Origin of the sequence: Massilibacteroides sp., assembly GCF_028705895.1 — a bacterium.
Taxonomy (GTDB): Bacteria; Bacteroidota; Bacteroidia; order Bacteroidales; family Tannerellaceae; genus Massilibacteroides.
On sequence record NZ_JAQWCQ010000012.1, the window covers coordinates 1 to 57,554 of the forward strand.

The 57,554-nt window shown below is 38.6% G+C and carries 55 protein-coding genes, 7 tRNA genes and 1 pseudogene (1 of these 63 running past the window's edge); 36 read left to right on the top strand and 27 right to left on the bottom strand.

Annotated elements, in window-relative coordinates; translation table 11 throughout:
- Window positions 1-666 precede the first annotated feature (666 nt).
- On the bottom strand, window positions 667-825 hold the full coding sequence (locus PHT93_RS04645; protein ID WP_300240077.1) for a hypothetical protein: 159 nt from the start codon (window positions 823-825) through the stop codon (window positions 667-669).
- 191 nt (window positions 826-1,016) lie between these two features.
- Here PHT93_RS04645 and PHT93_RS04650 point away from each other — a divergent pair, with 191 nt between their 5' ends.
- From PHT93_RS04650 to groL, 6 genes are all read left to right on the top strand, one after another.
- Window positions 1,017-1,490 (top strand): transcriptional repressor, encoded by a 474-nt coding sequence (locus PHT93_RS04650; RefSeq protein WP_300240079.1) that lies wholly within the window; start codon window positions 1,017-1,019, stop codon window positions 1,488-1,490.
- Window positions 1,487-2,758, top strand: coding sequence for an adenylosuccinate synthase (locus tag PHT93_RS04655; RefSeq protein ID WP_300240081.1), 1,272 nt, complete (start codon window positions 1,487-1,489; stop codon window positions 2,756-2,758). The genes PHT93_RS04650 and PHT93_RS04655 overlap by 4 nt, the downstream gene beginning before the upstream one ends.
- A gap of 111 nt (window positions 2,759-2,869) precedes the next feature.
- Complete coding sequence (locus tag PHT93_RS04660) at window positions 2,870-3,547, top strand: zinc metallopeptidase (RefSeq protein WP_300240083.1); 678 nt, start codon at window positions 2,870-2,872, stop codon at window positions 3,545-3,547.
- A 116-nt stretch (window positions 3,548-3,663) separates the two neighbouring features.
- Window positions 3,664-5,019 (top strand): histidine--tRNA ligase, encoded by a 1,356-nt coding sequence (hisS, locus tag PHT93_RS04665; RefSeq protein ID WP_300240085.1) that lies wholly within the window; start codon window positions 3,664-3,666, stop codon window positions 5,017-5,019.
- Window positions 5,020-5,202: 183 nt separating this feature from the next.
- A complete protein-coding gene (locus tag PHT93_RS04670) occupies window positions 5,203-5,472 on the top strand; it encodes a co-chaperone GroES (protein WP_300240087.1) in 270 nt (89 codons plus the stop codon).
- A gap of 31 nt (window positions 5,473-5,503) precedes the next feature.
- On the top strand, window positions 5,504-7,144 hold the full coding sequence (gene groL / locus PHT93_RS04675; protein ID WP_300240089.1) for a chaperonin GroEL: 1,641 nt from the start codon (window positions 5,504-5,506) through the stop codon (window positions 7,142-7,144).
- Between the two features lie 52 nt (window positions 7,145-7,196).
- Here the strand turns inward: groL and PHT93_RS04680 are convergent, their stop codons facing one another.
- Window positions 7,197-7,673 (bottom strand): radical SAM-associated putative lipoprotein, encoded by a 477-nt coding sequence (locus PHT93_RS04680; protein WP_300240092.1) that lies wholly within the window; start codon window positions 7,671-7,673, stop codon window positions 7,197-7,199.
- Window positions 7,674-7,823: 150 nt separating this feature from the next.
- Between PHT93_RS04680 and PHT93_RS04685 the strand changes: the two genes are divergently transcribed.
- Window positions 7,824-9,671, top strand: coding sequence for an ABC transporter ATP-binding protein (locus PHT93_RS04685; RefSeq protein ID WP_300240095.1), 1,848 nt, complete (start codon window positions 7,824-7,826; stop codon window positions 9,669-9,671).
- A gap of 25 nt (window positions 9,672-9,696) precedes the next feature.
- Here the strand turns inward: PHT93_RS04685 and PHT93_RS04690 are convergent, their stop codons facing one another.
- Together PHT93_RS04690 and PHT93_RS04695 are read right to left on the bottom strand one after the other, a co-directional pair.
- Window positions 9,697-11,532 (bottom strand): LTA synthase family protein, encoded by a 1,836-nt coding sequence (locus PHT93_RS04690; protein WP_300240097.1) that lies wholly within the window; start codon window positions 11,530-11,532, stop codon window positions 9,697-9,699.
- Window positions 11,533-11,581: 49 nt separating this feature from the next.
- On the bottom strand, window positions 11,582-13,198 hold the full coding sequence (locus PHT93_RS04695; RefSeq protein WP_300240099.1) for an ATP-binding cassette domain-containing protein: 1,617 nt from the start codon (window positions 13,196-13,198) through the stop codon (window positions 11,582-11,584).
- Window positions 13,199-13,336: 138 nt separating this feature from the next.
- Between PHT93_RS04695 and PHT93_RS04700 the strand changes: the two genes are divergently transcribed.
- Window positions 13,337-14,479, top strand: coding sequence for an iron-containing alcohol dehydrogenase (locus tag PHT93_RS04700; protein ID WP_300240102.1), 1,143 nt, complete (start codon window positions 13,337-13,339; stop codon window positions 14,477-14,479).
- Between the two features lie 65 nt (window positions 14,480-14,544).
- Here the strand turns inward: PHT93_RS04700 and PHT93_RS04705 are convergent, their stop codons facing one another.
- The 11 genes and pseudogenes from PHT93_RS04705 to PHT93_RS04755 all read right to left on the bottom strand — a co-directional run bounded on the left by PHT93_RS04705 (window position 14,545) and on the right by PHT93_RS04755 (window position 25,429).
- Window positions 14,545-15,027 (bottom strand): periplasmic heavy metal sensor, encoded by a 483-nt coding sequence (locus PHT93_RS04705; RefSeq protein ID WP_300240105.1) that lies wholly within the window; start codon window positions 15,025-15,027, stop codon window positions 14,545-14,547.
- Between the two features lie 395 nt (window positions 15,028-15,422).
- Window positions 15,423-17,216, bottom strand: a complete 1,794-nt coding sequence (locus PHT93_RS04710; RefSeq protein ID WP_300240107.1) for a carbohydrate-binding domain-containing protein — start codon at window positions 17,214-17,216, stop codon at window positions 15,423-15,425.
- Window positions 17,217-17,228: 12 nt separating this feature from the next.
- Window positions 17,229-17,933 (bottom strand): DUF2490 domain-containing protein, encoded by a 705-nt coding sequence (locus PHT93_RS04715; protein ID WP_300240110.1) that lies wholly within the window; start codon window positions 17,931-17,933, stop codon window positions 17,229-17,231.
- 7 nt (window positions 17,934-17,940) lie between these two features.
- Window positions 17,941-18,597: a DUF4956 domain-containing protein gene (locus PHT93_RS04720; protein WP_300240113.1), complete on the bottom strand. Its 657-nt coding sequence runs from the start codon at window positions 18,595-18,597 to the stop codon at window positions 17,941-17,943.
- Entirely contained in the window at window positions 18,590-19,351 is a 762-nt protein-coding gene (locus PHT93_RS04725; protein WP_300240115.1) for a polyphosphate polymerase domain-containing protein, read from the bottom strand. Before PHT93_RS04725 ends, PHT93_RS04720 begins: the two co-directional genes overlap by 8 nt.
- A gap of 171 nt (window positions 19,352-19,522) precedes the next feature.
- Window positions 19,523-20,194: pseudogene (locus tag PHT93_RS04730) on the bottom strand (MIP family channel protein).
- Between the two features lie 185 nt (window positions 20,195-20,379).
- Window positions 20,380-20,817, bottom strand: coding sequence for a biotin/lipoyl-containing protein (locus PHT93_RS04735; protein WP_300240117.1), 438 nt, complete (start codon window positions 20,815-20,817; stop codon window positions 20,380-20,382).
- Between the two features lie 3 nt (window positions 20,818-20,820).
- Entirely contained in the window at window positions 20,821-21,732 is a 912-nt protein-coding gene (locus tag PHT93_RS04740; RefSeq protein WP_300240119.1) for an OadG family transporter subunit, read from the bottom strand.
- Window positions 21,733-21,746: 14 nt separating this feature from the next.
- Complete coding sequence (locus tag PHT93_RS04745) at window positions 21,747-23,309, bottom strand: acyl-CoA carboxylase subunit beta (protein ID WP_300240121.1); 1,563 nt, start codon at window positions 23,307-23,309, stop codon at window positions 21,747-21,749.
- A 43-nt stretch (window positions 23,310-23,352) separates the two neighbouring features.
- Window positions 23,353-23,766 (bottom strand): methylmalonyl-CoA epimerase, encoded by a 414-nt coding sequence (gene mce / locus PHT93_RS04750; RefSeq protein WP_300240122.1) that lies wholly within the window; start codon window positions 23,764-23,766, stop codon window positions 23,353-23,355.
- Between the two features lie 157 nt (window positions 23,767-23,923).
- Window positions 23,924-25,429, bottom strand: a complete 1,506-nt coding sequence (locus PHT93_RS04755) for a helicase HerA-like domain-containing protein (protein WP_300240124.1) — start codon at window positions 25,427-25,429, stop codon at window positions 23,924-23,926.
- 130 nt (window positions 25,430-25,559) lie between these two features.
- Here PHT93_RS04755 and PHT93_RS04760 point away from each other — a divergent pair, with 130 nt between their 5' ends.
- Entirely contained in the window at window positions 25,560-26,081 is a 522-nt protein-coding gene (locus tag PHT93_RS04760) for a hypothetical protein (protein ID WP_300240126.1), read from the top strand.
- A 79-nt stretch (window positions 26,082-26,160) separates the two neighbouring features.
- Here PHT93_RS04760 and PHT93_RS04765 read toward each other — a convergent pair.
- The 9 genes from PHT93_RS04765 to prmC form a co-directional block, all read right to left on the bottom strand.
- Window positions 26,161-26,244, bottom strand: a tRNA-Leu gene (locus PHT93_RS04765).
- Between the two features lie 21 nt (window positions 26,245-26,265).
- Window positions 26,266-26,338 (bottom strand) — tRNA-Gly (locus tag PHT93_RS04770).
- 72 nt (window positions 26,339-26,410) lie between these two features.
- Window positions 26,411-26,878 (bottom strand): hypothetical protein, encoded by a 468-nt coding sequence (locus tag PHT93_RS04775; protein ID WP_300240128.1) that lies wholly within the window; start codon window positions 26,876-26,878, stop codon window positions 26,411-26,413.
- Window positions 26,868-28,214 carry an argininosuccinate lyase gene (gene argH / locus PHT93_RS04780; RefSeq protein ID WP_300240129.1) on the bottom strand — a complete coding sequence of 449 codons (1,347 nt, stop codon included), beginning with the start codon at window positions 28,212-28,214 and terminating at the stop codon, window positions 26,868-26,870. Before argH ends, PHT93_RS04775 begins: the two co-directional genes overlap by 11 nt.
- 11 nt (window positions 28,215-28,225) lie before the next feature.
- Window positions 28,226-28,636 carry an SRPBCC family protein gene (locus PHT93_RS04785; RefSeq protein WP_300240211.1) on the bottom strand — a complete coding sequence of 137 codons (411 nt, stop codon included), beginning with the start codon at window positions 28,634-28,636 and terminating at the stop codon, window positions 28,226-28,228.
- Between the two features lie 24 nt (window positions 28,637-28,660).
- Window positions 28,661-29,293, bottom strand: a complete 633-nt coding sequence (gene pyrE, locus PHT93_RS04790; protein WP_300240130.1) for an orotate phosphoribosyltransferase — start codon at window positions 29,291-29,293, stop codon at window positions 28,661-28,663.
- A gap of 83 nt (window positions 29,294-29,376) precedes the next feature.
- The gene (locus PHT93_RS04795) at window positions 29,377-30,063 is read right to left on the bottom strand and encodes a phosphoribosyltransferase family protein (protein WP_300240132.1); all 687 of its coding nucleotides are present in this window, start codon (window positions 30,061-30,063) and stop codon (window positions 29,377-29,379) included.
- On the bottom strand, window positions 30,044-30,535 hold the full coding sequence (locus tag PHT93_RS04800) for a regulatory protein RecX (RefSeq protein WP_300240133.1): 492 nt from the start codon (window positions 30,533-30,535) through the stop codon (window positions 30,044-30,046). The genes PHT93_RS04795 and PHT93_RS04800 overlap by 20 nt, the downstream gene beginning before the upstream one ends.
- Window positions 30,532-31,371 (bottom strand): peptide chain release factor N(5)-glutamine methyltransferase, encoded by an 840-nt coding sequence (gene prmC / locus PHT93_RS04805; protein ID WP_300240135.1) that lies wholly within the window; start codon window positions 31,369-31,371, stop codon window positions 30,532-30,534. Before prmC ends, PHT93_RS04800 begins: the two co-directional genes overlap by 4 nt.
- A 55-nt stretch (window positions 31,372-31,426) precedes the next feature.
- Between prmC and ribD the strand changes: the two genes are divergently transcribed.
- The 9 genes from ribD (at window position 31,427) to PHT93_RS04850 (ending at window position 41,174) form a co-directional block, all read left to right on the top strand.
- Entirely contained in the window at window positions 31,427-32,500 is a 1,074-nt protein-coding gene (gene ribD, locus PHT93_RS04810) for a bifunctional diaminohydroxyphosphoribosylaminopyrimidine deaminase/5-amino-6-(5-phosphoribosylamino)uracil reductase RibD (RefSeq protein ID WP_300240138.1), read from the top strand.
- Window positions 32,501-32,827: 327 nt separating this feature from the next.
- On the top strand, window positions 32,828-34,195 hold the full coding sequence (locus tag PHT93_RS04815; protein ID WP_300240140.1) for a DUF6242 domain-containing protein: 1,368 nt from the start codon (window positions 32,828-32,830) through the stop codon (window positions 34,193-34,195).
- 82 nt (window positions 34,196-34,277) lie between these two features.
- Window positions 34,278-34,982 carry a DUF6089 family protein gene (locus PHT93_RS04820; RefSeq protein ID WP_300240143.1) on the top strand — a complete coding sequence of 235 codons (705 nt, stop codon included), beginning with the start codon at window positions 34,278-34,280 and terminating at the stop codon, window positions 34,980-34,982.
- Between the two features lie 15 nt (window positions 34,983-34,997).
- Window positions 34,998-35,747 (top strand): isoprenyl transferase, encoded by a 750-nt coding sequence (locus PHT93_RS04825; RefSeq protein WP_300240145.1) that lies wholly within the window; start codon window positions 34,998-35,000, stop codon window positions 35,745-35,747.
- An 8-nt stretch (window positions 35,748-35,755) separates the two neighbouring features.
- Window positions 35,756-38,419 (top strand): POTRA domain-containing protein, encoded by a 2,664-nt coding sequence (locus PHT93_RS04830; RefSeq protein ID WP_300240147.1) that lies wholly within the window; start codon window positions 35,756-35,758, stop codon window positions 38,417-38,419.
- Between the two features lie 84 nt (window positions 38,420-38,503).
- Complete coding sequence (locus PHT93_RS04835; protein ID WP_300240150.1) at window positions 38,504-39,019, top strand: OmpH family outer membrane protein; 516 nt, start codon at window positions 38,504-38,506, stop codon at window positions 39,017-39,019.
- A gap of 65 nt (window positions 39,020-39,084) precedes the next feature.
- Window positions 39,085-39,582, top strand: coding sequence for an OmpH family outer membrane protein (locus PHT93_RS04840; protein ID WP_300240152.1), 498 nt, complete (start codon window positions 39,085-39,087; stop codon window positions 39,580-39,582).
- An 82-nt stretch (window positions 39,583-39,664) separates the two neighbouring features.
- Window positions 39,665-40,498 carry a glutamate racemase gene (gene murI, locus PHT93_RS04845; protein ID WP_300240155.1) on the top strand — a complete coding sequence of 278 codons (834 nt, stop codon included), beginning with the start codon at window positions 39,665-39,667 and terminating at the stop codon, window positions 40,496-40,498.
- A 4-nt stretch (window positions 40,499-40,502) separates the two neighbouring features.
- Window positions 40,503-41,174, top strand: coding sequence for a M15 family metallopeptidase (locus tag PHT93_RS04850; RefSeq protein WP_300240157.1), 672 nt, complete (start codon window positions 40,503-40,505; stop codon window positions 41,172-41,174).
- A gap of 8 nt (window positions 41,175-41,182) precedes the next feature.
- On the opposite strand, the gene PHT93_RS04855 is transcribed toward PHT93_RS04850, so the two are convergent.
- Together PHT93_RS04855 and PHT93_RS04860 are read right to left on the bottom strand one after the other, a co-directional pair.
- A complete protein-coding gene (locus tag PHT93_RS04855; protein WP_300240159.1) occupies window positions 41,183-41,551 on the bottom strand; it encodes a YccF domain-containing protein in 369 nt (122 codons plus the stop codon).
- Entirely contained in the window at window positions 41,535-42,830 is a 1,296-nt protein-coding gene (locus PHT93_RS04860; RefSeq protein ID WP_300240161.1) for a peptidoglycan DD-metalloendopeptidase family protein, read from the bottom strand. Before PHT93_RS04860 ends, PHT93_RS04855 begins: the two co-directional genes overlap by 17 nt.
- A gap of 178 nt (window positions 42,831-43,008) precedes the next feature.
- On the opposite strand from PHT93_RS04860, the gene PHT93_RS04865 reads away from it, so the two are divergent.
- Together PHT93_RS04865 and PHT93_RS04870 are read left to right on the top strand one after the other, a co-directional pair.
- Window positions 43,009-43,440: an META domain-containing protein gene (locus PHT93_RS04865; RefSeq protein WP_300240163.1), complete on the top strand. Its 432-nt coding sequence runs from the start codon at window positions 43,009-43,011 to the stop codon at window positions 43,438-43,440.
- Window position 43,441: 1 nt separating this feature from the next.
- Window positions 43,442-43,882, top strand: a complete 441-nt coding sequence (locus tag PHT93_RS04870) for an META domain-containing protein (protein ID WP_300240165.1) — start codon at window positions 43,442-43,444, stop codon at window positions 43,880-43,882.
- Window positions 43,883-43,900: 18 nt separating this feature from the next.
- Here PHT93_RS04870 and PHT93_RS04875 read toward each other — a convergent pair whose 3' ends face one another.
- Window positions 43,901-45,094, bottom strand: coding sequence for a DUF1343 domain-containing protein (locus PHT93_RS04875; RefSeq protein ID WP_300240167.1), 1,194 nt, complete (start codon window positions 45,092-45,094; stop codon window positions 43,901-43,903).
- Window positions 45,095-45,343: 249 nt separating this feature from the next.
- Between PHT93_RS04875 and rpsU the strand changes: the two genes are divergently transcribed.
- The 16 genes from rpsU to rpoC all read left to right on the top strand — a co-directional run.
- On the top strand, window positions 45,344-45,535 hold the full coding sequence (rpsU, locus tag PHT93_RS04880) for a 30S ribosomal protein S21 (RefSeq protein ID WP_300240169.1): 192 nt from the start codon (window positions 45,344-45,346) through the stop codon (window positions 45,533-45,535).
- A gap of 78 nt (window positions 45,536-45,613) precedes the next feature.
- Window positions 45,614-46,810 (top strand): ribosome-associated translation inhibitor RaiA, encoded by a 1,197-nt coding sequence (gene raiA, locus PHT93_RS04885; RefSeq protein WP_300240170.1) that lies wholly within the window; start codon window positions 45,614-45,616, stop codon window positions 46,808-46,810.
- 93 nt (window positions 46,811-46,903) lie between these two features.
- Window positions 46,904-46,977: transfer RNA gene (locus PHT93_RS04890), tRNA-Thr, on the top strand.
- Window positions 46,978-46,999: 22 nt separating this feature from the next.
- Window positions 47,000-47,082: transfer RNA gene (locus PHT93_RS04895), tRNA-Tyr, on the top strand.
- 12 nt (window positions 47,083-47,094) lie between these two features.
- Window positions 47,095-47,167 (top strand) — tRNA-Gly (locus PHT93_RS04900).
- Between the two features lie 6 nt (window positions 47,168-47,173).
- A tRNA-Thr gene (locus PHT93_RS04905) sits at window positions 47,174-47,245 on the top strand.
- Window positions 47,246-47,328: 83 nt separating this feature from the next.
- On the top strand, window positions 47,329-48,516 hold the full coding sequence (gene tuf / locus PHT93_RS04910; RefSeq protein ID WP_300240172.1) for an elongation factor Tu: 1,188 nt from the start codon (window positions 47,329-47,331) through the stop codon (window positions 48,514-48,516).
- Between the two features lie 49 nt (window positions 48,517-48,565).
- Window positions 48,566-48,638: transfer RNA gene (locus tag PHT93_RS04915), tRNA-Trp, on the top strand.
- A 17-nt stretch (window positions 48,639-48,655) separates the two neighbouring features.
- A complete protein-coding gene (secE, locus tag PHT93_RS04920) occupies window positions 48,656-48,850 on the top strand; it encodes a preprotein translocase subunit SecE (RefSeq protein WP_300240174.1) in 195 nt (64 codons plus the stop codon).
- Between the two features lie 12 nt (window positions 48,851-48,862).
- Window positions 48,863-49,405, top strand: a complete 543-nt coding sequence (gene nusG, locus PHT93_RS04925) for a transcription termination/antitermination protein NusG (protein ID WP_300240177.1) — start codon at window positions 48,863-48,865, stop codon at window positions 49,403-49,405.
- A 65-nt stretch (window positions 49,406-49,470) separates the two neighbouring features.
- A complete protein-coding gene (rplK, locus tag PHT93_RS04930; RefSeq protein WP_300240179.1) occupies window positions 49,471-49,914 on the top strand; it encodes a 50S ribosomal protein L11 in 444 nt (147 codons plus the stop codon).
- A 15-nt stretch (window positions 49,915-49,929) separates the two neighbouring features.
- On the top strand, window positions 49,930-50,628 hold the full coding sequence (gene rplA, locus PHT93_RS04935; RefSeq protein ID WP_300240181.1) for a 50S ribosomal protein L1: 699 nt from the start codon (window positions 49,930-49,932) through the stop codon (window positions 50,626-50,628).
- A 15-nt stretch (window positions 50,629-50,643) separates the two neighbouring features.
- Window positions 50,644-51,171: a 50S ribosomal protein L10 gene (gene rplJ / locus PHT93_RS04940; RefSeq protein WP_300240183.1), complete on the top strand. Its 528-nt coding sequence runs from the start codon at window positions 50,644-50,646 to the stop codon at window positions 51,169-51,171.
- Between the two features lie 39 nt (window positions 51,172-51,210).
- Window positions 51,211-51,585, top strand: coding sequence for a 50S ribosomal protein L7/L12 (gene rplL, locus PHT93_RS04945; protein WP_085536905.1), 375 nt, complete (start codon window positions 51,211-51,213; stop codon window positions 51,583-51,585).
- Between the two features lie 108 nt (window positions 51,586-51,693).
- On the top strand, window positions 51,694-55,506 hold the full coding sequence (rpoB, locus tag PHT93_RS04950) for a DNA-directed RNA polymerase subunit beta (protein ID WP_300240188.1): 3,813 nt from the start codon (window positions 51,694-51,696) through the stop codon (window positions 55,504-55,506).
- 66 nt (window positions 55,507-55,572) lie between these two features.
- A protein-coding gene (gene rpoC / locus PHT93_RS04955; RefSeq protein ID WP_300240190.1) for a DNA-directed RNA polymerase subunit beta' crosses the window boundary here: on the top strand, window positions 55,573-57,554 show its start. The gene runs 2,311 nt beyond the window's last position; the window shows 1,982 of its 4,293 coding nt (coding positions 1-1,982); its start codon is at window positions 55,573-55,575; the stop codon falls past the right edge of the window.

The window sequence follows — 57,554 nt, forward strand, 5'->3', positions numbered from 1 at the left end:
AATTGTCGTCGGCTTCAACAGCGTTGTTTTAACGCGCTTTATTAAATAAAATGATAATATATGTACCCGAAAAACAAACACCGAAAAACCACACTTAAAACGCACGATACGGCATGCCCGTTTTTTTTGAATTATCAAAATTGAACAAAAAAAGGCAATGGATAAAATCTCCCTATTCTTTTTGGAAAAAGATTCTATTCTTTTTTTGAATATAAAGGATATTTTTCAGAAAATAACCTTTGTATTTTCGGTAAAAAACGGGCTGTTTTAGTCTAAATACAATATTTATTGGTCTAAAACGATGCTGTAAATCAAAAAACAAGGATGGACATTTTTTTACGCGTAAGTAAAAGGCTGGAAAAAGTATCTATTTGTCAAAATAAAACACAAAAAATCAAAACTATTCGATTGGCTTTAATATATTGTAAATCAACAACATGAACGGGGTTGATTTTGTTGGAAGCCTCTGCTCAGCGTAGTCTCTAAACCAACGTCATCAACTCAAGCTATGCAGTTTGGTTTTAAGGCTGAAAGCCTGTTATATTATAACCCAACGCAACGTGTTGGGAAGGATGTAGAACGAGTCTCGCGCCCTGAAGGGGCAACATAACAGATGTTAGGGTAGGTTTATACTGTCCTTTCAGGCCGCAAAGGAAGGGTATCCTATTACCCAACACGTTGTGTTGGGCTGATATATACTCGGCTTTCAGCCGGAATTATTCGATGAATAGTAAGACTAAAGCGGAGCAAGAAGTTTGAGTCGATGACATTGGTCTCTAAAATGTCAGTTTGCAGTATAGACGTATCACGATGGATGATTACCATAACAACCGGATATTTTGCCTGATCCTTTTTTTATTCATTCTAATGCTTTCCAGCGACCATCCTGCAACTATTGATTTGAGATTTTTTTTGTAAGATTCTTTTCCTTTGCAAAGATTAAACAGGTTCTTAGTTTTTTGCTGTAAAAATAAATACGTTACCTTTGTGAAACCAGACTATTTTAAATGAGCCAGATGGAAAATATCTATACAGATTTGAAAATACTACTGACAGACTATCTTACTACGCAGAAGCTGCGTAAGACGGATGAACGGTATGCTATTTTAGAACAGATTTGTTTGTTTCCATCTCATTTTGATATCTGTATGCTGTATGATCGGCTAAAAGAAACGAACTTTCGTGTTAGTAAGGCAACCTTGTATAATACATTAGATATATTGATTGCTGCCGACCTGATAGTGAAACATCAATTTACTGCCAAATCGATACAGTATGAACTGAAAGCTATGGCTGAAACGCACTCGCACCTGATTTGTTCAATGTGCGGAGCTGTTCGTGAGATACGCGATTCTTCTTTGAAGAGGGATATAAAGAATATGAAGATAAGCCGGTTTACGCCGATGTTTCATACGCTTTATATTTATGGCATGTGCAGTAAATGCAAATATAAATTACAAAAGAACAATAAAGGCAATACAAAACAATGAAAGTAGATGTTTTATTAGGTTTGCAATGGGGTGACGAAGGCAAGGGTAAGGTTGTCGATGTACTGACGCCGAAGTATGATGTGGTAGCTCGCTTTCAGGGCGGTCCGAATGCAGGACATACGCTTGAGTTTAATGGTGAAAAATATATATTACGTTCTATTCCTTCAGGGATTTTTCAGGGCGGTAAGATAAATGTGATTGGAAACGGTGTCGTGTTGGATCCGCTATTGTTCCGTCAGGAAGCTGAAGCATTAGCAGCAAGCGGACACGATCTGACAAAACAATTGTTTATTTCTAAGAAAGCACATCTTATTTTACCTACGCATCGTGTTTTGGATGCAGCTTATGAAGCTTCCAAAGGTTCCGGAAAGATAGGAACAACCGGTAAAGGAATCGGCCCGACTTATACGGATAAAATCAGTCGAAATGGGTTACGTGTGGGTGATTTGTTGCATAATTTTGAAGAACGGTATGCGGCAGCAAAAGCAAAGCACGAGGCTATTCTTGCGTCTTTGAATTATAGTTATGACATCAAAGAGCTGGAAGCGGAATGGTTGTCTGCGCTTGATTATCTGAAACGGTTTAATCTGATCGATAGCGAACAGGTGATTAATGATTATCTGAAAGACGAAAAATCAGTTCTTGCGGAAGGTGCGCAGGGAACGATGTTGGATATCGACTTCGGATCTTATCCTTTTGTAACTTCTTCCAATACGATTTGTGCAGGTTGTTGTACCGGTTTAGGAGTATCTCCACGTAATATTGGTGAGGTGTTCGGCATTTTTAAAGCTTATTGTACGCGTGTGGGTAGTGGCCCGTTCCCTACTGAATTGTTCGATGAAACAGGAGATAGAATCTGTGAACTCGGACATGAGTTCGGTTCTGTTACAGGGCGTAAACGTCGTTGTGGATGGATTGATTTGGTGGCGTTGAAATATGCCGTTATGATTAATGGCGTAAGTCAATTGATTATGATGAAGAGTGATGTGCTTGACTCTTTTGAAACGATTAAGGCTTGTGTGGCTTATCGTATTGATAGTGAAGAAGTAACTACTTTCCCTTATGAAATAGGAGAAGGAATCGAACCTATTTATGTAGAACTGCCGGGTTGGAATACGGATATGACAAAAATGCAGAGCGAAGACGAATTCCCGGAAGAATTTAATGCATACCTGTCATTTTTAGAAGAAGAACTGGGTGTGCCGGTGAAGATTGTGTCAGTAGGACCGGACAGAGAGCAAACAATTGTCAGATATACGGAAGATTAATTTGCTGAAAACGACTAAAAACAGGCCGTATAAAACTACTAAAGTAATTTGGCAGACTTTTTGTCGTTTAGATTGTTATAGTATTAATAATTAGTCTTTAATGAAAGAAGTATGATGTATTGGATTATATTTATTGGTTTTGCCTTATTGAGCTGGATTGTTTCTTATCGTTTGAAGAACAAATTCGAGAGATATTCCAAAGTGCCCTTACCTAATGGTATGACAGGAAAGGATGTGGCTGAAAAGATGTTACATGATAATGGGATTTATGATGTAAAGGTAATTTCAACTCCAGGTCATTTAACAGACCATTATAACCCGGCTAATCAAACGGTCAATCTGAGTGAGTCTGTTTACTATAGTAACAGTGTCGCTGCTGCTGCTGTGGCTGCTCACGAATGTGGACATGCCGTTCAACATGCCACCGCATACGCTCCATTGAAAATGCGTTCGGCACTTGTTCCGGTTGTTAGTTTTTCATCTAATATTATGATGTGGGTGATTTTAGCCGGTATGTTGATGATTAATACTTTCCCTCAGTTGTTATTGTTTGGTATTATTTTGTTTGCCTCAACTACTGTATTCAGTTTTATCACTCTACCTGTTGAGATAGATGCAAGTAAGCGTGCGCTGGTTTGGCTAAGTAATGCCGGAATAACGAATGTGTCAACCCATGATAAAGCAGAAGATGCGTTGCGTTCTGCCGCCTATACCTATGTGGTAGCAGCATTGGGTTCGTTGGCAACTTTGCTTTACTATATTATGATCTATATGGGGCGCCGCAATTAAATAATGTAATCAATAAGAAGATACAAAGCCTTTCGGAACAAAAATGCTTCCGAAAGGCTTTTTTCATTTGATTTATTAACTTTGTGAGCTGAAATAAATAATAAGATAAAGAAGACATGCAGAAACCATCGATACCGAAAGGAACCCGGGATTTTTCACCCGAAGAAATGGCGAAACGAAATTATATATTCAATACAATTCGTGACGTATATCATTTATACGGTTTTCAACAAATAGAAACACCGGCTATGGAAAATTTATCCACCCTGATGGGAAAGTATGGTGAAGAAGGAGATAAGCTGTTATTTAAAATTCTGAATTCGGGAGATTGTTTTTCCGGCATAACAGATGAAGAATTAAGCGAACGTAATGCGGTTAAGTTTGCAGCGAAAGCCTGTGAAAAAGGCTTGCGTTATGACTTGACAGTTCCCTTTGCCCGTTTTGTCGTACAGCATCGAAATGAAATTACGTTTCCCTTCAGACGTTATCAGATACAGCCGGTATGGCGTGCCGACCGTCCTCAAAAGGGGCGCTATCGTGAGTTTTTTCAATGCGATGCGGATGTCGTGGGATCAGACTCTCTGATTAATGAGGTAGAGTTGATACAGATTATGGATGAAGTGTTCCGCCGCTTGAATATCCGTGTATCTATTAAAATGAACAACCGTAAGATTTTAACAGGAATTGCCGAAATTATCGGTGAAGCAGAAAAAATTGTAGATATAACGGTTGCCATTGATAAATTAGATAAAATCGGTTTGGAGAATGTCAATGCAGAACTACGGGAGAAAGACTTGTCGGACGAAGCAATCGATAAATTACAACCGATTATCCAATTGAGTGGCTCCAACAATGAAAAATTAGAACAATTAAGAACTGTTTTAGCTAATTCGGAAACCGGAATTAAAGGGGTAGAGGAATTAGCTTTTATCCTGAAACGTATAGAGCTTTCTCCTATAGATGCCGAATTAGAATTAGACCTGACTCTGGCTCGTGGTTTGAATTATTATACAGGAGCGATCTTCGAAGTGAAAGCATTGGACGTACAGATTGGTAGTATAACAGGAGGTGGCCGGTATGACAATCTGACGGGTGTATTCGGTTTGAACGGAGTGTCGGGAGTGGGTATTTCTTTTGGAGCTGATCGTATTTTTGATGTGTTGAATCAGTTGAATTTATATCCCGAAGATGCATTGCAGACTACTCAATTGCTGTTCGTAAACTTTGGCGAGAAAGAAGAAGAATATCTGTTACCTTTAGTTTCAAAAGCACGTGCAGCCGGCATACGTGTGGAGTTATATCCTGAAAGTGCAAAGATGAAAAAGCAGATGGGATATGCCGATGCAAAGAAGATTCCTTACGTAGCTATAGTCGGTGAGACCGAAATGGCTGAAGATAAGATTAACCTGAAAAATATGACTACCGGTGAACAACAATTACTGACAGTTGATGAATTAATAAAACAGTTTTGACTTCTATCTTTTAGCAAGGTGTCGTAGGCCGTGCGAAACCCGACAATCTGTCAGTTTGTCTGGATCGGCTACGGTCTAAAATGACAGTTCTTATACTCCCTTTCGGTTTGGCACAGTATTCGTATATTATAAGGCGTAAATGCAAATAAATAATCATATTAATAAATTTAAAATACCAAGAAAATGAACATTAAACCATTAGCAGACAGAGTGCTGGTTAAGCCCGCTGCAGCAGAAGAAAAGACAGTTGGAGGAATTATTATTCCCGATTCAGCAAAAGAAAAGCCTTTAAAAGGTGAGGTTGTTGCCGTAGGAAATGGTACAAAAGATGAAGAAATGGTGGTTAAAACCGGTGACAGCGTATTGTATGGTAAATATGCAGGAACTGAGATTGAGCTGGAAGGTGAACAATACCTGATCATGCGCCAGTCTGATATTTTAGCTATTATCTAATTGTTGAATTAATAAAAAAAGCATAAAAGTTATGTCAAAAGAGATTTTGTTTAATATGGATGCCCGCGACCAATTGAAAAAAGGCGTGGATGAATTGGCTAATGCCGTAAAAATTACTTTAGGCCCGAAAGGACGTAACGTGATCATCGAAAAGAAATTCGGTGCTCCTCATATTACCAAAGACGGTGTAACCGTAGCTAAAGAAGTGGAGTGTGCTAATCCATTCGAAAATATGGGTGCTCAATTGGTGAAAGAGGTAGCTTCCAAAACAAATGACAATGCCGGTGACGGTACGACTACAGCTACAGTATTGGCTCAATCAATTATCGGTGTAGGGTTGAAGAACGTTACAGCCGGAGCTAACCCTATGGATTTGAAACGTGGTATCGACAAAGCTGTTGCAAAAGTCGTTGATCATATTGCAAGTCAGGCTGAAGCGGTAGGTGACAGTCTTGAAAAAATCGAACACGTAGCTAAAATTTCTGCGAATGGCGACGAAACAATCGGTAAACTGATTGCAGAAGCTATGAAAAAAGTAAAAACTGAAGGTGTTATCACTGTTGAAGAAGCTAAAGGTACTGAAACTACAGTTGATGTAGTAGAAGGTATGCAATTTGACCGTGGTTACATTTCTCCATATTTTGTAACGGATACAGAAAAAATGGAAGCTCAGATGGAGAATCCATATATCTTGATCTATGATAAAAAGATTTCTGTATTAAAGGAACTTCTTCCTATTTTGGAACAAACCGTACAATCTGGTCGCCCAATGTTGATCATAGCTGAAGACATCGACAGTGAAGCATTAGCTACTTTGGTTGTAAACCGTTTGCGTGGTTCTTTGAAGATTTGTGCTGTTAAGGCTCCAGGATTCGGTGACCGTCGTAAAGCCATGTTGGAAGACATTGCTGTATTGACAGGTGGTACTGTTATCTCTGAAGAAACAGGCTTGAAATTAGAAGCTGCAACAATGGAAATGTTGGGTACGGCAGAAAAAGTAACCGTAAACAAAGATAATACAACTATTGTAAATGGTGCTGGTGACAAAGAATCTATCCAGGCACGTATCGGTCAGATCAAAGTTCAGATCGAAAATACGACATCTGACTATGACAAAGAAAAACTACAGGAACGTTTGGCTAAAATGGCCGGTGGTGTAGCTGTTCTTTACGTAGGTGCTCCTTCTGAAGTGGAAATGAAAGAAAAGAAAGACCGCGTGGATGACGCATTAAGCGCTACACGTGCTGCAATCGAAGAAGGTACAGTTCCTGGTGGAGGTGTTGCTTATATTCGTGCAATCGAAGCTCTTGAAGGCTTAAAAGGTGAGAACGAAGACGAAACAACAGGTATTGAAATCGTTAAACGTGCCATCGAAGAACCTCTTCGCCAGATTGTTGAGAATGCAGGTAAAGAAGGTGCTGTGGTTGTTCAGAAAGTAAAAGAAGGTAAAGGTGATTTCGGTTACAACGCTCGTACAGACGTTTACGAAAACTTGTGTAAGACTGGTGTTATCGACCCTGCAAAAGTTACCCGCGTAGCTTTGGAAAATGCTGCATCAATAGCAGGTATGTTCCTGACAACAGAATGCGTGATTGCAGAAAAGAAAGAAGAAGCTCCAGCTATGCCTCCGATGAACCCGGGTATGGGTGGCGGCATGGGTGGTATGATGTAATCAACCTCTCGTTATATATAAAAAAAGTCCTGCGAAACTCGCAGGACTTTTTTTATTGCTTTGTCAATTTAATCTGAATGTTTTTAATCGCATTTCCCTTATTCCATATTCCGTCTCCCCCGGATTCGGACAGATCCTTTAGAGAAAATGCTACATCTGTAGTATCATTTTTGAAGTGTCCCTGATTGGCTTCTCCATCAATATCCTTTATTATAAATCTGAATAACTGGTCTTTTGCCACTCCTCCGCGTTTCCACTCAAACTCACCCTTGTCATCTGTATAGAGAGAATCCGAGTGTTGATACAATTTATTGTCTATGTCGTAAGGAACTTCAACAAGTATGTTTTTTATTGCTTTTGAATCTGAAGTTGTAACTTTTCCTTTAACAGAATAAGTCGCAACAAGAGAGTTGTTTGAAGGTGTGTCAATGGCATCCATCTCGTCATCCATCGAACAAGATAGGCAAATACCCAATAATCCGATCAGCCCTCCGGCTTTCAATCTGTTAAAACAACTATTCTTTTTCATCAAACAATAATTTATCCATATAAATAAGATGCAAAAGAAAACAAAAAGTTGCATGTCATTCAGTAAAAATGTGAAAGTTACGCAGGAAACAATTTTAAAAGCAGGATATTCCGTAACTTGCGGCCTCAAAATAATAAGAAAGACTATCGTATGAAAGATTTCATAAAAGTGCTGAAGCGCTTTGTGCCTCCTTATAAAAAATATATGGTGTTGAATGTTATCTTCAACCTCCTGTCGGCTATATTGAACCTTTTCTCTTTTATGCTTATTATTCCTATTCTGGACATACTTTTCAAAACAAATGATAAAGTATATTCTTTTATGGAATGGAATTTCGATTTCAGTAACTGGGAATCAATGAAAGAGATATTCGCAATCGTCAAAAATAATTTTTTCTGGTTTGTAAGTAATTATATTGACGTGTATGGAGGATCAGCTACGTTGATTATGTTAGGCGTATTCTTAGTCACGATGACTTTTCTGAAAGTGTTGACTATGTATCTTGCTTTTTATACGATGATCCCTATCCGTACAGGAGTAGTTCGGGATATACGTAACCAGATAAATCAAAAGATTACCCAACTCTCACTCGGCTTTTTTTCCGAAGAACGAAAAGGCGATATTATTGCCCGGATTTCGGGTGATGTGAATGAGATAGAAACCTCCATTATGAGTTCGCTGGATATGTTGTTCAAGAACCCGATTATGATAATTATCTATCTCACCGGGATGATCCTGATTAGTTGGGAACTGACCGTTTTCGTATTGATTCTACTACCCTTAGCCGGATATCTGATGGGGCAGGTGGGGAAAAAACTGAAACGTAAATCTTTTGAAGGGCAGGAACAATGGGGGCGATTGATGAGCCAAATAGAAGAAACCCTAAGCGGACTACGTATTATTAAGGCCTTTAATGCAGAAAAAAAGATACAACAACGTTTTGAAGCGAGTAATGATAAATTTCGTCGGATTACCAACCGTATCTATCGCCGTCAACAGATGGCGCATCCGATGAGTGAATTTCTGGGTACAGCTACGATTGCGATTGTTTTATGGTATGGAGGTACTCTGATTCTGGGAAATAACAGTTCTATCGATGCCTCAACCTTTATTTATTATTTGGTGATATTTTACAGTATCATTAATCCCGCAAAAGATTTAAGTAAAGCAGCCTATGCCATACAAAAAGGCTTGGCTTCTATGCAGCGTGTGGATAAGATACTGATGGCCGAAAGTACAATCAATGATCCTGAAGTGCCCGAAAAAATTGCGTTGACAGAGAAGATATCCTATAATAACGTTTGGTTTAAATACCAGAATGATTGGGTACTCAGAGATATAAACTTAGATATACACAAAGGTCAAACTGTTGCATTAGTGGGACAATCAGGTTCCGGGAAAAGTACAATGGTTGATCTCTTGCCCCGTTTTTACGATGTAGATAAGGGAAGTATAACCATTGATGGTACGGATATCCGAAATGCCAAACTATATGATTTACGTTCACTTATGGGAAATGTTAATCAGGAAGCGATCTTGTTTAACGATACATTCTTTAATAATATAGCCTTTGGGGTGGAAAATGCAACCCTTGAACAGGTGGAAGAAGCTGCCCGTATAGCCAATGCGCACGAATTTATTATCACAACCGAAGAAGGGTATAATACAAATATCGGTGATAGGGGAGGGAAACTGTCCGGAGGACAGCGTCAGCGTATCAGTATTGCGCGTGCAATACTTAAAAATCCTCCGGTACTTATACTTGATGAGGCTACATCCGCATTGGATACTGAGTCCGAGCGTCTTGTTCAGGATGCTTTGGAAAAACTGATGAAAAACCGGACTACTATTGTGATTGCTCACCGCCTCTCTACAATTCGTAATGCCGACGTAATCTGTGTCATGCACGAAGGTAAGATCGTAGAAAGAGGTCGTCACGACGAACTAATCGAACGAAACGGTTATTATAAGAAGCTTTGCGATATGCAGAGTTTTTGATCCCCGAAATATAATTTCTATAGTTCTATCTGTTACCTAAATCCTGATACAGAGTTTGAAGGATCGCTTTTCCTTTCTCAAGTCTGACGTTGCTGCCTGTTTGCGGTTGTTCCATTAATGGAGTGTTGGTGGTATTGTCATAAACCGAAGCACCGGTACTGTCAATCACTCCGAATCCATTGTTGAAACTGTAGAATATAGATTCCGGATAGTCCGGACTGAAAATATCCCGACTAAAGGTAAGGGCAGGATTAACGATGTCTAATTGTTTTAATAAGGTAGCGGCTATGTCTGTTTGATTAACTAATTTGTTGATTACAACTGGTTCTTTAATGGCTCCTCCGATCCATATACAAGGGATATGATAACGCCCGGGTTCGTATTCTTTTAATGTTTCCGGATAGCGGAAACCATGATCAGAGACAAATACGATTAACAAGTCTTTCCATGCGGGAGTCTCCTTTATCTTATCCACAAAATTTCCTATACAGCTATCCGTAAATGCAACAGAATTGAGATAAGGATGATCTAAGCGTTGATATGGAACTTTAAAAGGTTCATGACTGCTTAAGGTTAGGAAAGTACAGAACCAGGGAGATTGTTTTTCTTTTACATTGAGAATGTCATCATATAAATGCTCAAACGTGACATCATCGTTTGCTCCCCATTTACTCAACCGACTACTAATCGGAAAATCCACATCGGAGGTCAGTCGGTTATATCCTGAATTGTAAAAGAAACTGCGCATATTGGTGAAATTGATATCACCACCGTACAAAACATCTGTACTATAGCCTTTCTCTCTCAAGCTTAAAGCAATAGAAGGAAGAGTCTGACTCTTTGACGGATATTTCATAATGGATGTTGTGGGTTGTGCCAGATAACCATTTAAGGCAGCAACTAAACCCCTGTCCGTACGGAATGAATTGGCATACATGTTACGGAATAGAACGCTTTCCTTGCTCAAACGGTTAAGGTTCGGGGTTATTCCTTTTTCACCCCCGGTAACTTCCACAACATTAGCTGAGAAACCCTCTAAGATAACTATCAGAATATTGGGCTGCTTTGTCTTTAATAGTGACACACTATCCGGTGTTGCTGTATGTTTGGGATAAAGAGGCGAGAACAAGGCTTCTCTTTTCTCTTCACTGAAAAATTGAAATTGAGATGAAAAGTCCTGTTGTTTGCTGAAAGAAGTCAATAAACTAAAACACGGATTAATCGCTGCATGATTCAGGAATTGATCTTTACTGAAATAAACCATCCCTACATTAGCTGTAGAAGTGGTAACGCCCCCGCGTATGGCTATAAACATAAGTCCACCTAACACAATGCTAACCGCTAATGTCTGCCATTTCTTTGTTGTAGATTCCTTTGGTAAAATCGGCAAAACGAACCGGTTAAACAACCAATAAATCAGAACAGCATAGATTATTGTGACGACAAACTGGACCAAAAAAGTAAGAATCGGAACGCTTGCCATTGCATTGGCCGGTGATTCAAGATAAAAGAATACAGTAGAATCAAGTCGGAATTTCCAATAGCCGTATAATGCTTCGTCCACAGTAAAGATCAAAGCGATTATTATTGCAATAATGGCAAAATAAACCTTTAACGTTGTTCTTATCCATTTACTCCCGATCCAGATTGAAGCGATTGTTAATAAAAGAGGAATTACGGTCAGATATCCGGCCATAGTCATATCCAGCTTAAGCCCGTTCAATACCACCTGAAGAAATTCCCAAAAGGAATGATTTCCCGCCAACTCATGATGATATAGGAGGAACAATGGTTTCTGAATCGCGAATACTAAAATCCAAGTAAAAAACACGCAGACCAAAAAAAGTACTCTTTTCTTCATAGGTGGAAAAACTAAAAAAAAAACAGATATAACTTGCCGAAAAACAGATTTACTTCTTATATAATTTCTCCTTCAGTTCTGCAACAATGGGATCAGTTATATAATCATCGTAATCCATCATTTTATCAATAATTCCGTTAGGCGTCAGCTCGATAATACGATTGGCGACAGTCTGAATAAATTCGTGGTCATGACTTGAAAACAAGACATTCCCTTTGAACGCTTTCAATGTGTTATTGAATGCCTGAATAGATTCCAGATCAAGATGGTTGGTCGGTGTATCTAATATTAATGTGTTGGCATCTTTCAGCATCATACGCGAAATCATACAACGCATCTTTTCACCTCCGGATAACACACTAACCTTCTTTAATAGCTCCTCACCGGAAAATAACATGCGTCCGAGAAATCCTTTCAGATAAACCTCATTCGTGTCTTGCGCAAACTGGCTTAGCCAATCGATCAGGTTGTAGTCCGAATCAAAGAAACGAGCATTATCCAAGGGTAAATAGGCCGTTGTTATCGTTTGCCCCCACTGATAAGTTCCCGCATCCGGTTTTTGTTCCCCGTTGATGATTTCAAACAAAGCTGTCATAGCACGCGGATCGCGACTGATGAAAACAATCTTGTCGTCTTTCTCCACGTTCAGGTTTAAGTCCTTAAATAAGACTTGTCCTTCAATGCTTGCCGTTAGTCCTTTTATTTCAAGAATCTGATTTCCCGGTTCCCTGGCCGGAGTGAATATAATACCCGGATAGCGGCGTGAAGAAGGTTTGATTTCTTCGATATTCAATTTTTCGATCATCTTCTTGCGACTTGTAGTCTGCTTGGATTTAGCGACATTGGCGCTGAAGCGACGAATAAATTCTTCCAGTTCCTTTTTCTTCTCTTCCGCCTTTTTATTTTGTTGTTGTTGCTGGCGAAGCGCTAATTGGCTCGACTCATACCAGAAACTATAGTTTCCCGCAAACAATTGTAGTTTGCCAAAGTCGATATCAACCGTATGCGTACAGACTGAATCCAAAAAGTGGCGGTCGTGACTAACAACCAATACGGTATGTTCAAAATTAGAAAGATAATGTTCCAGCCAACTTACCGTTTCTAAGTCGAGGTCATTGGTCGGTTCATCAAGTAACAGGTTGTCCGGTTGACCAAACAATGCTCTGGCCAATAATACACGAACCTTCTGTTTACCACTCAAGTCTCTCATCAGGCTGTAGTGAATCTCTTCACTAACCCCTAATCCACTAAGCAAGCTCGCAGCATCGCTTTCAGCGTTCCAGCCTTCCATTTCAGCAAATTTCTCTTCCAGTTCCGAAACCCGGATACCGTCTGCATCATTAAAATCCGGCTTTTCATATAGCGCATTCTTCTCACTCATCACTTCCCACAATGTGGTATGCCCCATTAATACCGTATCAAGTACTGTATATTCATCAAAAGCGAAGTGATCCTGACTTAATACCGACAGACGTTCGCCCGGTCCGAGAGCTACCGTTCCCCTTGTCGGGTCTAATTGTTTGCTTAATATGCGAAGAAACGTTGATTTCCCGGCTCCGTTGGCACCAATTATACCATAGCAATTACCCGGGGTGAATTTTAAATTGACATCCTGAAAAAGAACTCTTTTACCGAACTGAACGTCCAGATTGTTTACTGTTATCATTCTACTATTTCGTTATTTACCTATTGAAAGTGCAAAGGTACAAAAAAACTAAGCGATAACATGTCTCTATATCTTGATGTCGGTTTTCTTTAGTCGGAAAAATGCCGTAACTTTGAAAAATAACTTCAAGATGTTTCTATGGACAACTTTATTTTTCAGAACACGACACGTTTGATTTTCGGAAAAGGAATGATTGCTGAACTACCAAAGCAGATTCCGGCAGGTAAACGTGTACTTGTGACTTTTGGCGGTGGTAGTGTAAAAAAGAATGGGGTGTATGATCAGGTTATTACTAATTTGAAAGGATACGAAATAACAGAGTTCTGGGGTATAGAGCCAAACCCTGCAATAGAAACTTTACGTAAGGCGATAGCCCTTGGTAAGGAAAAGAATGTAGATTATGTACTGGCTGTAGGAGGTGGCTCCGTGATTGACGGATCAAAACTGATTACTGCAGGTTTGCTTTATGAGGGTGATGCCTGGGACTTAGTGAAAAAAGGCTATTCCGCAAACACGATTCCTTTGGGTACAATTTTGACTTTACCCGCTACAGGGTCAGAGATGAACAACGGCGCTGTTATCTCACGCTATGAGACACAGGAGAAGTATGCTTTCTTCAGTAACTTCCCTCAGTTTTCAATCCTTGCCCCGGAGACCACATTTACATTACCGGATTTCCAGATATCCTGTGGTCTGGCAGATAGCTTTGTACATGTCATGGAACAATATATGACGTTTCCCGCCCAATCCCGCGTGATGGATCGATGGGCAGAAGGGCTACTCTCTACATTAGTAGAAATTGCTCCAAAAATAAAGGAAGACAAAAAGAACTATGATCTTATGGCTGATTTTATGTTGACCGCCACGATGGCGTTAAATGATTTTATCTCCATGGGGGTTACGACAGACTGGGCTACGCATATGATTGGTCATGAATTGACCGCATTGCATGGTATTACTCACGGACAAACTTTAGCTATTGTTCTTCCGGGTACACTGCGTGTGCTGAAAGACCAGAAAAAAGAGAAGCTTGTTCAATATGGCGAACGTGTATGGGGGATTACGATTGGCAATATGAGTGAAAGAGCAGATCTGGCTATTCGGAAAACCGAAGATTTCTTCCATAATCTGGGGCTTGCTACACGTCTGAGTGACGTAAACGTAGGAGAAGATACAATTAAGGAAATCGAACGTCGCTTTAATGAACGAAAAGTAGCTTATGGTGAAAAAAACAACGTAAACGGTACTTTAGCGGCTGAAATACTTAGAGCTTGCTTATAAGAAACAGGATAAAAGCGAAAAGGAACTATTCTTTTTTTTTAGATAGCTCCTTTTCGCTGTTTTATTTATGAAAAATCCTGATTTCTGCGTTCCATCCTTTTGGGCGCGAAGTTATGACCTCTCTTATGTTTCTTCTCAGAAAATAAAAGTTTTTGTTCATCTGTTAACTGCGACAATACCTCAATGCGTGATTTTGCTTTAATCTTTGCCAACTGATTTTGAATTTTAGAAATCTCATCAATGTTTGAATTAATATCATTCAAATTCGGTTTGTCTTCATTAATCAATGTCTGCTGATGTGCCTTTAATTCTTTGAGCTTATATTTCAAAGGTTTTGTCTCCTTAATGCTTTTTATCCTTATTTCCTTGATCGCCTCTTTCTGTTTTTCTGTCAGGCTACTCTGGAAAGGATCCTGCATTCCTGTCTGTTCTTTACGCGGCCTATTGTCTTTCATCTGATCTCTATTGAAAGCCCTCTCCTGAGCAGAAACAGAAATAACCATTGTCATAGCTAAAACCAGAATAAATGCAACTTTCTTACTCTTCATAACATGTTTGTTTTTATATAAATAATCATAATAATTTATCTCAATAAATTTGTAAGCTTACGTTTTACTTAGACGATATAATTTCTAAAGGGTTTAATAGATACTTGTTGGCAGAATTAAATTTCTGCATTTCATGCCAGTCAAAAATCAATAGAATGAATAAAAAAATATAAAGGATATAATTGGAAAAATATCCTTTATTTTTCCGAAAATAACCTTTATATTTTTGGGGTTATTTTTACGTTGATTTTCAACGACGAAAATAAATCCCGGTTGGAAGGATAAATTAGTATATATTTACTCGACTCTATGGGGCTGACTAATTATCTGAATTTTAATTCTGCCAATGGGTATAGATAAATACTTTTACAGTTTTATAGGGTTTCTTTCGTCGTTTAAGGTCGCCATCCGCCACCACCTCCTCCTGAGGAAACATTTCCAACTGTAGTTACTTTAGAGCTTGTTGTAAATGTGTTAGAAGTACTACCTTTAGTGTAAGTGGAACCTGTATAATAACCATTAAACTCGCTTCCGCCAGAAACCGAGCCTCCCGAATAGATTGTATATGTTGTATTTGCAGATAGATTTGGACTGCTGAATAATAACGTCATCTGAGAAGAGTATGAGCGGGGTATTTTATAGGTTAAGATACTTTCTCCCTTTGTTGATTCGATATGAATTAATTGTCCATTGCTTCCCGAACCACCATATTCTACAGAATACTGCGTACTGACAGAACTTGTCGGAGTACTGGTAGCACCTCCTGTACCAATCACAATTCCTCCTGTTATCTTAAATGTGTTATTATCGCAATCAAATCCTTCTTCAGGAGAAGTTGAACCCGAAGAAATAACAACACCTCCTGCTATAGTCAGAGTCCCATTCGAGTCAATGCCGTCATTGGATGAACTGTAACAATAAATATTTCCACCATTGATTGTTATATTATCCGAAGCATTTATGCAATCATCATAAGCGACTACTTCTATCGTCCCATTACTTATGGTGATGGTAGATTTGCTCTCAATGCCTTCAGCTTCTGTTTTCGAGGTTTTTACTGTAATATTCCCTCCGTTAATAATGATATCTCCGTCTGCCTTTATTGCCTTTGCTGCCGTATCGTCATTCCCATATCTGAATTGATCACCGGTTGTGGTAACTTTTATAGAACCATTGCCAATGATTATTTTTCCGTCTGCATTAATTCCTTTACCTCCCGCACCACTACTGTTGATCGTTAAATTACCATTTGTTATTTCAAGGTTGTTATCAGTTTTGATCCCCGATGAGGATTTAATATCTTGCTCTTCTGAATCGTAATAAGCAGAGCCGGTCGTACTGATATTAATATCACCTCCCGAGATAATTGTATTACCTGTACTTTTTATTCCTTTTGCCCCTTCGCCTGAAGTAGATAAAGTTATGTTTCCTCCTTCAATCTGTATATCTCCTTCTTCACTATTAATACCATCATCTGTAGATACGATTGATAAGACTCCTTGTTTAATCAGACAATATTCTTTTGCATGTATTCCATCTTTATAAGCACTTTTTATACTGATATCCCCATCTGATAGATTAATGTAATCATCACTGCAGATTGCGTGTTTATAGTATCCCTTGAGGGTTAGTGCCCCTTTGCCGGAGAAAACCAGTCCTCCTTCAGAGAAGATTGTGCCTTTCTGATCTTCTTCACTCGCGGAATAAATATTGTTGTCAATCAAACGATTGGTGGACTCTCCAACTAATGATATCGTAGCTTGTTGTTTGCTCTGGTTGTTAATAACCGAGCCATCTGAACAGATGAGATTAACCCCATTTAATGCAATAGAAAACGGAGAGTTGCTGTATATTTTAAAAGAACCATCTGTAGAATAGCCATTAAGTACATACGTTATCTCTGTAGATATACTTGAATTAACCACAATCTTTGCTCCTGAAGTTGAAATGGAAACCCCCTTGTTAGAATAAGGATTCTCCACAGAAACACTTTCGCCTGAAAATATAACTGTAACAGCATCTGTAAAGGTGGTATCTTTAGACGTTGCCTTGAAATCATCGTTGAGGTCGTTCTCATTTGTTGACGTGTTTGGTGTAGAATCGTCTTCAGTAATATCTTTGTCCGTACTACAGGCAGGATAGGAAATTACGACTGCCAAACACAGGAATATATAATATAACTTTTTCATATTTTTTCTTATTTAAAAGGAATAAACGTAACCAAGTTCCATGATATATTTGTCTGTAGGTTCTTTTACATTCATCTCGTGATCATAAATCCCGGATAGATTTAATTTATTTTTTTTGTCTATCTTATAAGCTAAAGACAACGTATATCTTAATGCGTCGAACTCATTTCCATCCGGATTGTTCAGCTGATAAAATGTCTCAATAGATGCAGAGGGAGTGAATTTGCATTTCGGAATATCGTAAGAAACTTTCAAGCGATTTTTCCAGGTCCATTCCGGATCCATTTTGTAGGTGTCTATCTTTCCACTGCTTTTTATCCGGTCGCTGTCATCTTTATAGGTTCCTTGAACCCTCTCCCGTAAAGAGAATGTAAAGCGTTTCCATTTTTGCTTTCCCTGCATCGAACCAATTAACCGATGTCTTGGTTGAAAATCGGTATATTCAAGATCATTGAAGTATTGGAATTGATAAGCAACACCAAGTTTTATATTCTTGATGATTTTGTAATCACCGCCAATCTTAATAGCCCAGCGCCCAACTTCATTCATGTTCTCACGCCCTCTGAACTCTAACTCTCCGTTGATTTCCCATTTCTTTCCGATTGATTTTTCTACTCCAATAGTACTCCATATGCCAAAATCATCTGTAGTCTGTGATTTGATCATTTGCTGTATTAAGAAAAGACAGACAATTATTAATAATATTCTATTGTTCATTTTTTTATTAATTGTCATTCGTGAAATCATTTGATTTGATGATGTTATCAGCCGTGTTTATTTGACTGTTATTATAATAATAGACTCTTACATAAGCTATATCTTTCAGGAAATCTATTTGCCCTATTTCAATTCTTTCTATAGACAAACCTGTACGGTTACGTAAATCGTCTAACATTTCTTCTCGTTTTGCCGGAGTGATTAAATCTATCCGTTCATATATAATGAGTTTGCAAGCTGTATGATGTATTACCCGCGTTGTTTCCAATATATAGAATGAGATAATAAAAATCAAATTAGTGGATAGAAGTTCAATAATGCTAACCTTGTGATTACTTAATGCGTTAATTACAGAAATACCAATTATTGCAAAAAGATAAGTCATCTCTCTCACCGGAAGAGTATCTGTTCGATAACGAAGAATTCCAAAAATAGCAAAAAGTCCTAACGCAAATCCGACCTGTATTTTGACACTATCCAGTAGGAATATCATAAGAAAAATCGTGATGCTTACCATAAAAAAAGTAAATAAATAGTCTCGTCTTTGAGTCTTCTTATAATATAGAAAACAGATAATAATACCTGTTGTAATAAGATTAAATAAAAACCTGGTTGTTAATAACAAAAAGGCATCCGGATTGAAGAGATTCTCTATATTATTCATAATCGAAAGATGTTATTTTATGTAGATATTTTAGTTTGTACTTGAAATTGTTTGTTTTTATTAATGCCGAGTTTTCCGTGAGTGACACTCCTATACAATATTTGCTAAAACCTTTTGGTTTAATCCTTAACGAATTGAGGTTATTCATAATGGGGGAAAAGGACGAATGCTCTTTTTTTATCTCAATAATGACAACTTCCGGCAAGAAAATCTTTCTTTGTGTTTTATTGTTGATAAAACATAGATTCAGATCAATCGTAACTCGTTCTGTTTTCTCTTTATTAATAAGTGTTATGCGATTATATTTACTGCATAATTTTGCTTCCAGAAGCATCGGATCGTAAGGTATGAGTGAGTACAAAAAAGGTAAGCCGTCTTCATTGATCAGATCCGTTTGATGGTAGTTAATTCTTGTTTTTTGCGTTACCCCTTTATTTGATTTTTTCTTTACTTCAAGAAAACATAGTTTTGAATCAACGTATTCGCGTGTGCGAACTTTTATACGGTTTAATTTCCCGTTCTGATGGGCGCGATACATTTTATAATCCGGAGTGTCGAAATAAATCGTATTGTATTCGAAGATATTTTTATTCTTTATTTCCTGGATAAAATAATCCTGAGACAAAGAGGAGAACATTTGTAATAAATAGTCCCGAGGAAAAATGAATTTTTTGTCTGTACGCCTCATAAGGCGTATATTACTCATGTCTTTGAGTGATATACGCTCAAATGCACTGAAATCGATCTTTATCATAGCTGTTCCTTTATCCAAATCGCTACTAAGATATTGGGTAATGATATATCATAATATCAAATGTTTGCGAATCGGAGAAAATAGCTGCTGAAGCGACTTCTTAGGGAGATGAAAAGAAAAAGGCCGTCTCAAATATGTTGAGACAGCCTTTTGGAGTAATTTTTGTACTGATTATTTTGTTTCAGGTTCTGTATCTATTGCTTTCCATGTGAATGCTGCAACAATAGCGCCTACAAAAGGAGCAACAATGAAGAGCCACAGTTGAGAAAGGGCTTCGCCTCCCTGGAATATAGCCGGGTCGATACTACGAGCCGGATTTACGGATGTTCCCGTAATAGGAATACAAACAATGTGGATCAACACAAGTGTAAGACCTATTGCTAATCCTGCAAAATTATTAGGAGCACCTTTAGAGGTAGAACCAAAGACTACGAGCAGGAAGATAAAGGTAAAGACTGCTTCTGCAATAAAGGCCTGAGTTAGATCTGTATATCAGTTTGCCCCAGTCAATGTAGTTGTTGATTCTATATTTTGAGCTAATAAGAAAAGAATACCGGAGCCGATAATAGCACCAATAACCTGGGCGATCATATATCCTGCCGCATCTTTCCCTGAAATTTTATTCGCTACTAACATTCCCAATGTGATGGCCGGATTAATATGACAGCCTGAGATCTTTCCAATAGTATAGGCCATTGAGACAACAGAGAGTCCAAAGGCAAAAGCAACACCTAAAGTGCCAACAGCAGCAAACGGCTGACCTGTTCCTGCAAATACAGCACTTCCACATCCCATAAGTATGAGTACCATAGTACCCACTAATTCTGCAAAATACTTTTTCATTTTTTTGTTCTTTTTGTTAATACTAAGTGTTTTTACCACATAAAATTAAACATTTTTAACTTGTGTTTGGTTTTACTTAGCATGGTTATTTGAACAAAAATAAATAAAAAAGGTTATTCCAACGTGAAATAACCTTTTTTATTTCGGGTAATCATATAAAATGTACTGTCATATAAATTAATCAATCATTTGATTGTTAATAAAACGTCTCCTTCCAATACAGAGTCTCCTTTATGAAGATTAATTCTTTCAATTACTCCGTCTCTGTCTGATTCTATATTATTTTCCATCTTCATTGCCTCAAGAACCAATAATAATTGGCCTTGTTTCACCGCGTCACCTTCTCTGACTGCCATTTCAAGGATAACTCCCGGCAGAGGCGATTTTATTGGATATGCAGAACTGGTTGATGCGGCCGGCTTTGTTACGGGAACATTTGACTGCATTACAGGAGGTTGTTTGATGTCTGTTTTTGTACTCATCCGCGTGGGATTCGTTGTCAAACCATCAACTTCCACTTCGTATGGAACATCATTAATCGTAAGTTGAGCCTTTTTCCCCTCAACGCTTTTTATTTTAACAGCGTATTCTGATCCGTGTATTTTTACAATGTATTTTTTCATGATTTACTTTTTAATTAAAGTTTGTCTTAATCCGTAGATTTTAGAACTCCACGGAGAATAAGCCTTGGCTGCCCGATTAATTGTCAGCACGGTATCCTCAATGTCATGTAAATCTTCGGAATACTTATAAAGAGCAATAGCTATAGCGGCTAATTCTTCATTTGTAAGGCCGTCTCTCAGTTTTGTTTCTTCTTTTGTTACTTTCGTACCACTGGTTGCCTCTTTTACTTTCTGATCTTTTTTGCGAGCCACCCGAATATGAGCTTTTCCAAGATACATGAAAATTATATAGAGCAGGAATAAACAACATAACACAACCGTTACGGCAACTACGGTCAAAACAACCCCGGATGGGTCAGCTTGACGGAATAATTCCGAACGACTGACCGTTTCTAATGTATTGTTCGTTGCACCGGGAGTTAAAACCGGCAGATTCATCAGTTTTTCTGTTCGATCTTCACTCTCAAACCACCCATAAGAGACATCTTCAAGCATTTCTGAAGGATTGAACTCTAAACGATCTATCGGTTCTTCTCTGTTATCCGGATCATAGAACTCAATAAAATTCGTATCATCCAAGGTGAAGTTTGTATATCGTGGACCTCTCTGAGTATTGCCTTCTGCGAAAAAGATAATATAATCGCGCGGGCCAATTATCATTTCCGAGGTTTTTGGAATACGATATTCTTTCCCTTTTACTTTTAGAATTCCTCCTCCGATATTTACTTTCCCATATCCGGTATTGAATAATTCGATCCAGGAATGAGCTTGTCCCAGATTATCTTTATATCCATTCTTATTAATTACTTGTATTTCATTAATTCGGATGTCTTTCAGATTTTGCCCACTTACTGAAGCGACCGAAAAAAGGCATAGGATCAGTGCAACTATTTTTGATAACAATAATTGTTTCATATCTTCCTTTCGGTTTATAATGGAATATTACTATGTTTCTTTGCAGGGTTTACCAACTTTTTAGTTGCTAAAGATTGCAAAGCACGAATAATACGGAAACGCGTGTTGCGCGGTTCAATAACATCGTCAACATATCCGTATTTGGCAGCTTCATATGGATTAGCAAATGCTTCTTTATATTCGGCTTCTTTTTCAGCAATAAAGGCCGCTTTCTTTTCCGGATCTTCTATCTTGGCAATGTCTTTTGAGTATAATACCTCGATAGCTCCGGCAGCTCCCATAACTGCAATCTCTCCTGATGGCCAGGAGTAGTTAATGTCCCCTCTAAGGTGTTTAGAACTCATCACGCAATAAGCTCCTCCGTAGGATTTACGTAAGATAACAGTTACTTTAGGAACAGTTGCTTCGCCATATGCAAAGAGTAGTTTTGCTCCGTGTATGATAATTCCTCCATATTCCTGCGCTGTTCCTGGAAGGAAGCCGGGAACATCTACTAAGGTAACTAAAGGTATGTTGAAAGCATCGCAGAAGCGAACAAAACGAGCCGCTTTACGGGATGCGTTAATATCTAACACTCCCGCCAGATATTTAGGTTGGTTGGCTATTATACCCACGCTCTGACCATTGAAACGGGCAAAACAGGTAACTATATTCGGAGCGTATAGTTTCTGTGATTCTAAGAATTCTCCATTATCAACTATTGCTTTGATAACATCTGTTACGTCGTATGGTTTGTTCGGATTGTCCGGGATGATTTCGTTTAATGAATCTTCCAAACGGTCAATAGCGTCTGTACAAACACTTAAAGGCGCATCTTCAAGATTGTTTTGCGGAAGATAGCTTAGCAATTTGCGAATCGTTAGAATTCCTTCTTCCTCTGTTGTTGACACGAAATGGGAAACACCGGATTTGCTGGCATGTATTTTTGCACCACCTAATTGTTCCTGATTAACCGTTTCTCCGGTAACACTCTTTACTACTTTAGGACCTGTTACAAACATGTAACTTGTTCCTTCCGACATTATCGTGAAATCAGTCAAAGCGGGAGAATAAACAGCTCCACCTGCACAAGGGCCGAATATAGCGGAAATCTGAGGGATAACACCTGAAGCCAAAATGTTGCGTTGGAATATTTCGGCATATCCTGCCAAAGCATTTACACTTTCCTGAATACGTGCCCCGCCTGAGTCGTTAAGCCCAATTACAGGTGCACCCATTTTCATCGCTTGATCCATGACCTTACAAATCTTCATGGCCATTGATTCAGATAATGCTCCACCGAAAACTGTAAAATCCTGTGCGTATATATATACTAAACGGTTGTCAATTGTACCATAACCAGTGATGACTCCGTCTCCTAAAAACTGGGTTTTCTCAATTCCAAAGTTTGTACAACGATGCTGAACAAACATGTCGAACTCCTCGAAACTTCCTTCGTCAAGTAACATGGCGATACGTTCTCTCGCCGTGTATTTCCCCTTTTCATGTTGTGAATCAATTCTTTTTTCTCCCCCACCCAGACGGGCTTTTTCCCGGAGAGCGATAAGTTGTTTCACTTTCTCTTGTTGGTTATCCATTAGATTTTAGCTTATAATTAGAAATGTTCTTAGTCTTTGTTTTTTATTTTTTTGAACCGGGCATGCACAGCTCTGTTAGTACGCTGCATGTCGATTTCGGATGCAAGAATGCAATATCCATTCCTTCTGCCCCTGGTCTTGGCGCTTTATCTATCAGTTGAACTCCTTTTTCTGCCGCTTTGTCCAAAGCTGCTTGTACAGAAGGAACAGCAAAAGCAATATGGTGTATTCCTTCTCCTTTTTTCTCTATAAATTTAGCGATTGTGCTGTCCTCACTTGTGGGTTCCAAAAGTTCGATTTTCGTTTGCCCTACTTTAAAAAAAGCAGTTTTTACTTTCTGATCAGCAACTTCTTCAATGTTGTAACATTTTAACCCCAGTACTTCTTCATAATAAGGAAGGGATTGCTCAATACTTTTTACAGCAATCCCAAGATGTTCAATGTGAGTAATGTCCATTTCTTTTATATTTAGTTATTGTTATAAGTCAATGTCGCAAAGTATGATGACAAATGTACGTTCTTTTTGTACATTAAAAGAATTATTTCCGTAATTAAGAATGTCTTAAACGACATGCTTTATAGCATGTTTTGTCGTTTTTTCTCTTCTGTAGATCTTATTTACGTTTCTTGCTTCCTTTTACTAATGAGTTAAGAAAGGTTCTTGCAACAGGCAAAAGAACAGATGTGGCTAATGCACTCCAGAATCTTTTTTTTGCTTTTGCTGATTGAGCATCGGCTTTCTGTTTTGCTTTTTCCTCTTTAGCCTGTTCCTTAAGTGCTTTGGCATCTGCTTTTGCTTGTTCTGTAGCCTCTTTTTCCTGTTGAATACTGTTTAAACGCTCAGTCAGAATTTCGTATGCAGACTCCCGGTCTATCGTCTCTGCATAATGACGATAGAGTAGGGAGGAGGTAGTCATTGATTTTCTTTCTTCTGGAGTAATCGGGCCAATCTGAGACTGAGGTGGAAGAATAGAGGCACGTTCTACCGGCTGCGGCGCTCCTTTTGCGTCTAAAAAAGAAACCAAAGCCTCTCCTGTCCCTAATTCAGTAATTACTGTTTCTGTGTCAAACGCAGGATTAGCCCGGAATGTTTGCGCTGCAGTTTTTACTGCCTTTTGGTCTTTGGGTGTATATGCCCGTAAAGCATGTTGTATGCGGTTGCCTAACTGCCCGAGTATGGAGTCGGGCATGTCAGACGGATTCTGCGAAATGAAATAGACACCGACCCCTTTTGAGCGGATAAGACGAACCACTTGTTCTATTTTTTCAGTCAAAGCCTTAGGCGCATCATTGAATAGTAAATGCGCTTCATCAAAGAAGAATACCAATTTTGGTTTTTCCATATCACCAACTTCCGGTAAGGTTTCAAATAAACGACTCAGCATCCAAAGTAGAAAAGTGCTATATACACGTGGCGAGTTCATCAGTTTGTCGGCCGCAAGGATATTGATAACCCCTTTGGAACCATCAGTCTGAATAAAATCATCCAGATTTAGACCCGGTTCACCGAAGAAAGCACCTGCACCTTCATGTTCTAATTGCAGTAGGCCTCTTTGAATTGCGCCAATACTTGCAGCGGAGATATTACCGTAGTTTGTTGTAAACTTAGCATTGTTATTGCCTACATATTCTAAAATTTTCTGCAAATCTTTCAAGTCGGTTAAGGCGAGAGATTCATCTTTGGCTATTTTGAAAATAATTGTAAGAACAGCGCTTTGCGTGTCGTTAAGAGATAGGAGTCGGCTTATTAATATAGGTCCCATTTCTGTTATACTCGCACGCACGTTGACGCCTTGTTCTCCGAATACATCCCAGAATTGCACAGGAAATGATTGGAATTCAAACCCTTTCTCCTTCAGACCGTACGAATCTACACGTTTAATTACGCTATCCTTATTTCCTCCCGCTTTTCCTATACCCGAAAGGTCTCCTTTAATATCGGCAGCAAATACAGGCACCCCCATTTGGCTGAATGTTTCTGCCATAGTCTGTAACGTAACCGTCTTTCCTGTTCCGGTGGCACCTGTAATCAATCCATGACGATTTGCCATTTTAGGTAAAAGACATATTTCTTTTTCTCCTGTTGTTGCAATAAAAGCTCTTTTCTCCTGATCCCACATAATCCTTTTGTTTTCTTCTGGTTGGTGATGCAATTATAATAAAAAAATACAAAAAAGGAGCGAAACAGACCAACCAAATATCCGTTAGTCTTTCTATCTTTATCTTCTGAAAATAACAAATCGTTTTATTATGAAGAATAGTGTAATTCTTATTCTGTTGTTAATAGGAGGAGTCGCGACAGTGAATGCTCAGTCTTTCGATCGTTCTAAATTAGAGTTAGGGGGTAGTGTAGGTATGCAATTTGGCGATTATACAGTAGTAAATATCGCTCCGCAATTAGGCTATCGCGTGTCTGAATATTTCACGGCAGGAGTTGGTGCCTCATATACCTACTATAAAGATGAATACTATAATGGCACGAAGGCGTATGATTATAAATCCAGTTATTTTGGCATGAATGTCTTCGGACGTTTTTATCCGATACAGTACCTTGTGTTAAGTGTGCAGCCTGAAGCAAGCCGTATGTGGCGTTCTTATGATGCTGAAGGTGGTAAGCTAAAAGAAAATAAGTTTGTTGCATCAGTTTTAGTCGGCGGCGGACTTCGTCTGGGTCCTGTTACGGCAATGATTCAGTACGATGTTGTTCAGGATAAAAACTCCCCTTATTCAAACAAGATCTTTTATAGTATAGGCTATACGTTTGGTTTTTAATAAAATCTGCTGATCCCTCAAATCACCCCTTGTTGAAATAAAAAATCCCCGAAATCATTTGATTTCGGGGATTTTTATGTACTCGGAGCGGGACTTGAACCCGCACAGCTGCAATAGCCAAAGGATTTTAAGTCCTTCGTGTCTACCATTCCACCATCCGAGCATCCTTTTCTCTTAAAAGATGAGCGAAAGACGGGATTCGAACCCGCGACCCTAACCTTGGCAAGGTTATGCTCTACCAACTGAGCTACTTTCGCGTTTTATTCTTTGCTTTTGCGTGTGCAAAGGTAGAGAAGTTTTTTATTTCTCCAAACCTTTTTAGTGCAAAATTAATTGCCTACATAGATTTTATCTCCCGAAACCATCGTTGAGTAGATACGAAGTCTTTTCCCTTTTGGATTTTCTGAACTTGGACCGGAGATCGGGGCACCTGACTCTAAATCGTACGCGCTTCCGCATATTGGGCAAGTGCCCGTGCTTGAGTAGGGTTCTATGTTGATTACAACATCTTGTTTCAGCTCATAAGGACAGGCGATGTCGTATGCTTTGTATGTTCCTGAACTGTAACTGCTATGATATACTACCACACCACCAAAACCTACAGCTTCTTTTAGGCTGGTGTTGATGTCGTTTTTTGTATAAATCTTATGCGCTGTCATCGTGTTGAGTTCTTTATCTGTGTCTGATAAATGTAGGGTGAGATTTACAAGCGAATAAGGAATGTCTGAATATTCAGAATCTCCGCATGAGAAAAGGAATAAAGATAATATAAGAAATGATAAACGTTTAGTTTTCATTTGATACTAATTTATTTTCTGCAAAACTTATCTTCTCAAACGAAAAACCATCGATTATATTTTGCATCATCGCAGAAATTGAATCATTACACAGATTTCCTATACTGCCTTCGTGCGTATGATTGATTTTTTTGTCGGGAGAGAACTCCCCTGCTTCAATTTCAAGTCCTACCTGTTTATATGCGTCTCGGAAAGGGGCTCCGTCAAGTACCCGGCGGTTTACCTCTTCTACGCTAAACAGCAAGGCGTACTTATCATCCTTTAGAATGTCTTTGTTCACGTTGACTTCACGCATCATATGGGTTACCATGCGCAGACAATCTTTCAGCTCGTCAAATGCCGGAAGGAATATTTCTTTGATGATCTGTAAATCGCGGAAATAACCCGATGGGAGATTGTTGCTGATAAGCGTTATTTGCTGAGGCAGACCTTGTATCTTGTTGCATTTTGCACGGGTTAATTCGAATACGTCCGGATTCTTTTTATGCGGCATAATACTCGATCCGGTAGTGAACTGATCCGGTAATTTGATGAATCCGAAATTCTGACTGTTGAATAGACAAGCATCAAAGGCCAGTTTTGATAATGTTGCGGCAATACCCGCCATCGCAAAAGCAACAGTTCGTTCCATCTTTCCACGCCCCATTTGTGCATAGACTACATTATAGTTCATGGAGTCAAAACCCAGAAGGTCGGTAGTCATTTGTCTGTTTAGCGGGAATGAAGAACCGTAGCCTGCCGCCGAACCGAGTGGATTTTTGTTGCATACCTTGTAAGCTGCCTGCATCAGTTGCAGGTCGTCAACAAGGCTTTCTGCATAAGCTCCGAACCATAGCCCGAAAGAAGACGGCATAGCTACCTGCAGGTGTGTATATCCGGGAAGTAATACGTCCTTATAGCGTTCGCTTTGTTGAAGCAAAACGTCAAATAAATCTTTCGTTAATTCCGTTAACTTGCGTATTTCAGTCCGGGTGAATAATTTCAGATCAACCAATACCTGATCATTACGAGAGCGTCCGCTGTGTATTCTCTTACCGATGTTGCCTAAATTACGAATGAGCAATAATTCTACTTGCGAATGTACATCCTCAACCCCTTCTTCTATAACGAAATCTCCGTTATCAGCTATCTGATAAATGTGCCGTAGTTCGTCCAGTAATAACTCGAGTTCTTGTTTTGTTAATAGCCCGATATTCTCCAGCATGATAATATGAGCTATTGAGCCAAGCACATCGTATTTGGCGAGATAAATATCCATTTCACGATCTTTACCAACTGTGAATGTTTCTACTTCTTTGTCAACCTGTACGTTTTTCTCCCAAAGTTTTTGTGCCATATGTCTAAAAATTAATAAGGAAGGCTTGCCAGAATAGTCGATATCTTATCTATTGCTTCTTGTAATGGCTTAGATACCATCGGTTTGATGAATGCATTAAGTTCAGCACGTGCAGTAAGTTTCATTTTTGTTTCATCTTCTGCAGCCTGAACTAATTGTATCCATAGGAACAAAGGAACAGGCGAATTTGTAGTCGCAAACTTGATCAACTTATTCGGCTCACGCTCAATAATCTGAAATTTTATTTTACCAACAGGAGCAACCGAGAAGCTGCAACTGTCACTGTCAAACTCAAAATCATTGATCTTATCTTGCGGGATGCGATCCTTTATTTGCTCCAGATTGGACAAATCGGATAGCATCGCGAAGATACGATCATCATTGTGAGGAATAGTTTTCACCTCACTCACAAAATCTGTCATAGCCATATCGTTTCTTGATTTAACTTATGGCTTCCAGTTTGCAGGGTCTTTACGCCATTCCTGTAATGTCGCGATTTCCGATTCGTCAATGTAATCAGTACGGACTGCTTCTTCAATTACAGCGTCATAATTACTCAAGGTCGTAAGAGCTACTTTAGCCTCTTTGAATTGTTGAGTAGCAATGGGGAAACCATGCGTAAAGATAGCTACCATACCAACAACATCACATCCGAAATTGCGAACTGCTTGTACAGCTTTGAGGCTACTGCCCCCTGTAGATACCAGGTCTTCAATAATTACTACTTTGGATCCCGGCTTCAATTCTCCTTCGATCAGATTTTCCAACCCATGATCTTTCGGAGTTGCACGGATATACACGAATGGTAAACCTAATAAGTCGGCTACCAATGCCCCTTGGGCAATTGCTCCTGTTGCTACCCCTGCAATAGCGTCTGCGTTTTCGTACTTTTCACAGATAATACGCGCAAGTTCTAATTTAATAAAAGTACGAACCGCCGGATAAGAAAGCGTTTTTCTGTTATCACAGTAAATCGGAGACTTCCATCCCGAAGCCCAGGTAAACGGATTAGCCGGTTGTAATTTTACGGCTTTGATCTTTAACAATTTCTCTGCAACTAATCTTTCCAGTGTTTTCATACTATGAATAATATTTATATACAAACGCAAAAGTAGGCAAACTGTATGATATAACCTTGTCTCGGGGATGTAAAATTTTTATGTCATTGAGCAATAGAAAGAGTAAATACGCTGATTTCTATCTTTGAACAAAGGCGTAATTCTTCAATACAGGCATTTAATGTGGCTCCTGAAGTTATTACATCATCTATAAGCAATACATGTTTCCCTTCAAAGGCGTTCGGGTTAGTAAGGGAAAATGATGTTTCCATACCAGTCATTCGTTCGTATAAATTTTTACGTGTTTGCGTATTTGTCTTTTTTTCTCTCGCTAAAGAAACAGTGTCGATCGATCTGTTAATAACGGAATTAAATCCTTTTGCAATCCATTCGGATTGGTTATATCCACGTTTTTTTAATCGTGTTTTATGTAAGGGAACCGGAATGAGTACATCCGGTAACTCATATTCCGGAGAACGGGAGATTGCTAATGCGGCCATTCGTCCTAATGTGAACCCTAACCTTTTGTTGTTGTAATATTTAAGAGAAAAAATGAGCTTCTGAGTGGCGTTTCCTTTCTTGAAATGTAAAAAAGCATGTGCTGATTTGACCTCCGGTCTTCCCGCAAAGATTTTAGCGGCAGGGTTAGTCCCCTTCTCTGATCTTGTATAGGATAGTCGGTTGAGGCATGATAAACAAAGAAAGTCTTCTCCCGTAATCAATGGCGTTTTACAGACAATACAGCTGTTTGGGAAAAACAAGGATACAAAATCACTCCAAATACGTGTCATCCGCATCGGGGTTGAGTATTTCTTTTAAACAAGAGGATATTAGCGAACTTTCAAACCCTCGTCCTGCAGCAAAACGGAATAGCTTGACGAATACTTCCCGGGCATTCTTGCCTCTTACACTTTTCTTCTTTTGTGTTAGAAGTTCTTTAAGGTTTTTTCTGTATTCATTCTCATCTAATTCACCTAAGATTGTATCTGATAAAGCAGGAGTAATCCCTTTTCTGATTAACTCATATTTTATTTTAATACGTCCCCATTTGTTGAAATTCGACTTGTCTTTTATATATGCCCGTACATATCTTTCTTCGTCTATGAATTTTTCAGCAATAAGTTTATTGATTATCCTCTCACATGCATCTGCGGATAATCCGCTTGTTTCTGTTTTTTTTCGTATTTCCTGAATGCAATATTCTTTCATAGAACAAAGAGATGCCATTCGGTTTAATAGTTCTGATTCGGTTGTCTCTTTCATCGTAATGCTTTGATTATTCTGTCTTTTCCGGCTAAATCTTTCACTAATATACAATCCCTGTAACCTTTCTGAATAAGCAATTCAACAGTCTCATTTCCTAATGCCTCGTTGATTTCAAAATAGATCCGTCCGCTGTTGTTCAGATGTAGAAGCCCGAATTCTGCAATAGCGCGATAAAAAACAAGTGGGTCGTGATTGGAGACAAACAAAGCAAGATGGGGCTCATATTCCAAGACATTCGGCTTCATTTCCTCCTTTTCTTTCTCCATTACGTAGGGTGGATTACTTACAATGATATCGAGTTTGTGATCGGGATACATTTTCTCTGTTAAAACATCGAACGATAGGAAGCTTACCTTCGCTTTGTTTCTTGTTGCATTGCTTCTTGCTAAAGAAAGCGCTTCTTCCGAAATATCAATACCGGTAACTTTCGCGTGATCCAATGCGTTTGCTAATGAAATAGCTATACAGCCACTCCCGGTTCCGATATCTAATACGTTTAATTTTTCTGTTTTCTCTGTGCGAACAATAAGATCCACTAATTCTTCTGTTTCGGGGCGAGGAATCAGAACAGAAGGCGTGATGAAAAACTCATTTCCATAAAAAACGGTAGTCCCTAAAATATACTGTATCGGCTCTTTTCTTAATAAACGTTCAACAATCGATTTGATTTGCCCCTTCATTGCTTCTGATAAATCCCTATCTTTGTCAAGAATCAATTGATGAGGCTCAAGATGACAGACTTCTTTCATTATGAGATGAGTCAGACTTCTGATTTCCTCCGGTGGAAACTGATTCTCCAATGTTTTTCTCAGGTAAGCAATGGTATCGTTCATTTTCTTTTGTGCTTAAACAAGGAACAAAAGTAATTAAAATAGAAGATTTAAGAGGATGACAATAGATGAAAAATACATGAGACGCGCCATTCAATTGGCAATGAACGGGCGAGGTGCCGTGATGTCAAATCCAATGGTGGGTGCAGTCATTGTGCATAACGATCGCGTGATAGGAGAGGGATACCATCGGAAATATGGAGGTCCGCATGCAGAAGTAAATGCTATACGTTCTGTGGAGGATGAATCTTTACTGCCCGAATCCACCATGTATGTTACCTTAGAGCCCTGCTCCCATTACGGAAAAACCCCCCCTTGCGCAGAATTAATAGTCAGAAAGAGGATTCCCCGGGTTGTGATCGGCTGCTTAGATCCCTATCCGGAAGTTGCCGGCAGAGGTGTAAGGATTCTGCAAGATGCCGGAGTAGAGGTTGTTACCGGAATTCTGGCGAAAGAAACCTTTGGGTTGAATCGTTCTTTCATGACTGCTCATCTCCGCAAACGTCCCTATGTTATCCTGAAATGGGCGCAAAGCTCAGATGGTTTTATTGATAAAATAAGAAAAGACTCTTCAACGCCTGCTGTTGTCTTATCTCCCCCTGATTCTATGCGTTTAGTTCATAAACTGCGGGCAGAAGTAAATGCAATAATGGTAGGTACGCGTACAGCTATATTAGACAATCCTTCTTTGACAGTGCGTAATTGGATAGGTGATTCTCCTGTACGGGTTGTGATTGATAAAACCCTGAAAATACCACTCTCCTATAATCTGTTGAATGGGTTGGTTCCTACTCTTGTTTTTACGGAAAAAGAAGCGGAGAACAGGACAAATGTAGAATATGTGACAATTGATTTTAAAAGAGAAATCTTAGCTCAGGTATTAGCTCAGTTGTATAAGAGAAAATTGCTGTCTTTATTGGTGGAAGGAGGTACAACACTTCATAATCAATTCCTGAAAGAAGGACTATGGGATGAAATAAGGATGGAAACGGCTGCCATTTCCCTGCATAAAGGCGTTCCGGCACCCGATGTGAGAGCTGTTTTGCCATTAGATGGTGGTGAAATTCGAGGTAGGTATAAATATATATATAACCCGGATTCATATCTTGAAAGTTCTTCATTCTCAGTGTAGTTCTTTTACCATATCTGTGGAAAAACTTTTCCACAGATATGGTAAAGTTTTTCCACAGTTATAGAAAAACTTTCCGACAGATATGGAACAAAAGACATATACTAATACTAAAAAATATATATTGGATAGAGAAAATCTTTTTCAGATAAAAAAGAGTAACTCTTTTCTGGTCTTGGTTTGGGATTTGTTTAATAGAAAAATAAGTCTGAAAAAAAACAATCGCGACCTTGTTTGTCACTAAAATATTATAAATTATAGATGCTTTGAGGTATAAAGCCAAAAATGTTTCTACTTTTGTGGCTTGATATGCAACAAACTTAAGTTTTGATGGAAAATAGGATACTTTTATTTTTTACATGTTGTTTTACTTTATTGCTGTCTTCTTGTTTGGGCTCTGACGATGAGGTGGAATACGATATAGCAAAAAACTGCCAAATAAACTCATTCGTGCTGGCTCATGATTCAATACCAACGTTAAGTACGACAAAGTTTACTATAGACCAGCTGAATAATAAGATTTATAATCAGGACTCTTTGCCGTATGGAACAATTGTTGAAAAGGTTGTTCCTACAGTGACGTATATATCATCGGTTAGTATTGGTGCCGTACAAGTAATACAGGAAGCAACCGGTGATACAATTTACTGGAACGGAACAGATTCTTTAGACTATTCCAAACCGGTGAAATTTATTATTACTGCCTATGACGGAGTTACAAAGAAAGAATACGATACACGTTTGAATGTGCACCAGTTAATCCCTGATTCCATGGTTTGGTCTCAGTCTTCCGTCTCTTTACCGGGTACTGCAGTTGCTGAAAGAAAGGTAATCGCATTTACTTCCGAAGGAAGTGAATCATATTATATGTACACGAAAGAAACCAATGGCTATCACTTATATACCGCATCAACATCTGACTTATCAACCTGGAGTTCGCAAGAATTGAACGGTTTGCCTGAAGAGGGTATAAGTTGGAACCAATTGATTGAATATGAAACAAGCCTGTATGTACTGTCAACAGATCATAAGCTCTATGTATCAACGGATGGAGAAAACTGGAGCTTAGTTGATAACTCTCCTTCAATTATTGCTTTGTTGGGAGTTGTACATGAAGAGACAACTGCTAAGAGACCATCAGCTTTAGCCGCTATAGCTTCTGTTGATGGGGTAACCCGTTTTGCAAATATGGATAAAACCGGCGTTTGGTTTGAAGGAGATGATGTTCCTGCTCAATTCCCCATATCAGATTTTGCGTCTTTATCCTATAATCTGATGTACAGAGAGCGTTTATTGCTGATCGGAGGAAAGAATACGGAGGGTACAGTTCTGGCGGATACCTGGTCAACAATGGATGGCATAAGTTGGGTGTCAACAACCTCAGATATTTCTTTTACAGCAAGAGAAGGTGCGTCAGTCGCTTTGTATGATTCTACCTTTTTCATGATTGGCGGATTTGACTCTGAGGGAGCAGGTTTGAAAGATATTTACCGTTCAAAAGACAATGGGCTTACCTGGATGTTGTCAGATTCTCTGGTAGTTATGCCTGAAGAATACAAAGCACGTGGTAGCGCTTCTTTAATTGTAGATGATAAAACGAATTATATGTATCTTTTCGGAGGAAAAGATTCAAAAGGAAATAATGATTTAGGAGACCTCTGGCAAGGACGTATTAACCGATTGGGGTTTAAGAAATAAAACTTCCCTCTATGGAGGGTATAATTTTACAGCTGTTTTACCGTTAGAAAAAGAAGGTATAGAACTATAAGAAACGATTTATATGACTTCTACTTCTTTTCAACAGCTGATTCTGATAATCCTTTTACTTATCTTGCCTGTGGAACTTCGTGCTCAGGAATATAAGTATGAAATCGGAGGTATTGCCGGTACTTCCTTTTATATGGGGGATGCAAATAAAAGCGGTGTTTTTAAGAATTTAAATCCTGCATTCGGAGGTGTATTCCGCTATAATGCGAATTTCAGGGTTGCTTTTAAGGGAAATCTGGCGTGGGCTAAGGTTACCGGGAGTACGGAAGGATTAGATAATGTTTTTCCCGAAAATTCACAAGCAACATTTGATCGTAATGTGGTAGATCTCGGAGGTCAGATGGAATTCAACTTTTTCCCATATAGCGACAAGTATGCTTATATGAATACCAAGAAAATAACACCTTATGTGGTATTTGGACTTGGAATTACGGTCGCGACAGGAGGAAGTAACACTTTTGTTGGCCCTAATATTCCTTTAGGAGTAGGGGTTAAGTATAAAGTAAAAAATAGAGTGAATTTAGGTTGTGAATTTACGGTTCGTAAATTATTTGGTGATAATTTTGAAGGAGCCGCTATTTTGGATGATCCTTACAATCTGAATTCAGACTGGTTGAAAAATAATGATTGGCATTCGTTATTTCTTTTGTCAGTAACTTGGGACTTCGGTCCGCGGACAAGGCCTTGTAATAATATACAACGCTTTTCCGGCTTTTAAAGAAACAAAGACAAAATGTCATTAAAAGATAAAATAGATAGAAATAGTTTGCCGCAACATATTGCGGTTATTATGGATGGAAACGGAAGATGGGCAAAAGAACGGGGAAAAGACCGCAGTTATGGACATCAGGAAGGCGTTGTATCTGTTCGTAAAATTGTTGAGGCAGCAACAGCTATCGGTTTAAAGTACCTTACGGTCTATACTTTTTCAACAGAGAACTGGAATCGTCCGGAGGAAGAAGTTCGTGCACTTATGCAATTACTTGTTTCCGCAATTCATAAAGAAACCCCGGATCTTATGAAGAATAACGTGAGATTGATGGCTATTGGAAATTTGTTGCAATTGCCGGAAGGTACGCGCGCTACATTGCAAGATTGCATTAATCAGACTTCGGCCAACACAGGAACTACCCTTGTTTTGGCTCTTAGTTATTCCTCTCGTTGGGAACTCACCGATGCAATGAAGCAATTGGCAGAAAAAGTAAAAAGAAACGATTTGAATATCGAAGATATTACCGAACTTGTGGTTTCAAAACACCTAACTACTCGAGATATTCCCGATCCGGATCTTTTAATAAGAACAGGGGGAGAGAAAAGGCTCAGTAACTTCCTGCTTTGGCAGCTTTCGTATGCAGAACTATACTTTACGGATGTGTTTTGGCCAAGTTTCAGAGAAGAAGAGTTGTATGGAGCTATATTGTATTATCAACAACGTGAAAGGCGTTTTGGTAAAACAAGTGAGCAAATTAATTATAAACAATAGCTGTTAATATGTACAAAAGATTAGTGCTATTTTTGTTTTTCTTAGGTTTTGCTTATGGCTTAACCGCCCAGGAAAATGACACTACCCAGGTTGATGTGCCGGCAGAAGTGCCGGTTGTTTCGTACTCGTTATCTCCAAAACGATATAAAATCGCAGATATTGCTGTGACGGGTGTGAAAAGTAATTATGAGGATTATGTATTAATCGGTTTGTCTGGTTTGTCCGTTGGTGACGAGGTTGCTATACCCGGTGAAGAAATAACCGGAGCTATTAAACGCTTTTGGAGAAATGGTCTTTTCTCTGATGTTAAAATTTTAGCAACAAAAATTGAAGGTGATCAGGTATGGCTTGAAATCCAGTTAAAACAACGTCCCCGAATTTCAGAGATTAATTATCATGGCATAAAAAAAGGAGAGCGGGAAGACCTTGATTTAAAACTTGGGTTGAGAAAAGGACACCAAGTGACACCTAACCTGATGGATCGTGCAAAGATTGTGATGCAACGCTATTTTGATGCCAAAGGGTTTAAAAATGTTGATATTGAGATTTTGCAGAAAGACGATCTTTCTAAAGAAGGTGAAGTTATCCTGGATATCAATATAGATAAAAACGAAAAGACCAAGATCAATCGTATTTATTTCGTAGGTAATGATGCCTTGACAGATTACGACCTCAAAAAGGTGATGAAGAAAACGAATGAACGCTTCTCGCTTAAACGTGATTTCAGAACCAGTATTCGTGAGATGTTCAGTACAAAGAAATTTACGACTGAAGAATATGAAAATGATAAAAAGAATATCATTGACAAATACAATGAAAAAGGATATCGTGATGCTGTCTTAACTGCAGACAGTGTTATCAATCATGATGAGAAGCGTGTGGATGTATTCCTGACTATTGACGAAGGCCAGAAATATTATTTGAAAGATATTCGTTTTATAGGTAATACGCATTATCCTACAGACTATCTCGAGTCTGTTCTTAATATGAAACCCGGAGAGGTTTATAATCAGAAGAAACTAAATGAACGTTTATCTCTTGATGAAGATGCGGTTTCTAATGTCTATTTCAATAATGGTTATTTATTCTTTAATGCTGATCCGGTTGAAGTGGATGTACATAATGATTCTATCTCTTTGGAAATACGTATCTATGAAGGAGTGCAGGCAACAATCAACCGCATTATTATTAACGGAAATGACCGGTTGTATGAAGATATTGTTCGTCGGGAGTTGAGAACAAAACCGGGTATGTTGTTTAGTCGTGATGATTTGATGCGTTCTATTCGCGAAATTGCTCAGATGGGGCATTTTGACCCGGAAAATATGTCTCCCAAGCCAATCCCTGATCCTGAAAACGGAACAGTGGATATCGAATATAATCTGACATCGAAAGCAAACGACCAGATAGAATTCTCTGCAGGTTGGGGACAAACAGGAGTGATTGGTAAGTTGAGTTTGAAATTTACAAACTTCTCTATGAGTAATTTCCTGAATCCAAAAAGTTATAAGGGAATTTTACCTCAGGGAGAAGGGCAAACGTTGACTCTTAGCGGACAAACAAACGGACGTTATTATCAGGCGTACAGTATTTCTTTCCTTGATCCCTGGTTCGGAGGAAAACGGCCGAATACCTTATCAGTAAGTGCCTATTTCTCTAAGCAAACAGATATAAGCAGTAGTTATTTGAGTAATAATAGTTATTACAATCCGTATTATAGCAGTGGCTACGGAGGTTATGGTTATGGAAGTTATGGTTATGGAGGCTATGGCTCGAGTTATAACTATGAAGCAGCCTACAATCCGGATAAATATATTATGATGCTGGGTATTGCTGCAGGTTATGGTAAGCGTCTGAACTGGCCGGATGACTACTTCCAGTTTATGGCTACATTAAATTATCAGATGTATATGATGAAAGACTGGGATTATTTCCTTGTTCGTAACGGTACGAGTCATAATATAAATCTGGAATTATTATTGCAACGTAGTTCTATCGATAATCCGCTGTACACTCGTATGGGATCGCAATTCTCATTATCTGTGTCGGCTACTCCTCCGTATTCTTTATGGGATGGTAAAGATTATGCTTCTTTATCGGATGATTCGGAAGATAAGTACAGAATGATTGAATATCATAAATGGAAATTTAAAGCAAAAATATTCTCTCCTTTAGCCCCATTAACGGTTAAGCGTACACCTGTGTTGATGACACGTGTTGAATATGGATTCCTTGGTGCTTATGATCAGAATAAACGATCTCCTTTTGAAACGTTCTATATGGGTGGTGATGGTATGACTGGATATGGAAGTACTTATGCTACCGAAACAATAGGTCTTAGAGGATATGAAAATGGTAGTATAGCCGATTATTATAACCCGGGATATGCTTATTCTCGTTTAGCGATGGAGTTACGTTATCCATTCTTACTGGAGCCTTCATCTACTATTTATGGATTGGCGTTTGTGGAAGCCGGTAATGCCTGGAGTACACTAAAATCATTTAATCCTTTTGATCTGAAACGTTCAGCCGGAGTAGGGGTACGTATCTTCTTGCCGATGATCGGGTTGATGGGTATTGACTGGGCATATGGCTTTGATACTCCTAATTATAGTAGCAGTGGCGAACGAAGTGGAGGAAATTTCCACTTTATTATAGGTCAGGAGTTTTAATTAACGTAATTTAGAATGTTTGTAATAAACGCTCGGTTATATTTGTAGTCATAAGAGGGAGTAATTACTAAAAAGAGAAAGAATATGAAAAGAATTATAGCATTATTCAGTGTCATTTTTCTATGTACTTTTGCTGCTTCTGCTCAAAAGTTTGCATTAATTGACTGGGAATATATTCTGAAAAATATTCCGGCATATGAAATGACGAATGAACAACTTAGCCAGATTTCACAGAAATGGCAGAATGAGGTTGAAGCAATTCAACAGGAGGCTCAGAATATGTATAAAACGTATCAGAGCAACTTGGTGTTTTTATCTCCGGAAATGAAGACAAAACGCGAAGAAGAAATCGTTAAGAAAGAACAGGAAGCACAGGAACTCAAACGTAAGTATTTTGGTGCAGACGGGGAATTGTATAAAAAGAGAGAAAGTCTGATGAAGCCAATACAAGATGAGGTCTATAATGCAGTCAAAGAGATTTCCGAACAAAAAGGTTATCAGTTGGTTGTTGACCGGGCCTCTGCAATGAGTATTATTTTTGCGTCTCCTAAAATTGACATCAGTAATGAAGTCTTGATTCGCTTAGGATATTCAAAATAATTGCTTACATTTGTGCGCTTTTAGTTAAGTATGTAGCTGAATAATAACAAGTAATAGAATAAAAGATGAAGAAACTTATTATCTTATTGTTTTTGATTCTCCCATTGGGAGCCTTTGCTCAGGAAGTAAAGATCGCATTTGTAAATACTCAGGAAGTATTCATGGCTATGCCGGAAGTTTCTGCTATGGAAACTCAGATGGCTGATCTGAACGAGAAATATAAAGTTGAGTTGAAAAGTATGCAGGATGAATATACGAACAAATATTCTGCTTATGTAGCTCAACAAGATTCTTTGACAGAAAATATTAAGTTGAGAAGGATGCAGGAAATTGATGATATCCGTGAACGTATGGATAATTTTGTTCAGGTAGCCCAACAAGATGTGCAGAAAAAACAGCAAGAATTAATGATGCCTATTCAACAGAAGCTACAGGATGCGATAAACTCAGTTGGAACTGAAAAGGGATATACTTATATTGTGGATCCGGCAGCTTTACTTTTCAGAGGAACAAATGCTATTGACGCAACTCCTTTCGTAAAGACAAAATTAGGATTGAAATAAGAATAGAAATAGAGTATAAAAGAAAGGATGTTAGTCATAGTTATGACCGGCATCCTTTTTTTATTTATTTAATAGATCAAAGATGTTACGGATAAAGTCAGGGCCTATAGGAGTTTTCGACTCGGGATATGGAGGATTAACCATCCTGAATGAAATCAGAAAGGTTTTGCCGGAATATGATTATATCTATTTAGGGGATAATGCACGGACGCCATACGGTCCGCGTTCATTCGAAGTGGTTTATCGATTTACAAAACAAGCTGTTTTTCGTCTTTTTGAGGAAGGATGCCAATTAGTTATTCTTGCCTGCAATACGGCCTCCGCAAAAGCCCTACGTACAATTCAACAACAGGATCTTGTGGCCTGGGATGGTGATAGGCGTGTGTTAGGTGTTATCAGGCCTACAGTTGAGGTATTGGACAAATTAAGCACAACGAAGCACGTGGGAATCTTAGGCACGGCGGGGACAATATCTTCTTGCTCTTATGAACTTGAGATCGCGAAAATGTTTCCCCATATAACAGTCTCCGGAGAAGCGTGTCCTATGTGGGTACCCTTAGTGGAAAACAATGAATTTCATTCTCCCGGAGCAGACTATTTTGTTCGTAAGAATTTAGATGAGTTGTTTTTAAAAGATGGACAAATCGACACGATCGTTCTTGGTTGTACACATTATCCATTACTCATTCAAAAGATAAGACAGTACTTACCCGATGGAGTGACGTTATTCTCGCAAGGAGAACGAGTGGCCGAAAGTTTAAAAGACTATCTTTTTCGTCATCCGGAAATGAGAAACAGACTGACTAAAGGGCAGAATTCACGATTCCTTACTACTGAATCAGCTGAAAAGTTTTCTGAAACAGCTTCTATTTTTCTCTCTGAGGATATTTCTGTAGAGCAAATTTCAATAGATTAGCCGGATGAAAAAACAATCTGTCGCATTATGTATCTGTTACTTTCTTTTCGCTGTTGTGTCTGCTTCAGCGGGAGATCTTGATGCTTATTTGGAGCAGAAAGGCCTGGTCAACGTTGCTGCGATGGATACGACAATACGGGTAGATCTCAAATATGCTGCACCGGAGAACATAATGGGAGAGGCTGTTTACGAAGGCATAACCGGAGTTTGGCTACATCCGGATGCGGCTGAAAAGCTGCTAAAAGCTCAGGCGTTATTGAAGAAAGAATACCCGTCTTATTCATTGCTTGTCTTTGATGCGGCACGTCCGATGTCGGTACAACGTAAGATGTGGAATGTTGTAAGAGGGACGGACAAAACGAATTATGTGAGCAATCCTGCTAAGGGCGGTGGTCTGCATAATTACGGAATGGCTGTTGATGTAACTATTCTTGACGGCGATGGCAAAGAGTTATCTATGGGAACAGGGTTTGATTTTTTAGGGAAAGAGGCACATATTACATCCGAAGAGTCTTTGGTGCAACAGCAGAAAATCACACGGCAGGAATTGGAAAACAGGTTGCTGCTCCGTAGGATTATGAGGCAGTCCGGATTTCGTACGATTTTATATGAATGGTGGCATTTTAACGCTTGTACGCGTGAAGAGGCGAAGAGAGCGTATCCCCTTATCGACTGAAGTGTATTTTAGATAACTTTTTTCCCGAAAGGAGAAAGAGCAAGTCCCGCCATTTTAAAATGTTGTAATCCGAAAGGAATTCCAATTATCGTAACGCACAATAACAAGCCAAAACATAAGTGCGTGACGCATATCCAGATTCCTCCTATTAATATCCAGATCACATTCATTAAAACGGTGAGGCAACCTCCCGAATAAGGTTCGCTGATTATCTCCTGACCGAATGGCCAAAGAGCTAATATCGACAATTTAAGAGTTTGCAGCCCAAAGGGGATTCCGATGATTGTAATCATTAACAGGATGCTTGCAATCAGATATTCTATACTGGTAAGAATACCTCCGAAAAGTAACCATATGATATTACCTAATACTTTCATGTTCTTGTGTTGTTTCTGGTTTAACTTTATAACGAGTATGGCAACTGTCTAATGCTGCTAAGATAGTGTTTTTTACAATTGCAAAACTATCTTTTAATTCTGGTTTTATAGGAAGTGAAGGAGGCGCTTCCATATTTAACGGATTGATTGCTTGTCCGTTTTTGTGAACTCTGAAGTCTAAATGAGGCCCGGTTGACAATCCGGTTGAGCCTACATACCCGATAACTTCACCCTGTTGTACATGTTTCCCTACTTGCAGCCCTTTGGCAAACTTACTTAAATGCATATACGTAGTCGTATAGACAGAATTATGTTTTACTTTAATGAAGTTGCCACCTCCTCCTTGATAGCCTTTAGCAATTACAGTACCTGCTCCGATGCTTTTGACAGGAGTGCCTATCGGTGCTGCATAATCTACACCATGATGCGCACGGTAACGTTTCAGAATCGGATGGAATCGGGCATTACTAAACCGGGAAGTGATTCTGAAGAAATCGAGTGGAGCCTTTAGGAACGCTTTTCTAAGACTATTCCCATCCGGATCAAAATACTCAAAAACACTATCCTGTACAAAAGGGATGGCTGTAAAATCTTTTCCCTGATGCGTAAAGACCGCACCATAAATTTTGTCAATATTCAAAGCGGTAGTATCATCTATATACGCCACATCATAGATGACTTTAAATGCATCGCCATCTTTTACATCAAAAAAATCAATTTGCCAGGCATAAACATCTGCAATCTTCATTGCTAATTGCGGATCTCCACCCTGATTTTTGATGACATTCCAAAGAGAAGAATTTAAGGTTCCTTCTACGTATTCACGTTTATATGTAACCGGTTTGCAAAATTCAGAAACAACAATACTGTCTTGGGTTAAGTCAATTACCGCATAATCCGTTAACGACTTTGCAAAGGCCATATATCGTATTATTCCAAGACTATCCTGCGTTGTAAACGTGAAATAATGACGACCTGCCTGAATTTTAGTAGGGTCTAAAACCTCCGTCGTAGAACGACTGATACTATCCGCTTTTGCCGCACTAAAACCAAGTGATGCAAAAATAGAAGCCGGATTATCTCCGTTTTTAATAAAATATTCAGCATAATCCAATGTATCTATACATATACCATATTGATAAATATGTTGAATGGTATCGGGTGCCTCTGTAATTATATCTTTATCTTGTTCTTTCTTCTGTAAATTGCACGAACATAAAAATGCGAATAAAGTAAATAGAACAAGTATATGAGAAGTTTTAAATGGATTAGTTAGCATATTAGTAAGTCGTCTGAATTAGTTTATCGAACAAAGATAAAAAATAAATAAGATGGAAACGGCCTAATCTCTATCTTTATGGAGTAGTTAATAAATGCAAAAACGAGGAGGTTTTAAGAACAAACCGACTTGATTTTGCGTCTTATTCTAAAGTTACACGTTTAAAATAAAAAGAATTATGAAAAGAAGTTTTTGGAGTATATTAACTGTTTTTTTAAGTGTTGTTCTGTTCTCCTCTTGTGGAGCGTCTAAAAAAGATGTGTCGTCTTTAATTTCCGGTCGTTGGAATATCCTGGAAGTGGCTGGTGAAAAAATCACTGGAGACAAATTACCTTTCATTGAATTTGATACGGCGGAAAAAAGATTACACGGAAATGCAGGTTGTAATAATTTTAACGCAGGATATCAGGTCGATCCGGCCAAGATTTCTTCCTTTAAAATATCACAGGCTGTTTCAACGATGATGGCTTGTCCCGATATGGAGACAGAGGGTAAGGTTCTGAAAGCATTGGATAAAGTTGCATCGGTAAAAAAAGCTGCCAGTGCAACGGGGCTTCAATTGTTAGATAATAACGGAGCTGTCTTGTTCTTGCTTGAAAAAGCGTTGTAATATGAAACAGTATTTATTTGCCGGTCTGACCATTGTTTTTTTACTGACTTTTGTCGGCTGTAAAACACAGAAGAATATGATTACATTTTCCGGACTTGAGGGTGAATGGAATGTTGTAGAGGTAAATGGGAAAACAATTACCACAGAAGATTACAAACAGTTCTTTTCTTTCGATGTTGCAGAAAAACGCTTCTCGGGAAATGCCGGATGTAATCGGATGACAGGAGTTTTAGTGCATGATGCGAAACAACCGGATCGTATTTCGTTTTCAAAAACGATAACAACGCGTATGGCTTGCCCGGCTCTAAGTTCTGAACAAGAGTTGCTTGCCACTTTAGAAAAAGTTGTTCGTTTTGAATCTGTTCCAGCGAAGGATTCAAAAATGAAAATAGCATTTTATGACGTTGACGATACTCAACTCATCTTGATCCAACGAAAATAAAAGCTTTTTTATAAAGAATTAGCGATAGTCTTTATATAACAGATATTTCTTACGTAACTTTTTAAAAGCTTCCAGGTCTTTTTGCCAGGAAGCTTTTATTTCTTCCTCAGTAAGACCTTTTACAATCTGCGTACGCAGTTCCTTACTGCCGGCTAAAAGATCGAACCAATGAGGTCTTGTAAAGAAAAGAGCCTGTTCCTTTCCCGACTTCATATAGAAATCGAAGAAAAACTTCAGAGTAAGTCCTCCCTCAAAAGGAAGCTCCCTTAGATCTACACCATAACATCTTTTGTCCTTGTGTAAAGGATTTGTGTCAAATCCCGGCAAGGAAACCGGAGTAAATGTAAATTCTCCATATTTAGGATTAGGCGCTCCAAGTACCTGAAAAGGAAAGTATGTACCTCTGCCTACACTGATATTTGTTGCCTCAAAGAAACAAAGAGAGGCATATAGGCGGATAGATTGATCATTCGGGAGATTAGGAGACGGTTTAACCGGAAGCCAATAAGGATCACCATGTTGCCAGTTTTCCATTTTGATAATCTTCAACCGGCAAGAATCCGGTTCACTTTTTAACCAACCTTCGCTGTTAATCATCCAGGCTAATTCACCGACCGTTAACCCGTGTAAAACGGGTATTGGATGCATGCCGACAAACGATTCAAACCCCGGCTTGAGTATCGGTCCATCCACAAAGTCATTGGGATTAGGACGGTCTAATACAATAAACTCTTTATTGTTTTCTGCGCAAGCTTCCATAACATAATGCATCGTACTTATATAGGTGTAAAAACGAGCACCTATATCCTGTATGTCAAAAATAACCACATCAATATCTTCAAGTTGTTCCGCCGTCGGTTTCTTATTCTTACCATATAATGAAATAATAGGAAGTCCTGTTTTTTGATCTTTACTATCCTTTACAGTTTCTCCCGCATCATCAGTCCCTCTGAATCCATGCTCAGGAGCAAAAACTTTCTTGACATCTGCACCGTTAGCCAATAATACATCTAATAAGTGCATCTGCACGTTTTCCAAAATAGATGTTTGATTTACCACTAATGCAGTTCTCTTTCCTGAAATATTGTGCAATACCACCTCTGTCCGTTCCGCTCCGAGCACTAATTTACCCGTTTCGTTATTTTGTGCGCCGGCCGTAAAATGAATTACATATAAAAGAAAAAGACAATAAAAATAAATAAACCGTTTCATTTCTTGTTGGTGTCAAATAATAATAGGCAAAATTAGAAATTTAAACCACCGAATAGCGCGATTTAGATAAAAAGAAACTGTGTGAGTCTGTTTTAAGGAAAGAACGGTTAAGGCATTAGCGTGTGAATATCTTTACAGATTGAATTTTCTGAAACAATTAATTGATGGAAAGTTTTGGTAATAAGGAAACAATCCGTAATTTTGCTGCCCATTTTATGTCTATACTAAAAACAAAATAATAAATTAATTATGATTGTAGTTCCATTGAAAGAAGGAGAGAACATCGAAAGAGCTCTTAAAAAATTTAAAAGAAAGTTTGAAAAAACAGGAATTGTTAAAGAACTGAGAGGTCGTCAGGCTTTTACAAAACCTTCTGTAGAAAAAAGAAAAATGATGATGCGTGCTGCTTACGTACAAAAATTGCAGCAAATGGAAGATTAATTCTTCTCATTCAGGTATTGTTTTTTTCGTAATTAATTCATATATTCGTAGCAAAGCATAGGTTGATTTGATACGAGTATGTGGATCGATTTATTTTTAGACTATCTTAATTTCGAGCGAAATTATTCTGCACTTACAATTGAGGCATATAAGAAAGATCTTGCTCAGTTTGAGGATTATGTTAGAAATGAATTGAATGAAGAGTTTGATCCGGTGGTGATCGACTCGGATAAAGTCAGAGGTTGGATTGCTTATTTAATGAGTGTGAATTTATCCTCTACGACAGTTAATCGAAAACTAAGTTCTTTGAAGTCTTTTTTTAAGTTTCTTGTTAGACAACAAGTTGTCTTAACTAATCCTATCCGGTTGATGACCGGCCCCAAAAACAAAAAGCCCTTACCTTATTTTATAAGAGAAAATGAAGTGGCTCAGATTTTGGATGGTGATCAGTTTGGGGACGATTTTGAGGGCGTACGCGATAGGTTGATACTCGAGCTTTTATATGATACGGGAATTCGGAGGTCTGAATTAGTAGGAATAAAAGATGTCGATATTGATTTTGACAAATCGTTGCTGAGGGTTAACGGAAAGAGAAATAAACAACGGCTAATCCCGTTTGCGGATAATCTGAGAGATTTGATGTCTCAATATCTTCAATGTAGAGATAAAGAAGTCGGAGTAGGCTCGGGTTGGTTCTTTGTGCGAAAACACGGAGAGCCTATTTATCCCGGAATTGTTTATTCTGTCGTTAAGAAATCTCTTTCGACAGTACCGTCATTGGCGAAACGTAGTCCACACGTGTTAAGACATTCTTTTGCAACCAGTATGTTGAATAATGGTGCGGAGTTGAATGCTGTGAAAGAATTATTAGGTCATAGTAGTTTAGCTTCAACCAGTATATATACTCATACTAGCTTTGAGGAATTAAAGAAAGTATATCATGCCCATCCAAGGGCGCTAAAAAAGGAGGTTATTATGGATATTAGAATTCAGTCTATTCGTTTTGATGCTTCAGAAGCTTTAGAAGCGTTTGTACAGAAGAAGGTATCGAAGCTTGAACAGTACTACGATGGTATTCTGTCTGCCGAGATTATTCTTAAGGTTGTAAAACCGGAGGTAGCAATGAATAAAGAAGCTTCAATTAGTCTTAAGATCAGAAATGGAGAGCTTTTTGCGGAAAAGATAGCCGATACATTTGAGGAAGCTGTTGATGGCTGTGCGGAGGCATTGTCGAAGCAATTATTAAAACATAAAGAAAAATCAAAAACCAAATAAAAAAAAGAGTATAAATTTGGTATCTAAGAAATAATGCCTAAATTTGCAGCCGTTTCGCCCTGATGTCGAAACGGCTCTTTTTTAGCATAAAACGCCTCTTTAGCTCAGTTGGCCAGAGCACGTGATTTGTAATCTCGGGGTCGTTGGTTCGAATCCGACAAGAGGCTCAAAAGCGTTTTAGAAATCAGGGGGCAGTTACCAGAGTGGCCAAATGGGGCTGACTGTAACTCAGCTGGCTTACGCCTTCGGTGGTTCGAATCCATCACTGCCCACGAAACAAAATTGCGGAAGTAGCTCAGTTGATAGAGCATTAGCCTTCCAAGCTGAGGGTCGCGGGTTTGAGCCCCGTCTTCCGCTCTTTTTGCCTGTGTAGCTCAGCGGTAGAGCACTTCCTTGGTAAGGAAGAGGTCCCGAGTTCAAGTCTCGGCACCGGCTCTAAGATAAGATATAGTACATTTTTAGCAATGTGATGTTGAATAAAGAACATGATCATTAATCAAATAAGAACAATTTAAGTTATGGCAAAAGAACATTTTGACAGATCGAAACCCCACGTTAACATTGGTACGATTGGCCACGTTGACCACGGTAAAACGACTTTGACCGCTGCTATTACAACTGTATTGGCAAAAAAAGGTCTTTCTGAATTGCGTTCATTCGACTCAATCGATAACGCTCCAGAAGAAAAAGAAAGAGGTATTACTATTAACACTTCTCACGTAGAGTATCAGACAGCAAATCGTCACTATGCTCACGTTGACTGTCCGGGTCACGCTGACTATGTAAAGAACATGGTAACGGGTGCTGCTCAAATGGACGGTGCTATCATTGTAGTTGCTGCAACTGATGGTCCTATGCCTCAAACTCGCGAACACATCCTTTTGGCTCGTCAGGTAAACGTACCAAGATTGGTTGTTTTCATGAATAAATGTGATAGTGTGGATGATGAAGAAATGTTAGACCTTGTTGAAATGGAAATGAGAGAACTTCTTTCATTCTATAATTTCGATGGTGATAATACTCCTGTTATCCGTGGATCTGCTCTTGGTGGATTGAATGGTGAACCAGTTTGGGAAGATAAAATCATGGAGCTTATGGAAGCTTGTGATACTTGGATTCCACTGCCTCCTCGTGAAGTTGACAAGCCATTCCTTATGCCGGTTGAAGACGTGTTCTCAATCACAGGTCGTGGTACTGTAGCTACAGGTCGTATCGAAACTGGTAAGATTAAAGTTGGTGAAGAAGTACAGATTATAGGTCTTGGTGCTGAAGGAAAGAAATCTGTTGTTACAGGTGTTGAAATGTTCCGTAAGCTTCTTGATGATGGTCAAGCTGGTGACAACGTAGGTTTGTTACTTCGTGGTATTGACAAAGATGAAATCAAACGTGGTATGGTGATTTGTCACCCAGGACAGGTAAAACCTCATTCTCGCTTTAAAGCGGAGGTTTATATCTTGAAGAAAGAAGAAGGTGGTCGTCACACTCCATTCCATCAGAAATATCGTCCTCAGTTCTATATTCGTACATTGGACGTAACTGGTGAAATCACTCTTCCTGAAGGAACTGAAATGGTTATGCCAGGTGATAACGTAACAATTACTGTAGAACTTATCTATCCGGTAGCTTGTAATGTAGGTCTTCGTTTTGCAATCCGTGAAGGTGGACGTACTGTAGGTGCTGGTCAGATTACAGAATTACTTGACTAATTCGATAAACTAATATAATAGCCGGCTTCAAAAGAGGCTGGCTATTTATACGGAAGTAGCTCAGTTGGTAGAGCACTGGTCTCCAAAACCAGGTGTCGGGAGTTCGAGCCTCTCCTTCCGTGCAAAAATCTATAGATTAATGAAAAAGATAATTGCATATATTAAAGAATCTTATAACGAACTTGTTTATAAAGTTTCTTGGCCCACCAGAATTGAACTATCTAATAGTGCTGTTATTGTATTGTTTGCTTCCCTGATAATAGCTGCACTTATTTTTGTGATAGACTTAGGTTTTGAAGGGGTGATACGTTTCTTGTATGAAAATGTCCTTTAATCTGTATTAACAATGTCTGACATTCAGAAAAAATTTTATGTGCTTCGCGCTATAAGCGGGAAGGAAAATAAGGTAAGAGAATATCTGGAGGCTGAATTGAAAAATACAGACTTGGGAGAATACGTATCTCAGGTATTAATTCCTACCGAAAAAACTTTCACAGTAAGGAATGGTAAAAGGGTGATGAAAGAAAGAGCCTATTTGCCAGGATATGTACTTGTTGAAGCTGCATTGGTTGGAGAGGTCGCTCATCGATTGAGAAATATTCCTAATGTAATTGGATTTCTTGGAGGATCGGAAAATCCCGTTCCGCTACGTCCTGCTGAAGTTAGTCGTATTTTAGGTACGGTTGACGAGTTGCAAGAGCAACAAGATGTGTTGGATGTCCAGTATTATGTGGGTGAAAATGTTAAAGTCACCTTTGGTCCGTTTAACGGATTTAGCGGTGTAATCGAAGAGGTGAATACTGATAAGAAAAAACTCAAGGTAATGGTTAAGATTTTCGGTAGAAAAACTCCTCTTGAGTTGGGTTATATGCAAGTTGAGAAAGAGTAGTTTTCTTGTTACGGAGAGAGCTTTCTTTCAGTTTTTGATGTTATATATATCTAAATTTTAGAAAAATGGCTAAAGAAGTTGCTGGACAAATTAAATTGCAGATTAAAGGAGGAGCAGCAAATCCTTCTCCCCCTGTTGGACCTGCTTTAGGTTCTAAGGGTATTAATATTATGGAGTTCTGCAAGCAATTTAATGCCAGAACCCAGGAAAAGGCTGGTAAAGTATTACCTGTGGTGATTACTTACTATGCTGATAAGACGTTTGATTTTGTCGTAAAAACTCCTCCTGTTGCAATCCAATTATTGGAGGCTTCGAAACAGAAGAGTGGTTCTGCTGAGCCTAATCGTAAGAAAGTTGCGGAAATTACTTGGGAACAAGTTAAGGCGATTGCAGAAGACAAATTAGTCGATTTGAATTGTTTTACTCTGGATTCGGCAATGAAAATGGTTGCCGGTACTGCTAGAAGTATGGGTATTACGGTTAAAGGGGCGTTCCCGGAAAATAATTAATAAACTTCAATTGAGATGGGTAAACTGACAAAAAATCAAAAGTTAGCTTTAGGCAAGATTGAAGCTGGGAAAGTATATACATTGAAAGAAGCATCTGCATTGGTAAAAGAAATTACCACAACAAAATTTGATGCTTCAGTAGATGTTGATGTTCGTTTAGGCGTTGATCCCCGTAAGGCTAATCAGATGGTGAGAGGGGTTGTTTCTCTTCCTCACGGAACAGGAAAACAGGTTCGGGTTCTTGCATTATGTACTCCGGATAAAGAAGCAGAGGCTAATGAAGCTGGTGCTGATTATGTTGGATTGGATGAATATATTAATAAGATCAAAGGTGGTTGGACTGATATTGACGTTATCATAACAATGCCTTCTATCATGGGTAAAATAGGTGCTTTAGGTCGTGTGTTAGGTCCTCGCGGATTAATGCCTAATCCTAAGAGCGGTACTGTTACTAATGAGATTGGCAATGCTATTAAAGAGGTTAAACAGGGCAAGATTGATTTTAAAGTAGATAAAACAGGAATTGTTCATACGTCAATCGGAAAGGTGTCTTTTGATGCTGATAAGATTCGTGAGAATGCCAAAGAATTTATCTCTACTTTGAATAAGTTGAAACCGACAGCTGCTAAGGGAGTGTACATAAAGAGCATTTATCTTTCTAGTACAATGAGTGCGGGGATTAAAATTGACCCCAAATCAGTTGAAGAAAATTAATAAAATAATTGGACGATGAAAAAGGAAGATAAAGTTGCTGTAATAGAACAATTGACATCTATCGTACAAGAATACCCTAACTTCTATTTAACAGATATAGAAGCTTTAGATGCGGAAAAAACAAGCGCATTGAGAAGGGAGTGTTTTAAGCGCGAGGTGAAGTTGGTTGTGGTAAAGAACACTTTGCTTAAAAAAGCGTTGGAAAATTTAACAGAGATTGATTTTTCTCCACTGCATACTGCTTTGAAGGGAAATACGGCTGTGATGTTTTCACAAGTGGCAAATGGACCTGCAAGATTGATCAAAGATTTTACTAAAGACTCAAAGGGAGAAGGTAGGCCTCAATTGAAAGCTGCTTATGTACAGGAAAGTTTCTATATTGGTGCTGATAACCTAACTGCTTTGGTTGATATTAAGAGTAAAAATGAACTTATTGGTGATGTTATTGCTTTGTTGCAATCTCCAGCCAAGAATGTTGTTTCTGCACTTCAATCATCAGGTCAAACTATTCACGGAGTTTTAACTACTCTTGCTGAACGATAAACAAATAAAAGATAAATAAACAAATTAAATCATACAAAAATGGCAGATTTAAAAGCTTTTGCTGAACAATTAGTGAATTTAACTGTAAAAGAAGTTAGCGAATTAGCAACTATCCTTAAAGAAGAATATGGTATTGAACCAGCTGCTGCAGCTGTTGCTGTTGCTGGTCCTGCTGCTGCTGGTGCTGCTGCTGAAGAAGAAAAAACATCTTTTGATGTTGTTTTGAAAGCTCCAGGTGCTAACAAATTGGCTATCGTTAAATTAGTAAAAGAATTAACAGGTCTTGGTCTTAAAGAAGCTAAAGATTTAGTTGATGGTGCTCCTAGCAACATTAAAGAAGGTATTGCTAAAGCTGACGCAGAAGGATTGAAAAAGAGCTTAGAAGAAGCTGGCGCTGAAGTTGAGCTTAAATAAGCCTTATAGCCTGGTAACCAGGTGTACTTGGTTAAGAATCTTCGCAAATGGGGATTCTTAACCTTTTTGTGTCTATAATTTCATTAAGTTCAATAAATTCCTTAATAGATGTCTTCAACAGCTGAAAACCAAAGAGTTAATTTTGCTTCGATAAAGAATTCCCTTCCTTATCCAGACTTCCTCGAAGTACAATTGAAGTCATTCCAAGACTTTCTTCAACTTGACACACCTCCTGAAAAACGGAAGAAGGAGGGTTTGTACAAGGTATTTGCTGAGAATTTCCCTATAGCAGATACAAGAAACAATTTTGTGTTGGAATTTCTGGATTATTATATTGATCCGCCCCGCTATACCATTGATGAATGTATTGCTCGGGGGCTTACATATAGTGTTCCGTTAAAAGCGAAATTAAAACTATATTGTACTGATCCCGATCATGAAGACTTTGATACCGTTATACAAGACGTTTATCTCGGCCCAATTCCATATATGACCTCAAGGGGTACATTTGTGATTAATGGAGCTGAACGTGTTGTTGTATCTCAGTTACACCGTTCTCCAGGGGTGTTTTTTGGACAAAGTATTCATGCGAATGGTACTAAACTTTATTCAGCACGTATTATCCCGTTTAAAGGTTCTTGGATTGAATTTGCAACTGATATTAATAATGTCATGTATGCATATATTGATCGTAAAAAGAAATTACCGGTAACAACTCTGTTAAGAGCTATCGGATTTGAAAGTGATAGGGATATTCTTGAGATATTTAATCTTGCTGAAGAAGTAAAAGTTACAAAAACTAATCTCAAAAAACTCATTGGCCGCAAATTGGCCGCACGTGTTTTGAAAACATGGGTTGAGGACTTTGTTGATGAGGATACTGGTGAGGTTGTTTCAATTGAACGTAATGATGTAATAATTGATCGTGAGTCTGTGTTGGACAACGACAATATTGAAGCTATTCTTGAATCGGGAACTCAAAACGTATTGTTGCATCGCGAAGATCACAACCTGTCTGATTTTGCAATTATTTATAATACGTTGCAAAAGGATCCCAGTAATTCGGAGAAAGAAGCTGTTTTATATATTTACAGACAGTTAAGAAATGCTGAACCTGCGGATGAAGCAAGTGCCCGTGAGGTAATTACGAATCTATTCTTCTCTGAAAAACGTTATGATTTAGGGGAGGTAGGGCGTTATCGTATTAATAAGAAGTTGGGACTTACTACAAGTGATGATGTAAAAGTTCTGACAAAAGAAGATATTATTGAAATTATCAAGTATCTTATTGAATTAATTAATTCAAAAGCGATAGTTGATGATATTGACCATTTGAGTAACCGTCGTGTTAGAACGGTGGGAGAGCAGTTATATAACCAGTTTGGTATTGGTTTGGCTCGTATGTCCCGTACTGTGAGAGAACGTATGAATGTTCGGGATAACGAGGTCTTTACTCCGATAGATTTGATTAATGCAAAGACCATTTCGTCTGTAGTTAATTCTTTCTTCGGAACAAACGCTTTGTCTCAGTTCATGGATCAAACGAATCCTTTGGCGGAAATTACTCACAAACGTCGTTTATCAGCGTTAGGTCCAGGTGGTTTATCGCGTGAACGTGCAGGTTTTGAGGTTCGTGATGTTCACTATACGCATTATGGTCGTCTATGTCCAATTGAAACTCCTGAGGGTCCGAATATTGGTTTGATTTCTTCGCTATGTGTTTATGCGAAGATTAATGACCTTGGCTTCATTGCTACTCCTTATCGTAAAGTTGATAATGGTAGAGTCGATTTCTCTGATGAGGGTTTACATTATATGACTGCAGAAGAGGAGGAGGAGTTAACTATTGCGCAAGGTAATGCATTGTTGGATGATGACGGCCGGTTTGTGCGAGAACGTATTAAATCTCGTTTTGAAGCAGACTTTCCTGTCGTTAGTCCTGCTGAGGTGGATATGATGGACGTATCTCCAACACAGATAGCTTCTATTGCTGCATCGTTGATTCCATTCCTTGAACATGACGATGCTAACCGTGCATTAATGGGATCTAACATGATGCGTCAGGCTGTTCCGTTAATACAGACAGATGCTCCTATTGTTGGTACAGGTATTGAAGGTCAGGTTGCTAAGGATTCACGTACCCAGATAGTGGCAGAACGTGAAGGAGAAGTCGTCTTTGTAGATGCTACATGTATTAAAATAAAATATGACCGTACTGAAGAAGAAGAGTTTGTAAGCTTTGATGATGCGGTAAAGACATATAATATACCAAAATGGCGTAAGACAAACCAAAGTACTACGGTTGATTTGCGTCCGATTTGTCACCGTGGACAACGAGTTGTTTGTGGTCAGATCTTGACTGAAGGTTATTCTACTGAGAAAGGAGAATTAGCTTTAGGACGTAATGTGAAAGTTGCTTATATGCCATGGAAGGGATATAATTATGAGGATGCGATCGTTCTTAATGAACGCATGGTGAGAGAAGATTTCTTTACATCTGTTCATGTGGATGAATATATTCTTGAAGTTCGTGAAACCAAAAGAGGTATGGAGGAACTAACCTCAGACATACCTAATGTTAGCGAAGAAGCTACAAAAGATTTGGATGAACGTGGAATAGTAAGAGTCGGAGCTCGTATTGAACCTGGTGATATTCTTATTGGTAAGATTACTCCCAAGGGTGAGTCAGATCCATCTCCGGAAGAAAAACTCTTACGCGCAATTTTCGGAGATAAAGCCGGTGATGTAAAAGATGCTTCTTTGAAGGCAACACCGTCTTTACGTGGAGTTGTGATTGAGACAAGTTTATTTTCCAAAGCTGTAAAAAAACGTAAGTCAAGGCTAACTGATAAGGCTATTTTGCCAAAGTTGGATGAAGAGTTTGATGAAAAGATGGCTGAATTAAAGAGCCAACTTGTTGATAAATTACTTGTTTTGACGAACGGGAAAACTTCTTTAGGTGTGAAGGATTATCTCAATACGGATATCATTGCTAAAGGAGCAAAATTCTCACGTAAATCTTTAGAAGAATTAGATTATAATGCTGTTCAAGTAAGCAGTTGGACTTCTGATTCAGACAAGAATGAACTTATTAAACAAGTTGTTCTTAATTATCTTAAGAAGAATAAAGAGTTAGATGCAGAACTGAGACGCAAGAAATTTGATCTTACTATTGGAGACGAACTTCCTACAGGTATTGTTCAGATGGCAAAAGTTTATATTGCGAAGAAGAGAAAGATACAAGTCGGAGATAAAATGGCTGGTCGTCATGGTAATAAAGGTATTGTATCTAAAATTGTTCGTCAAGAAGATATGCCGTTCTTAGAAGATGGAACGCCTGTGGATATTTGCTTAAATCCGTTAGGTGTACCTTCTCGTATGAACTTAGGACAGATTTTTGAGGCTGTTTTAGGTTGGGCTGGAAAAGAATTAGATGTGAAGTTTGCGACTCCAATCTTTGACGGAGCGTCATTAGATGATTTAAATGACTGGACAGATAAAGCTGGTGTACCACGTTATGGTAAGACTTACTTATATGATGGAGGTACAGGAGAACGTTTTGACCAGCCTGCTACAGTCGGAGTAACTTATTTCTTGAAATTAGGCCACATGGTTGATGATAAGATGCATGCTAGATCTATCGGACCGTATTCTTTGATTACGCAACAACCATTAGGAGGTAAGGCGCAGTTTGGTGGACAACGTTTTGGAGAAATGGAGGTTTGGGCATTGGAAGCTTTTGGTGCTGCTCATATTTTGCAGGAAATTCTTACAATCAAATCTGATGATGTGATAGGACGTTCTAAGGCTTATGAGGCCATTGTAAAAGGGGAACCGATGCCACAGCCAGGAATCCCTGAGTCTTTGAATGTATTATTACATGAGTTGAGAGGACTTGGATTAAGCTTTACTTTGGATTAATTCTAATGGATATAATGACATATGTTGTCTGCAATTTTATTCGATAACTCTTTATAAATAAGATATATGGCTTTTAGAAAAGAAAATAAGATAAAGAGTAGCTTTTCAAAAATTACGATTGGCTTAGCTTCTCCCGAGGAGATCTTGGAAAACTCGAGTGGTGAGGTTTTGAAGCCAGAAACGATTAACTATCGTACGTATAAACCTGAACGTGATGGTTTGTTCTGTGAACGAATTTTTGGTCCGATTAAGGATTATGAATGCCATTGCGGAAAATACAAACGCATACGCTATAAAGGTATTGTGTGTGATCGTTGTGGGGTAGAAGTTACGGAAAAAAAGGTTCGTCGTGAACGTATGGGACATATCCATTTGGTTGTTCCTGTTGCACATATTTGGTATTTTCGTTCTCTTCCGAATAAGATCGGTTACTTATTGGGACTTCCTACAAAGAAACTTGATTCTATCATTTACTACGAACGCTATGTTGTTATTCAGAAAGGATGTGTAGATACTGTTGAAGAACTTGATTTATTGTCTGAAGAAGAATATCTGCAGGTGCTGGATGCTTTACCAAAAGAGAATCAATTGCTTGAAGATACGGATCCGAATAAGTTCATTGCAAAGATCGGAGCAGAGGCTGTCTATGATTTGCTTGCTCGATTAGATCTTGATTCGCTTTCTTTTGATTTACGTCACCGTGCAAGTACAGATACTTCTCAACAACGTAAAAACGAAGCATTGAAACGTTTGCAAGTTGTTGAATCTTTCCGTTCTTCAAAAGGTCGTAACAAACCTGAATGGATGATTGTCAAAGTTGTACCGGTTATCCCACCAGAATTACGTCCGTTAGTACCACTTGATGGAGGTCGTTTTGCTACTTCCGATTTAAATGATTTGTATCGTCGGGTTATTATTCGTAATAACCGATTGAAACGATTAATAGATATTAAGGCTCCTGAAGTGATTTTACGTAATGAAAAACGTATGCTTCAAGAAGCTGTTGACTCACTCTTCGATAACTCTCGTAAATCAAGTGCTGTTAAAACTGATGCGAACCGTCCATTAAAATCTCTTTCTGACAGTTTGAAAGGAAAACAAGGACGTTTTCGTCAGAATTTACTTGGTAAACGTGTGGATTACTCTGCACGTTCAGTAATTGTTGTCGGCCCAGAATTAAAGATGCATGAGTGTGGTCTGCCTAAGAATATGGCTGCAGAACTTTACAAGCCGTTTGTTATTCGTAAATTGATCGAACGTGGAATTGTTAAGACTGTAAAATCTGCAAAAAAGATTGTTGACAGAAAAGAACCGGTTGTTTGGGATATTCTTGAATATGTGATGAAAGGACATCCGGTCTTGTTAAACCGTGCTCCGACACTTCACCGTTTAGGTATTCAGGCCTTCCAGCCCAAATTAATTGAAGGTAAGGCAATCCAATTACATCCATTAGCTTGTACTGCATTCAACGCCGACTTTGATGGTGACCAGATGGCTGTTCACCTTCCATTGGGAAATGAAGCTGTTCTGGAAGCCCAGATGCTAATGCTTGCTTCTCATAATATTTTAAATCCTGCAAATGGCGCACCTATTACTGTTCCTTCTCAGGATATGGTTTTGGGTTTGTATTATATTACAAAATTACGTCCCGGGACTTTAGGTGAAGGATTAATATTTTATGGTGAAGAAGAGGCTGTAATAGCGTATAACGAGAAAAAGGTTGCAATTCATGCTCCGGTGAAGGTTTATGTCGATGATATAGACGAAAATGGAAATCCAGTAAGACTATTGCGTGAAACTTCCGTAGGACGTGTGATGGTGAACGAGTTCGTTCCTAAAGAAATTGGTTATGTCAATGAAGTTTTAGGAAAGAAATCTTTACGTGATATAATCGGTTTGGTTATTAAAACATGTGGTGTTGCTCGTACTGCCCAATTTCTTGATGATATAAAGAATCTTGGATATCAAATGGCCTTTAAGGGAGGTTTGTCATTTAATCTTGCCGATGTCTTGATCCCAGAGGAAAAAGATGCATTGGTGAAAGAAGG

Excerpts from the sequence above, each read along its gene's own strand:
- PHT93_RS04645 (WP_300240077.1), bottom strand. The coding sequence starts at position 825 with ATGGTAATCATCCATCGTGATACGTCTATACTGCAAACTGACATTTTA.
- PHT93_RS04650 (WP_300240079.1), top strand. The coding sequence starts at position 1,017 with ATGGAAAATATCTATACAGATTTGAAAATACTACTGACAGACTATCTT.
- PHT93_RS04655 (WP_300240081.1), top strand. The coding sequence starts at position 1,487 with ATGAAAGTAGATGTTTTATTAGGTTTGCAATGGGGTGACGAAGGCAAG.
- PHT93_RS04660 (WP_300240083.1), top strand. The coding sequence starts at position 2,870 with ATGATGTATTGGATTATATTTATTGGTTTTGCCTTATTGAGCTGGATT.
- hisS (WP_300240085.1), top strand. The coding sequence starts at position 3,664 with ATGCAGAAACCATCGATACCGAAAGGAACCCGGGATTTTTCACCCGAA.
- PHT93_RS04670 (WP_300240087.1), top strand. The coding sequence starts at position 5,203 with ATGAACATTAAACCATTAGCAGACAGAGTGCTGGTTAAGCCCGCTGCA.
- groL (WP_300240089.1), top strand. The coding sequence starts at position 5,504 with ATGTCAAAAGAGATTTTGTTTAATATGGATGCCCGCGACCAATTGAAA.
- PHT93_RS04680 (WP_300240092.1), bottom strand. The coding sequence starts at position 7,673 with ATGAAAAAGAATAGTTGTTTTAACAGATTGAAAGCCGGAGGGCTGATC.
- PHT93_RS04685 (WP_300240095.1), top strand. The coding sequence starts at position 7,824 with ATGAAAGATTTCATAAAAGTGCTGAAGCGCTTTGTGCCTCCTTATAAA.
- PHT93_RS04690 (WP_300240097.1), bottom strand. The coding sequence starts at position 11,532 with ATGAAGAAAAGAGTACTTTTTTTGGTCTGCGTGTTTTTTACTTGGATT.
- PHT93_RS04695 (WP_300240099.1), bottom strand. The coding sequence starts at position 13,198 with ATGATAACAGTAAACAATCTGGACGTTCAGTTCGGTAAAAGAGTTCTT.
- PHT93_RS04700 (WP_300240102.1), top strand. The coding sequence starts at position 13,337 with ATGGACAACTTTATTTTTCAGAACACGACACGTTTGATTTTCGGAAAA.
- PHT93_RS04705 (WP_300240105.1), bottom strand. The coding sequence starts at position 15,027 with ATGAAGAGTAAGAAAGTTGCATTTATTCTGGTTTTAGCTATGACAATG.
- PHT93_RS04710 (WP_300240107.1), bottom strand. The coding sequence starts at position 17,216 with ATGAAAAAGTTATATTATATATTCCTGTGTTTGGCAGTCGTAATTTCC.
- PHT93_RS04715 (WP_300240110.1), bottom strand. The coding sequence starts at position 17,933 with ATGAACAATAGAATATTATTAATAATTGTCTGTCTTTTCTTAATACAG.
- PHT93_RS04720 (WP_300240113.1), bottom strand. The coding sequence starts at position 18,597 with ATGAATAATATAGAGAATCTCTTCAATCCGGATGCCTTTTTGTTATTA.
- PHT93_RS04725 (WP_300240115.1), bottom strand. The coding sequence starts at position 19,351 with ATGATAAAGATCGATTTCAGTGCATTTGAGCGTATATCACTCAAAGAC.
- PHT93_RS04735 (WP_300240117.1), bottom strand. The coding sequence starts at position 20,817 with ATGAAAAAATACATTGTAAAAATACACGGATCAGAATACGCTGTTAAA.
- PHT93_RS04740 (WP_300240119.1), bottom strand. The coding sequence starts at position 21,732 with ATGAAACAATTATTGTTATCAAAAATAGTTGCACTGATCCTATGCCTT.
- PHT93_RS04745 (WP_300240121.1), bottom strand. The coding sequence starts at position 23,309 with ATGGATAACCAACAAGAGAAAGTGAAACAACTTATCGCTCTCCGGGAA.
- mce (WP_300240122.1), bottom strand. The coding sequence starts at position 23,766 with ATGGACATTACTCACATTGAACATCTTGGGATTGCTGTAAAAAGTATT.
- PHT93_RS04755 (WP_300240124.1), bottom strand. The coding sequence starts at position 25,429 with ATGTGGGATCAGGAGAAAAGAGCTTTTATTGCAACAACAGGAGAAAAA.
- PHT93_RS04760 (WP_300240126.1), top strand. The coding sequence starts at position 25,560 with ATGAAGAATAGTGTAATTCTTATTCTGTTGTTAATAGGAGGAGTCGCG.
- PHT93_RS04775 (WP_300240128.1), bottom strand. The coding sequence starts at position 26,878 with ATGAAAACTAAACGTTTATCATTTCTTATATTATCTTTATTCCTTTTC.
- argH (WP_300240129.1), bottom strand. The coding sequence starts at position 28,214 with ATGGCACAAAAACTTTGGGAGAAAAACGTACAGGTTGACAAAGAAGTA.
- PHT93_RS04785 (WP_300240211.1), bottom strand. The coding sequence starts at position 28,636 with ATGACAGATTTTGTGAGTGAGGTGAAAACTATTCCTCACAATGATGAT.
- pyrE (WP_300240130.1), bottom strand. The coding sequence starts at position 29,293 with ATGAAAACACTGGAAAGATTAGTTGCAGAGAAATTGTTAAAGATCAAA.
- PHT93_RS04795 (WP_300240132.1), bottom strand. The coding sequence starts at position 30,063 with ATGACACGTATTTGGAGTGATTTTGTATCCTTGTTTTTCCCAAACAGC.
- PHT93_RS04800 (WP_300240133.1), bottom strand. The coding sequence starts at position 30,535 with ATGAAAGAGACAACCGAATCAGAACTATTAAACCGAATGGCATCTCTT.
- prmC (WP_300240135.1), bottom strand. The coding sequence starts at position 31,371 with ATGAACGATACCATTGCTTACCTGAGAAAAACATTGGAGAATCAGTTT.
- ribD (WP_300240138.1), top strand. The coding sequence starts at position 31,427 with ATGACAATAGATGAAAAATACATGAGACGCGCCATTCAATTGGCAATG.
- PHT93_RS04815 (WP_300240140.1), top strand. The coding sequence starts at position 32,828 with ATGGAAAATAGGATACTTTTATTTTTTACATGTTGTTTTACTTTATTG.
- PHT93_RS04820 (WP_300240143.1), top strand. The coding sequence starts at position 34,278 with ATGACTTCTACTTCTTTTCAACAGCTGATTCTGATAATCCTTTTACTT.
- PHT93_RS04825 (WP_300240145.1), top strand. The coding sequence starts at position 34,998 with ATGTCATTAAAAGATAAAATAGATAGAAATAGTTTGCCGCAACATATT.
- PHT93_RS04830 (WP_300240147.1), top strand. The coding sequence starts at position 35,756 with ATGTACAAAAGATTAGTGCTATTTTTGTTTTTCTTAGGTTTTGCTTAT.
- PHT93_RS04835 (WP_300240150.1), top strand. The coding sequence starts at position 38,504 with ATGAAAAGAATTATAGCATTATTCAGTGTCATTTTTCTATGTACTTTT.
- PHT93_RS04840 (WP_300240152.1), top strand. The coding sequence starts at position 39,085 with ATGAAGAAACTTATTATCTTATTGTTTTTGATTCTCCCATTGGGAGCC.
- murI (WP_300240155.1), top strand. The coding sequence starts at position 39,665 with ATGTTACGGATAAAGTCAGGGCCTATAGGAGTTTTCGACTCGGGATAT.
- PHT93_RS04850 (WP_300240157.1), top strand. The coding sequence starts at position 40,503 with ATGAAAAAACAATCTGTCGCATTATGTATCTGTTACTTTCTTTTCGCT.
- PHT93_RS04855 (WP_300240159.1), bottom strand. The coding sequence starts at position 41,551 with ATGAAAGTATTAGGTAATATCATATGGTTACTTTTCGGAGGTATTCTT.
- PHT93_RS04860 (WP_300240161.1), bottom strand. The coding sequence starts at position 42,830 with ATGCTAACTAATCCATTTAAAACTTCTCATATACTTGTTCTATTTACT.
- PHT93_RS04865 (WP_300240163.1), top strand. The coding sequence starts at position 43,009 with ATGAAAAGAAGTTTTTGGAGTATATTAACTGTTTTTTTAAGTGTTGTT.
- PHT93_RS04870 (WP_300240165.1), top strand. The coding sequence starts at position 43,442 with ATGAAACAGTATTTATTTGCCGGTCTGACCATTGTTTTTTTACTGACT.
- PHT93_RS04875 (WP_300240167.1), bottom strand. The coding sequence starts at position 45,094 with ATGAAACGGTTTATTTATTTTTATTGTCTTTTTCTTTTATATGTAATT.
- rpsU (WP_300240169.1), top strand. The coding sequence starts at position 45,344 with ATGATTGTAGTTCCATTGAAAGAAGGAGAGAACATCGAAAGAGCTCTT.
- raiA (WP_300240170.1), top strand. The coding sequence starts at position 45,614 with ATGTGGATCGATTTATTTTTAGACTATCTTAATTTCGAGCGAAATTAT.
- tuf (WP_300240172.1), top strand. The coding sequence starts at position 47,329 with ATGGCAAAAGAACATTTTGACAGATCGAAACCCCACGTTAACATTGGT.
- secE (WP_300240174.1), top strand. The coding sequence starts at position 48,656 with ATGAAAAAGATAATTGCATATATTAAAGAATCTTATAACGAACTTGTT.
- nusG (WP_300240177.1), top strand. The coding sequence starts at position 48,863 with ATGTCTGACATTCAGAAAAAATTTTATGTGCTTCGCGCTATAAGCGGG.
- rplK (WP_300240179.1), top strand. The coding sequence starts at position 49,471 with ATGGCTAAAGAAGTTGCTGGACAAATTAAATTGCAGATTAAAGGAGGA.
- rplA (WP_300240181.1), top strand. The coding sequence starts at position 49,930 with ATGGGTAAACTGACAAAAAATCAAAAGTTAGCTTTAGGCAAGATTGAA.
- rplJ (WP_300240183.1), top strand. The coding sequence starts at position 50,644 with ATGAAAAAGGAAGATAAAGTTGCTGTAATAGAACAATTGACATCTATC.
- rplL (WP_085536905.1), top strand. The coding sequence starts at position 51,211 with ATGGCAGATTTAAAAGCTTTTGCTGAACAATTAGTGAATTTAACTGTA.
- rpoB (WP_300240188.1), top strand. The coding sequence starts at position 51,694 with ATGTCTTCAACAGCTGAAAACCAAAGAGTTAATTTTGCTTCGATAAAG.